This is a genomic window from Teichococcus globiformis, from assembly GCF_042646265.1.
Taxonomy (GTDB): Bacteria; Pseudomonadota; Alphaproteobacteria; order Acetobacterales; family Acetobacteraceae; genus Pseudoroseomonas; species Pseudoroseomonas globiformis.
Window position 1 is genome coordinate 123,453 of record NZ_JBHRTN010000008.1, and the last position, 52,816, is coordinate 176,268.

The 52,816-nt window shown below is 68.3% G+C and carries 60 protein-coding genes (2 of these 60 only partly in view); 35 read left to right on the plus strand and 25 right to left on the minus strand.

Translation table 11 applies throughout. The features are described 5' to 3' along the window. Positions 1-322, minus strand: partial view of an RsmB/NOP family class I SAM-dependent RNA methyltransferase gene (locus ACFOD4_RS07835; RefSeq protein WP_379595389.1) — the beginning only. 968 nt of this gene lie to the left of the window's left edge; 322 of the gene's 1,290 nt are visible here — the first part of the coding sequence; its start codon is at positions 320-322; its stop codon lies off the left edge, out of view. Between the two features lie 398 nt (positions 323-720). Here ACFOD4_RS07835 and ada point away from each other — a divergent pair, with 398 nt between their 5' ends. The 3 genes from ada to ACFOD4_RS07850 all read left to right on the plus strand — a co-directional run bounded on the left by ada (position 721) and on the right by ACFOD4_RS07850 (position 3,912). Then, positions 721-1,809: a bifunctional DNA-binding transcriptional regulator/O6-methylguanine-DNA methyltransferase Ada gene (ada, locus tag ACFOD4_RS07840; protein WP_379595390.1), complete on the plus strand. Its 1,089-nt coding sequence runs from the start codon at positions 721-723 to the stop codon at positions 1,807-1,809. Next, on the plus strand, positions 1,806-2,537 hold the full coding sequence (locus tag ACFOD4_RS07845) for a 2OG-Fe(II) oxygenase (protein ID WP_379595391.1): 732 nt from the start codon (positions 1,806-1,808) through the stop codon (positions 2,535-2,537). Before ada ends, ACFOD4_RS07845 begins: the two co-directional genes overlap by 4 nt. A 73-nt stretch (positions 2,538-2,610) precedes the next feature. Continuing rightward, complete coding sequence (locus ACFOD4_RS07850; protein WP_379595392.1) at positions 2,611-3,912, plus strand: PQQ-dependent sugar dehydrogenase; 1,302 nt, start codon at positions 2,611-2,613, stop codon at positions 3,910-3,912. A 12-nt stretch (positions 3,913-3,924) separates the two neighbouring features. On the opposite strand, the gene ACFOD4_RS07855 is transcribed toward ACFOD4_RS07850, so the two are convergent. From ACFOD4_RS07855 to ACFOD4_RS07865, 3 genes are all read right to left on the minus strand, one after another. Further along, complete coding sequence (locus ACFOD4_RS07855) at positions 3,925-5,031, minus strand: THUMP domain-containing class I SAM-dependent RNA methyltransferase (protein WP_379596055.1); 1,107 nt, start codon at positions 5,029-5,031, stop codon at positions 3,925-3,927. A gap of 215 nt (positions 5,032-5,246) precedes the next feature. Beyond that, positions 5,247-5,771, minus strand: a complete 525-nt coding sequence (locus ACFOD4_RS07860) for a chromate transporter (RefSeq protein ID WP_379595393.1) — start codon at positions 5,769-5,771, stop codon at positions 5,247-5,249. Beyond that, entirely contained in the window at positions 5,771-6,382 is a 612-nt protein-coding gene (locus ACFOD4_RS07865) for a chromate transporter (RefSeq protein WP_379595394.1), read from the minus strand. The genes ACFOD4_RS07860 and ACFOD4_RS07865 overlap by 1 nt, the downstream gene beginning before the upstream one ends. Before the next feature lie 33 nt (positions 6,383-6,415). Here ACFOD4_RS07865 and ACFOD4_RS07870 point away from each other — a divergent pair, with 33 nt between their 5' ends. The 3 genes from ACFOD4_RS07870 to ACFOD4_RS07880 all read left to right on the plus strand — a co-directional run bounded on the left by ACFOD4_RS07870 (position 6,416) and on the right by ACFOD4_RS07880 (position 9,208). Then, the gene (locus ACFOD4_RS07870; protein WP_379595395.1) at positions 6,416-8,128 is read left to right on the plus strand and encodes a glycosyltransferase family 39 protein; all 1,713 of its coding nucleotides are present in this window, start codon (positions 6,416-6,418) and stop codon (positions 8,126-8,128) included. Continuing rightward, a complete protein-coding gene (locus ACFOD4_RS07875) occupies positions 8,125-8,730 on the plus strand; it encodes a DedA family protein (protein WP_379595396.1) in 606 nt (201 codons plus the stop codon). Before ACFOD4_RS07870 ends, ACFOD4_RS07875 begins: the two co-directional genes overlap by 4 nt. A 115-nt stretch (positions 8,731-8,845) precedes the next feature. Then, positions 8,846-9,208: a hypothetical protein gene (locus tag ACFOD4_RS07880; protein WP_379595397.1), complete on the plus strand. Its 363-nt coding sequence runs from the start codon at positions 8,846-8,848 to the stop codon at positions 9,206-9,208. A 142-nt stretch (positions 9,209-9,350) separates the two neighbouring features. Here ACFOD4_RS07880 and ACFOD4_RS07885 read toward each other — a convergent pair whose 3' ends face one another. Together ACFOD4_RS07885 and ACFOD4_RS07890 are read right to left on the minus strand one after the other, a co-directional pair. Further along, positions 9,351-9,512: a DUF1328 domain-containing protein gene (locus ACFOD4_RS07885; RefSeq protein ID WP_379595398.1), complete on the minus strand. Its 162-nt coding sequence runs from the start codon at positions 9,510-9,512 to the stop codon at positions 9,351-9,353. 193 nt (positions 9,513-9,705) lie between these two features. Then, positions 9,706-10,431 carry a PhyR family response regulator anti-anti-sigma factor gene (locus tag ACFOD4_RS07890; RefSeq protein WP_379595399.1) on the minus strand — a complete coding sequence of 242 codons (726 nt, stop codon included), beginning with the start codon at positions 10,429-10,431 and terminating at the stop codon, positions 9,706-9,708. A 95-nt stretch (positions 10,432-10,526) separates the two neighbouring features. On the opposite strand from ACFOD4_RS07890, the gene ACFOD4_RS07895 reads away from it, so the two are divergent. From ACFOD4_RS07895 to ACFOD4_RS07925, 7 genes are all read left to right on the plus strand, one after another. Beyond that, the gene (locus ACFOD4_RS07895) at positions 10,527-11,042 is read left to right on the plus strand and encodes a sigma-70 family RNA polymerase sigma factor (protein WP_379595400.1); all 516 of its coding nucleotides are present in this window, start codon (positions 10,527-10,529) and stop codon (positions 11,040-11,042) included. A gap of 159 nt (positions 11,043-11,201) precedes the next feature. After that, positions 11,202-11,858 carry a sigma-70 family RNA polymerase sigma factor gene (locus ACFOD4_RS07900; RefSeq protein WP_379595401.1) on the plus strand — a complete coding sequence of 219 codons (657 nt, stop codon included), beginning with the start codon at positions 11,202-11,204 and terminating at the stop codon, positions 11,856-11,858. 26 nt (positions 11,859-11,884) lie between these two features. Next, on the plus strand, positions 11,885-12,076 hold the full coding sequence (locus ACFOD4_RS07905) for a NepR family anti-sigma factor (RefSeq protein ID WP_379595402.1): 192 nt from the start codon (positions 11,885-11,887) through the stop codon (positions 12,074-12,076). Positions 12,077-12,182: 106 nt separating this feature from the next. Continuing rightward, entirely contained in the window at positions 12,183-13,910 is a 1,728-nt protein-coding gene (locus ACFOD4_RS07910; RefSeq protein WP_379595403.1) for a sensor histidine kinase, read from the plus strand. Positions 13,911-13,967: 57 nt separating this feature from the next. Further along, entirely contained in the window at positions 13,968-14,177 is a 210-nt protein-coding gene (locus ACFOD4_RS07915) for a hypothetical protein (RefSeq protein WP_379595404.1), read from the plus strand. Between the two features lie 40 nt (positions 14,178-14,217). After that, entirely contained in the window at positions 14,218-14,484 is a 267-nt protein-coding gene (locus tag ACFOD4_RS07920; protein ID WP_379595405.1) for a hypothetical protein, read from the plus strand. A gap of 6 nt (positions 14,485-14,490) precedes the next feature. Further along, positions 14,491-14,895, plus strand: coding sequence for a hypothetical protein (locus ACFOD4_RS07925; RefSeq protein ID WP_379595406.1), 405 nt, complete (start codon positions 14,491-14,493; stop codon positions 14,893-14,895). Between the two features lie 2 nt (positions 14,896-14,897). Here ACFOD4_RS07925 and ACFOD4_RS07930 read toward each other — a convergent pair whose 3' ends face one another. Next, entirely contained in the window at positions 14,898-15,425 is a 528-nt protein-coding gene (locus tag ACFOD4_RS07930) for a MarR family winged helix-turn-helix transcriptional regulator (RefSeq protein ID WP_379595407.1), read from the minus strand. Positions 15,426-15,507: 82 nt separating this feature from the next. Further along, entirely contained in the window at positions 15,508-15,900 is a 393-nt protein-coding gene (locus tag ACFOD4_RS07935) for a hypothetical protein (RefSeq protein ID WP_379595408.1), read from the minus strand. Positions 15,901-16,412: 512 nt separating this feature from the next. On the opposite strand from ACFOD4_RS07935, the gene ACFOD4_RS07940 reads away from it, so the two are divergent. Both ACFOD4_RS07940 and ACFOD4_RS07945 read left to right on the plus strand, forming a co-directional pair. Then, positions 16,413-18,113, plus strand: a complete 1,701-nt coding sequence (locus ACFOD4_RS07940) for an MFS transporter (protein ID WP_379595409.1) — start codon at positions 16,413-16,415, stop codon at positions 18,111-18,113. Positions 18,114-18,207: 94 nt separating this feature from the next. Next, positions 18,208-20,088: an AMP-binding protein gene (locus tag ACFOD4_RS07945; RefSeq protein WP_379595410.1), complete on the plus strand. Its 1,881-nt coding sequence runs from the start codon at positions 18,208-18,210 to the stop codon at positions 20,086-20,088. 16 nt (positions 20,089-20,104) lie between these two features. On the opposite strand, the gene ACFOD4_RS07950 is transcribed toward ACFOD4_RS07945, so the two are convergent. From ACFOD4_RS07950 to ACFOD4_RS07960, 3 genes are read right to left on the minus strand one after another with little or no spacing between them, the layout of a single operon-like run. After that, entirely contained in the window at positions 20,105-21,457 is a 1,353-nt protein-coding gene (locus ACFOD4_RS07950) for an ATP-binding protein (RefSeq protein WP_379595411.1), read from the minus strand. Beyond that, positions 21,432-22,091 (minus strand): response regulator transcription factor, encoded by a 660-nt coding sequence (locus ACFOD4_RS07955; RefSeq protein WP_379595412.1) that lies wholly within the window; start codon positions 22,089-22,091, stop codon positions 21,432-21,434. Before ACFOD4_RS07955 ends, ACFOD4_RS07950 begins: the two co-directional genes overlap by 26 nt. 3 nt (positions 22,092-22,094) lie before the next feature. Continuing rightward, positions 22,095-22,520 carry a PepSY domain-containing protein gene (locus ACFOD4_RS07960; protein WP_379595413.1) on the minus strand — a complete coding sequence of 142 codons (426 nt, stop codon included), beginning with the start codon at positions 22,518-22,520 and terminating at the stop codon, positions 22,095-22,097. Between ACFOD4_RS07960 and ACFOD4_RS07965 the strand changes: the two genes are divergently transcribed. After that, positions 22,519-22,818, plus strand: coding sequence for a PepSY domain-containing protein (locus ACFOD4_RS07965; protein ID WP_379595414.1), 300 nt, complete (start codon positions 22,519-22,521; stop codon positions 22,816-22,818). The two genes, ACFOD4_RS07960 and ACFOD4_RS07965, sit on opposite strands and share 2 nt — an antisense overlap. A 7-nt stretch (positions 22,819-22,825) precedes the next feature. On the opposite strand, the gene ACFOD4_RS07970 is transcribed toward ACFOD4_RS07965, so the two are convergent. Continuing rightward, positions 22,826-23,320, minus strand: coding sequence for a hypothetical protein (locus ACFOD4_RS07970; RefSeq protein WP_379595415.1), 495 nt, complete (start codon positions 23,318-23,320; stop codon positions 22,826-22,828). 109 nt (positions 23,321-23,429) lie between these two features. Beyond that, entirely contained in the window at positions 23,430-25,364 is a 1,935-nt protein-coding gene (acs, locus tag ACFOD4_RS07975) for an acetate--CoA ligase (protein ID WP_379595416.1), read from the minus strand. Between the two features lie 158 nt (positions 25,365-25,522). Between acs and ACFOD4_RS07980 the strand changes: the two genes are divergently transcribed. Next, complete coding sequence (locus ACFOD4_RS07980; RefSeq protein WP_379595417.1) at positions 25,523-26,545, plus strand: patatin-like phospholipase family protein; 1,023 nt, start codon at positions 25,523-25,525, stop codon at positions 26,543-26,545. Between the two features lie 26 nt (positions 26,546-26,571). Here ACFOD4_RS07980 and ACFOD4_RS07985 read toward each other — a convergent pair whose 3' ends face one another. Further along, positions 26,572-26,922: a Rieske (2Fe-2S) protein gene (locus tag ACFOD4_RS07985; RefSeq protein WP_379595418.1), complete on the minus strand. Its 351-nt coding sequence runs from the start codon at positions 26,920-26,922 to the stop codon at positions 26,572-26,574. A gap of 153 nt (positions 26,923-27,075) precedes the next feature. Here ACFOD4_RS07985 and ACFOD4_RS07990 point away from each other — a divergent pair, with 153 nt between their 5' ends. Next, a complete protein-coding gene (locus ACFOD4_RS07990) occupies positions 27,076-27,531 on the plus strand; it encodes a hypothetical protein (protein WP_379595419.1) in 456 nt (151 codons plus the stop codon). A gap of 3 nt (positions 27,532-27,534) precedes the next feature. Here ACFOD4_RS07990 and ACFOD4_RS07995 read toward each other — a convergent pair whose 3' ends face one another. Both ACFOD4_RS07995 and ACFOD4_RS08000 read right to left on the minus strand, forming a co-directional pair. After that, positions 27,535-27,963, minus strand: coding sequence for an EVE domain-containing protein (locus ACFOD4_RS07995; RefSeq protein WP_379595420.1), 429 nt, complete (start codon positions 27,961-27,963; stop codon positions 27,535-27,537). Next, entirely contained in the window at positions 27,963-28,256 is a 294-nt protein-coding gene (locus ACFOD4_RS08000; RefSeq protein WP_379595421.1) for a YciI family protein, read from the minus strand. Before ACFOD4_RS08000 ends, ACFOD4_RS07995 begins: the two co-directional genes overlap by 1 nt. A 113-nt stretch (positions 28,257-28,369) precedes the next feature. On the opposite strand from ACFOD4_RS08000, the gene ACFOD4_RS08005 reads away from it, so the two are divergent. The 8 genes from ACFOD4_RS08005 (at position 28,370) to ACFOD4_RS08040 (ending at position 34,758) form a co-directional block, all read left to right on the plus strand. After that, positions 28,370-29,164, plus strand: coding sequence for a heme ABC transporter permease (locus tag ACFOD4_RS08005; protein WP_379595422.1), 795 nt, complete (start codon positions 28,370-28,372; stop codon positions 29,162-29,164). Then, a complete protein-coding gene (locus tag ACFOD4_RS08010) occupies positions 29,161-29,319 on the plus strand; it encodes a hypothetical protein (RefSeq protein WP_379595423.1) in 159 nt (52 codons plus the stop codon). Before ACFOD4_RS08005 ends, ACFOD4_RS08010 begins: the two co-directional genes overlap by 4 nt. After that, entirely contained in the window at positions 29,316-29,834 is a 519-nt protein-coding gene (gene ccmE, locus ACFOD4_RS08015; protein WP_379595424.1) for a cytochrome c maturation protein CcmE, read from the plus strand. Before ACFOD4_RS08010 ends, ccmE begins: the two co-directional genes overlap by 4 nt. Next, positions 29,831-31,795, plus strand: a complete 1,965-nt coding sequence (locus tag ACFOD4_RS08020) for a heme lyase CcmF/NrfE family subunit (protein ID WP_379595425.1) — start codon at positions 29,831-29,833, stop codon at positions 31,793-31,795. The genes ccmE and ACFOD4_RS08020 overlap by 4 nt, the downstream gene beginning before the upstream one ends. Continuing rightward, positions 31,792-32,349 (plus strand): DsbE family thiol:disulfide interchange protein, encoded by a 558-nt coding sequence (locus ACFOD4_RS08025; protein WP_379595426.1) that lies wholly within the window; start codon positions 31,792-31,794, stop codon positions 32,347-32,349. The genes ACFOD4_RS08020 and ACFOD4_RS08025 overlap by 4 nt, the downstream gene beginning before the upstream one ends. Then, positions 32,349-32,813 (plus strand): cytochrome c-type biogenesis protein, encoded by a 465-nt coding sequence (locus ACFOD4_RS08030; RefSeq protein ID WP_379595427.1) that lies wholly within the window; start codon positions 32,349-32,351, stop codon positions 32,811-32,813. The genes ACFOD4_RS08025 and ACFOD4_RS08030 overlap by 1 nt, the downstream gene beginning before the upstream one ends. After that, positions 32,813-33,607, plus strand: coding sequence for a c-type cytochrome biogenesis protein CcmI (gene ccmI / locus ACFOD4_RS08035; protein WP_379595428.1), 795 nt, complete (start codon positions 32,813-32,815; stop codon positions 33,605-33,607). The genes ACFOD4_RS08030 and ccmI overlap by 1 nt, the downstream gene beginning before the upstream one ends. A gap of 254 nt (positions 33,608-33,861) precedes the next feature. After that, entirely contained in the window at positions 33,862-34,758 is an 897-nt protein-coding gene (locus tag ACFOD4_RS08040) for a DMT family transporter (RefSeq protein WP_379595429.1), read from the plus strand. Between the two features lie 18 nt (positions 34,759-34,776). Here the strand turns inward: ACFOD4_RS08040 and ACFOD4_RS08045 are convergent, their stop codons facing one another. After that, positions 34,777-36,003, minus strand: coding sequence for a YeeE/YedE family protein (locus ACFOD4_RS08045; protein ID WP_379595430.1), 1,227 nt, complete (start codon positions 36,001-36,003; stop codon positions 34,777-34,779). Positions 36,004-36,235: 232 nt separating this feature from the next. Between ACFOD4_RS08045 and ACFOD4_RS08050 the strand changes: the two genes are divergently transcribed. Continuing rightward, complete coding sequence (locus tag ACFOD4_RS08050) at positions 36,236-36,967, plus strand: DUF1194 domain-containing protein (RefSeq protein WP_379595431.1); 732 nt, start codon at positions 36,236-36,238, stop codon at positions 36,965-36,967. Positions 36,968-37,011: 44 nt separating this feature from the next. Here ACFOD4_RS08050 and ACFOD4_RS08055 read toward each other — a convergent pair whose 3' ends face one another. Continuing rightward, positions 37,012-37,425 (minus strand): DUF3775 domain-containing protein, encoded by a 414-nt coding sequence (locus tag ACFOD4_RS08055; protein ID WP_379595432.1) that lies wholly within the window; start codon positions 37,423-37,425, stop codon positions 37,012-37,014. Between the two features lie 205 nt (positions 37,426-37,630). On the opposite strand from ACFOD4_RS08055, the gene ACFOD4_RS08060 reads away from it, so the two are divergent. Beyond that, complete coding sequence (locus ACFOD4_RS08060) at positions 37,631-37,951, plus strand: hypothetical protein (RefSeq protein WP_379595433.1); 321 nt, start codon at positions 37,631-37,633, stop codon at positions 37,949-37,951. Between the two features lie 13 nt (positions 37,952-37,964). Here ACFOD4_RS08060 and ACFOD4_RS08065 read toward each other — a convergent pair whose 3' ends face one another. Beyond that, positions 37,965-38,978 (minus strand): Bug family tripartite tricarboxylate transporter substrate binding protein, encoded by a 1,014-nt coding sequence (locus ACFOD4_RS08065; protein ID WP_379595434.1) that lies wholly within the window; start codon positions 38,976-38,978, stop codon positions 37,965-37,967. 293 nt (positions 38,979-39,271) lie between these two features. Between ACFOD4_RS08065 and typA the strand changes: the two genes are divergently transcribed. From typA to ACFOD4_RS08090, 5 genes are all read left to right on the plus strand, one after another. Then, positions 39,272-41,101, plus strand: coding sequence for a translational GTPase TypA (gene typA, locus ACFOD4_RS08070; protein ID WP_379595435.1), 1,830 nt, complete (start codon positions 39,272-39,274; stop codon positions 41,099-41,101). 104 nt (positions 41,102-41,205) lie between these two features. Beyond that, complete coding sequence (locus ACFOD4_RS08075) at positions 41,206-42,291, plus strand: AGE family epimerase/isomerase (RefSeq protein WP_379595436.1); 1,086 nt, start codon at positions 41,206-41,208, stop codon at positions 42,289-42,291. 1 nt (position 42,292) lies between these two features. After that, on the plus strand, positions 42,293-43,717 hold the full coding sequence (gene trkA, locus ACFOD4_RS08080) for a Trk system potassium transporter TrkA (protein ID WP_379595437.1): 1,425 nt from the start codon (positions 42,293-42,295) through the stop codon (positions 43,715-43,717). After that, positions 43,707-45,251, plus strand: a complete 1,545-nt coding sequence (locus tag ACFOD4_RS08085; RefSeq protein ID WP_379595439.1) for a TrkH family potassium uptake protein — start codon at positions 43,707-43,709, stop codon at positions 45,249-45,251. The genes trkA and ACFOD4_RS08085 overlap by 11 nt, the downstream gene beginning before the upstream one ends. A gap of 154 nt (positions 45,252-45,405) precedes the next feature. Next, complete coding sequence (locus tag ACFOD4_RS08090) at positions 45,406-46,581, plus strand: zinc-dependent alcohol dehydrogenase (protein WP_379595440.1); 1,176 nt, start codon at positions 45,406-45,408, stop codon at positions 46,579-46,581. Between the two features lie 17 nt (positions 46,582-46,598). Here the strand turns inward: ACFOD4_RS08090 and ACFOD4_RS08095 are convergent, their stop codons facing one another. Further along, positions 46,599-46,775, minus strand: coding sequence for a hypothetical protein (locus ACFOD4_RS08095; protein ID WP_379595442.1), 177 nt, complete (start codon positions 46,773-46,775; stop codon positions 46,599-46,601). Then, a complete protein-coding gene (locus ACFOD4_RS08100; protein WP_379595443.1) occupies positions 46,772-47,014 on the minus strand; it encodes a hypothetical protein in 243 nt (80 codons plus the stop codon). The genes ACFOD4_RS08095 and ACFOD4_RS08100 overlap by 4 nt, the downstream gene beginning before the upstream one ends. Positions 47,015-47,197: 183 nt before the next feature. On the opposite strand from ACFOD4_RS08100, the gene hrcA reads away from it, so the two are divergent. Beyond that, a complete protein-coding gene (gene hrcA / locus ACFOD4_RS08105; RefSeq protein WP_379595444.1) occupies positions 47,198-48,274 on the plus strand; it encodes a heat-inducible transcriptional repressor HrcA in 1,077 nt (358 codons plus the stop codon). A gap of 15 nt (positions 48,275-48,289) precedes the next feature. On the opposite strand, the gene ACFOD4_RS08110 is transcribed toward hrcA, so the two are convergent. The 3 genes from ACFOD4_RS08110 to ACFOD4_RS08120 form a co-directional block, all read right to left on the minus strand. Then, positions 48,290-49,579 (minus strand): glycosyltransferase, encoded by a 1,290-nt coding sequence (locus ACFOD4_RS08110; RefSeq protein WP_379595445.1) that lies wholly within the window; start codon positions 49,577-49,579, stop codon positions 48,290-48,292. A 274-nt stretch (positions 49,580-49,853) separates the two neighbouring features. Further along, positions 49,854-51,053, minus strand: a complete 1,200-nt coding sequence (locus ACFOD4_RS08115; RefSeq protein ID WP_379595447.1) for an MFS transporter — start codon at positions 51,051-51,053, stop codon at positions 49,854-49,856. Further along, positions 51,046-51,594, minus strand: coding sequence for a GNAT family N-acetyltransferase (locus tag ACFOD4_RS08120; RefSeq protein WP_379595449.1), 549 nt, complete (start codon positions 51,592-51,594; stop codon positions 51,046-51,048). The genes ACFOD4_RS08115 and ACFOD4_RS08120 overlap by 8 nt, the downstream gene beginning before the upstream one ends. Positions 51,595-51,697: 103 nt before the next feature. Between ACFOD4_RS08120 and ACFOD4_RS08125 the strand changes: the two genes are divergently transcribed. After that, complete coding sequence (locus ACFOD4_RS08125; protein WP_379595451.1) at positions 51,698-52,588, plus strand: LysR family transcriptional regulator; 891 nt, start codon at positions 51,698-51,700, stop codon at positions 52,586-52,588. 4 nt (positions 52,589-52,592) lie between these two features. On the opposite strand, the gene ACFOD4_RS08130 is transcribed toward ACFOD4_RS08125, so the two are convergent. Continuing rightward, on the minus strand, positions 52,593-52,816 hold the final stretch of the coding sequence (locus tag ACFOD4_RS08130) for a Maf family protein (protein ID WP_379595453.1). It continues 373 nt past the right edge of the window; the window shows 224 of its 597 coding nt (coding positions 374-597); its start codon lies off the right edge, out of view; it ends in the stop codon at positions 52,593-52,595.

Genomic DNA, 52,816 nt, shown 5'->3' on the forward strand with positions numbered 1-52,816 from the left:
GCGGCGGGGTTTCCAGCAGCAGCAGCTCGGCGGCGCCGATGCGCAGCGCGTTGCGCACCTCGGGCGGCGGGTCGCGGCGCAGCCACGGCTCCAGAACCGCATCCAGGCTGCCCAGGCGCCGCAACACGGCGGCGGCGATGCGGTGCGCCGCGGCACGGTCACGCGCCTCGGAGGCCGGCAAACTGTCCAGCGCCTCCTCCAGCGAGCGGTGGCGCTCCAGCACGGCATTGACCAGGGCGAGTGCCGCGCTGCGCGTCGGGTTGCGCGGGCGGGGGGCGGAACCAGGGGTTCCGGAACGGCGGGGGCGGGTGGGCGGCTTCATCTCGCCAGGGGCTATGGGCCGGAAGGGCCATCCCTGTCGAGCCGTTCCGCATGCGGGGCAGCCCGTTTCCGGCACATGGCGCGGCTTGTTGGTGGGCGAGCCCGCGATGCGCCGCCTCCACGGCAGGCCGCGCGCTCCTCCCGCGGCGACGATCCCTTGGCACCGCGAAAGGCGGCCGGAGCCCAGTGCAAATCAGGAAAAACCTTTCAATCCCAACAAGTTGGTTGCAACTGGCTTACCTGGCTTGTCGCGGCACCAGCCTTTTGGAGAATTCCGCAGACCTCGGAATTCTGCCGAACAAGGTGCGGGGACGGCCAATGCCGGATTACACAGCAAGACACGGAGCGTCTCCGCCGCCGCCGCCCCCCATATCCGCTGCAGGAACAAGGGAGGCGGGCATGAACAAGGCCGCAACCAGGGTGAAGGCGAACAGGCCGGGCGAGACGATCGCCGCCGATCCGCGCTGGCAGCGCGTGCAGGCGCGTGACCGTGGCGCCGACGGGGCGTTCTGGTACTCGGTGGCCAGCACCGGTGTGTATTGCCGCCCCTCCTGTCCGTCACGCCCGGCGCATCCGCGCAACATCGCCTTTCATGACAGCATCGCCGCGGCCAGGGCCGCCGGCTTCCGCCCCTGTCGCCGCTGCCGCCCGGACGGACTGTCGGTGGAGGCGGAGAATGCCGAGCTGATCGCCAAGGCCTGCCGCCTCATCGAGACAGCAGAGCAGGAGCCGCCTCTCGCCATGCTGGCCGAGGCCGCGGACCTCAGCCCTGCCTACTTCCATCGCCTGTTCAAGAGCCAGACCGGGGTGACGCCCAAGGCCTATGCCGCCGCGCACCGCGCGCGGCGGGTGCAGAACGAACTCGGGAGAGCAGAAACCGTGACCCAGGCCATCTATGACGCCGGCTTCAACTCCAATGGCCGGTTCTATGAAAATGCCCGCGCCATGCTGGGGATGAGCCCCACCAGCTGGCGCGCCGGCGGTGCCGCCGAGGAGTTGCGCTTCGCCCTCGGCCAGTGCTCGCTGGGCGCCATCCTTGTCGCTTCCAGCGTACGGGGCGTCGCCGCCATCCTGTTGGGGGACGATCCCGAGGCGCTGTTGCACGATCTGGAAGACCGCTTTCCCCGTGCCCGGCTCGTCGGGGGCGACGGGGAGTACGAGGCGCTTGTGGCACGGGTGGTGGGCTTCGTGGAGGCGCCGAACCGGGGGCTGGACCTGCCGCTCGACGTGCGCGGCACCGCCTTTCAGCGTCGGGTCTGGGAAGCGCTCCGCGACATTCCGGCCGGCGGCACGGCGAGCTACGCGGAAATCGCCACGCGCATCGGTGCGCCGGGCGCGGTGCGGGCGGTGGCGGGAGCCTGCGCGGCCAATGCGCTGGCCGTCGCGATCCCCTGCCACCGGGTGGTGCGGCAGGACGGCGCCCTGTCGGGCTATCGCTGGGGCGTGGCCCGCAAGCGGGCGCTGCTGGACCGGGAATCGGCGGCATGAGCGCCGCGCTCGACCCGGGAGAGGCTGTCGCCGCCCGCGTGGATGCGCTGGATTGGAACGGGATCAGCGCCGGGCTGGATGCACGGGGTTGGGCTGTGCTGCCCGGCTTGATCGCCCCCGGGGAGTGCCGGCGCATCGCTGCGCTGTATGACGACGGCGGCCGGTTCCGTTCCCGCGTGGTCATGGCGCGGCACGGCTTCGGCCAGGGCGAATACCAGTACCTCGCCTATCCCCTGCCGGAGCCGGTGTCGGCGCTACGCGACGCGCTTTATCTGCATCTGGCACCCCTGGCCGATCGCTGGAACGCCGCGATGGGCCTCGATATCCGCTATCCTGCCCGCCATGCGGATTTCCTCGCCCGCTGTCACGCGGCCGGTCAGGTCCGCCCCACCCCGCTGCTGCTGCAATACGGCCCGGGCGACCACAACTGCCTGCACCAGGATCTCTATGGCGAGCATGTCTTCCCCTTGCAGGTGGCGGTGCTGCTGTCCCGCCCTGGGGAAGATTTCACCGGCGGCGAGTTTGTTCTGACCGAGCAGCGGCCGCGCATGCAGTCGCGGCCCTTCGTGGTACCGCTGGCGCAGGGCGATGCGGTCGCCTTCGCCGTCAGCCAGCGCCCGGTACGGGGCACGCGCGGCTTCTACCGCACGGTGATGCGGCACGGCGTCAGCGAGGTGCGGGACGGACAGCGTCACACGCTGGGCGTGATCTTCCACGACGCACGTTGAGGCGGCGCGACGCGGCCGGTTTGCACCCGCGCGCGGCTCGGTTAGCGTGAGCGCGTCCAACGGGAGACCCGTTTTGAGCTTTTCCGATGTTTTTGCGCGCGTGGTGGCCGTGGTGGGTGCCGGCGCGGTGCAGGTCCGGCGCATGACGCAGGGCACGCACCAGCCAGCCTGGGGAGCCGCGCCCGCCATCCCAGAGGCCAAGCCGCAGGGTAGCATCCCGACTCTGAAGATGCCCACCGCCCAAGGCTGGGCAGAAGGGCAACTTCCCGCCGCCGCGGCCGGGCTCAAGGTCAATGCCTTTGCAACTGGGCTCGATCATCCACGCTGGATCTATGTGCTGCCCAATGGCGACGTGCTGATCGCCGAAGCCTCCAGCGTGGAGCGCAAGGCCCGCTCGCTCTTCGACTACGCCCAGGTTGCCACCATGAAGCGCGCCGCCGCCATGGGTGTCAGCGCCAACCGCATCACCCTGCTGCGCGACGCCGATGGCGATGGCGTGGCCGAGATCCGCGAAACCTTCATGGAAGGGCTGAACCAGCCCTTCGGCATGGCCCTGGTCGGCGACACCTTCTATGTCGGCAACACCGACGGCATCGTGGCCTTTCCCTACGAGCCAGGCGCCACGCGCATCACTGCGCCGGGCCGTAAGCTGGTGGAGTTCAAGCCCGGCGGCCATTGGACGCGCAGCCTGCTGGTGAGCCCGGACCAGACAAAGCTCTATGCCGGCGTCGGTTCGCTCAGCAACATCGCCGACCACGGCATGGAGGTTGAGGAAGGCCGCGCCGCCATCTGGGAATACGACATCGCCGCCGGCCGAGCCCGCATCTTCGCCAGCGGCCTGCGCAACGCCGTGGGCATGGCGTGGGAGCCGGTCACGGGCGCCCTCTGGACCGTGGTCAACGAGCGCGACGGGCTGGGCGACGAAACCCCGCCCGACTACCTGACCTCGGTGCGGGATGGCGGCTTTTATGGCTGGCCCTATTGCTACTGGGACCGCATCGTCGATGACCGGGTGCCGCAGGACCCGGCGCTGGTCGCCAGCGCCATCACGCCGGATTACGCTCTGGGCGGCCACACCGCCTCGCTCGGCCTGTGCTGGCTGCCGGCCGGCACCCTGCCGGGTTTCCCGGACGGCATGGCCATCGGCCAGCACGGATCGTGGAACCGCAGCACGCTGAGCGGCTACAAGCTGGTCTTCATCCCGTTCGCCGATGGCAAGCCCAGCGGCCCGGGACGCGACATCCTGTCTGGCTTCCTGGCGCCGGACGAGAAGGTTTCCTTTGGCCGCCCGGTGGGCGTCACCCTGGGTCCGGATGGCGCGGTGCTCATGGCCGACGATGTGGGCGACGTGATCTGGCGTGTGACGGGCGCCTGAGTCGCTGCCGCGTCAGGGCAGCGCCGCGGTCCGGAACAGGGTGACGCGCAGCCCGCCATGCGGCACAGGCGCCCCGGTGGGCAGGAAGGGCAGGCCGGTGGCGCGGGCCAGGGCGGGTTCGGTGGTGACAAGGCCTACCCTCCAGCCGCTGAAGCGCTGCCGAAGCACTTGGCCGAGCGTGCGGTAAAGCGCCGCCAGCCTCGCCTTGTCGCCGATGCGCGTGCCATAGGGCGGGTTGACGATCACCAATCCCGGAGGCCCTTGCGGCGGTACGATTTCGCTGATCGCCGCCTGTTGGAAATCGGTGAAGGCGCCGACGCCGGCACGCTCGGCATTGGCGCGGCTCATGGCCACGGCGCCCGCATCCCGGTCGCTGCCAGCGAAGCGGAAGGCGGGCTCGCGCTGGCTTTTCACCGCCCGCATGCGCGACCAGGCCTCGGCATCAAAGCTCGCCAGCGTCTCAAAGGCGAAGCTGCGGGATCGGCCGGGATTGAGCCGCGCCGCGATCTCGGCCGCCTCGATCACAAAGGTGCCGGAGCCGCACATCGGGTCCAGCACCGGCTCCTGCCCATCGAAGCCGCATTGCCGCAGAAACAGCGAGGCCATGGTTTCGCGCAGCGGTGCGGCGTTCACCGCCTCCTTGTGGCCGCGCCGGTGCAGCAGCTCGCCCGAGGTGTCGATGCTGATCGTGCAAAGGTCATGGTCGATCCGTGCCATCACCGTGACGGCGGCTTCCGCCGAGGCGGGTGCGCCGAGGGCTTCGCGGATGGCGGTTTCGATCCGCTCGGCGGCGGCGCCGGAATGGTAGATGCGCGACTTGGCGCAACTGGCCTCGACACGGAACGGAACATCCGGGCGCAGCACGCCGCCCCAAGGCACGCGGCGTGCACGGGCATCGAGTTGCGCCAGATGTGTCACCCGGAACGCATCAATGCGCGCCAGCACGCGCCCTGCCCCGCGCACCCAGAGATTAGCCCGCCACACCTCCGGCCAGCCGCCCCGCGTGACAACGCCTCCGGCCACCGCCTTTGGCTGCTTGAAGCCCTTGTTGCGGACCTCGTCGCACAGCACAGCTTCCAGCCCCGGCAGCGCTGCAAGGAAAATCTCGAAATCCTTCACGGCCGCGGGCGAAGGTCCGGAAGAGAGCGCGGGCTCGGGGGGAGAGGCTTGGGGCACCAAGCGGTCCTAGCACCCCGCCATGGGAGCGGCCATGGCGGCACGAGCGAACACGCCGGTCTTCCTCGGAAGCGGAACTGCGGGGCGCCGCCTCCTGATTCCCGGCAGAGGTGCCTCTTTCGGCACACCCCTGAGCCACGATACCCACGGAAACGCAGCTACCGGAACACCGCCCAGAACAGCAACGCCCCGGCCGGCAGCAGGAGGAAGGGGCTGGCCCGCGTCGTCATCAGCAGCAGGGTCGACGTGCCAGCCACCGTCCAGGCCAGCCAGCCACCTTCGGCCACGCTGAGCAGCGTGGCGCCAGCCGCCAGAATCATCCCGGCCGCCACCGGCGCCAGCCCCCGTTCCACCGCCTTTTGCCATGGGGCGCCCTGTGTTCGCCGCCAAAGCCCCGCCAAGCCCCAGACCAGAAAGGAGGAAGGGGTGAAGATGGCGAGCGCCGCCAGAACCGCCCCCCACACCCCCATCGCATCGAATGCCACCATGGGCGAGAGCAGAGCCCCCGGACCCGGCGTCAGGCGCGAAATGGCGAAAAGCTCCAGGAAGCGCGCATCGCTCATCCAGCCCTGCACCTCGACGGCCTGCCGGTGCACGTCGGACACGATGCTCTGCCCGCCACCCACCGTCAGAAAGGACAGCGGCAGGAAAACCAGCAGGATACGCCAGAACGGATGTTCCATCAGCGGCCCTTCCGCTTTAGCGACCAGGCCGCCTGGGCGATACCCATCGGTGCCATCACGCCCACCACCCACAGCAACGGTAGGCGCAGAGCGAAGAGCGCCAGAAACGTGGCGGCAAAGATCACGGTTGGCGCCACGCCGCGCTTCGCCACCCGCCAGGCGGCGCGCAGCCCCATCTGCAAGGACAGCCCAAGCGCCGCCGCGGCCACCCCCGCCAACAGCCAATGCGCCGTCGGGCCCTGCACCGCCTTTCCGGCCAGGGCCACCACCGCCACGGCCAGGATCAGCGACGGCACCACCATGCCCGCCGCCCCGGCCAGCGCGCCACGCCCGCCCCGCAGCCGATAGCCGATCCAGATCGACAGGTTCACCACGTTCACACCCGGCAAGGCCTGGCAGAGGGAGAGCCCGTCCAGGAACTCCCCTTCCGTCAGCCAGCGGCGGTTCTGAACGAATTCCCGCATCATCCAGCCCGAAAGCCCGCCGCCGAAGCTGGTGAGGCCCACCTTGGTGAAAGCCAGAAAGATCTGCACCAGCGAAGGCAGCGGCGCCACCGCCTGTTCCGCCATTCCGCCTTCCTCCCCGAAGCCCTGCCGTTTGATGCTATACATGGCGCGCGAAAAGGCTCTACAGCCCCAGGCACCATGGCGTTTCCCCTTGGGGCCCGGCCCCCCCGCGACATCCTGGACCGGCTGCCGGAAATGCGGTGGCCGCGCCTCGTGCTGACCCTGCTCTGCCTGCTGCTCTGGCTGCCGGGCTTCTTCACCCTGCCGCCGGGCGACCGCGACGAGAGCCGCTTCGCCCAGGCCAGCCGGCAGATGGTGGATAGCGGCGACTATGTCCGCATCCGCTTCGGCGAGGAGGAGCGCAACAAGAAGCCAGTTGGCATCCACTGGGCGCAGGCGGCTTCCGTTCACGCGGCGGAAGCGCTGCATGTCGGCCATCGCGGGCAGATCTGGCCCTACCGGCTGCCATCCCTGATCGGTGCCTGGCTGGCGGTGCTCGCGACTTTCCATTGGGGGCGGGCGCTGGTTGGCCGGCGCGCCGCGTTTCTGGCGGCCGCCATGCTGGCCTCATCGATGGTGCTGGTGGTGGAAACGCATATCGCCAAGACCGATGCCGCGCTGCTGGCCACCGTTGCCGCAGCCATGGGGCTGCTCGGGCGCGCCTATCTGGCGCCCGCCACCTTTTCTGCCCGGCAGGCAGCGGCATTCTGGGCGATCCTGGGGCTGTCGATCCTGTTGAAGGGGCCGATCGGGCCGATGGTGGCGCTGCTTGCGGGCATTACCCTCGTCGCCGCGGACTGGAAGTCGGAGCGTGGCGCCGCCTGGCTCCGGCCACTACGTGCTGCCTGGGGCGTGCCTCTGATGCTCGGCATGGCGGTGCCCTGGCTGGTTGCCATCGGCCTTGCCACCGAGGGGCGCTTCTTCTCCGAGGCGCTGGGCGGCGACATGCTGAGCAAGGTGGGCTCGGGCGAGGAGGCGCATGGCGGCCCACCCGGCTACTACCTACTGACCTTCCTGATCAGTGCCTTTCCCGCTGCCTTTCTGGTTCTTCGCGCCCTGCCCTCGGCCTGGCGCGACCGTATGAATCCTTCCACGCGCTTCCTGCTCGCCTGGATCGCGCCGTCCTGGCTGATGTTCGAGGCTGTGGCGACCAAGCTGCCGCACTACACCTTGCCGGTGTTTCCGGCCCTGATGCTGCTGGGTGCCGCATGGGCGATGGATCCGTTGCGCAAGCCGACGCCGCGCTGGCTGGCGGGGATCGGCTTCGGGCTGTTTGCCCTGGTGGCGCTGGCGCTCGGCTTCGCCGCGCCCGTTCTGCCCTGGATCGCCGACCACCGGATGGACCCGCTGGCGGTGCTGGCCCTGCCCGCGGCGGTGCTGCTGGTATGGGGAGTGTGGCGGAGCCTGCGCCCGCAGGACGGAGGAGGCCCGGCCATGGCCGCGCTGGCCGGCGCGCTTCTGGCCATCCCACTCTACGCCGCCGTGCTGGGCGGCACCCTGCCGAGGCTGCAGGCGCCTTGGATCGGACCACGCTTGGCGGAGATGATGGCGCGGGCCGCGCCCGCGGGCGAGGTGCAAGGTGCCTTCGGCATTGTCGGCTATCACGAACCGTCACTGGTCTTCGCAACTGGCGCCGACACCATCCTGTTGAGGGATGGGGAAGCGGCGGCTCGCTTCATGGCCGCGGCACCTGGCCGGGTGGTGGCGATCGGCGACCGCGACATGGCCGCCTTCCGCGCCGCCACCGCCGCGGCCGGGCTTTCGGTGCGCGAGGACGGCACCGTCGATGGCTACAACTACACGCGCGGGCGGCGCATCCGCTTGCATCTGTTCCAGGGGATCCCCGGATGATCGAATGGATCACCAACACCGTGGGGGAAGCAGGGCCGCTCGGTGTCGCCCTGCTGATGTTTCTGGAAAACCTTTTTCCGCCGATCCCTTCCGAGCTGATCATGCCACTTGCCGGCTTTGCCGCCGCAGAAGGGCGCATGGGCCTGGTTGCAGCCATTCTGGCTGGCACGACGGGATCGCTGCTGGGCAATGCGGTCTGGTACGAGGTCAGCCGCGCCATCGGCAGCCGTCGCATCCGCCCGCTGGTGGCCCGGCACGGACGCTGGTTTGGTGTTTCGGCCGAGGACATGGACAAGGCCGAGGCCACGCTGCGTCGCCATGGCCCGGTAGCACTTTTCTTTGGCCGCATGCTGCCGGCGATCCGCACCCTGATCTCCATTCCCGCGGGATTGGCGCACATTCCCCGCAGGGTCTTCTATCTCTGGACACTGGCGGGTGGACTGCTCTGGGTCGCGGTGTTGACCGGCGCGGGCTTCCTGCTGCGCGAGCAGTATCGCCAGGTCGAGGCCTTCATCGAGCCGGCCTCCTACGTGGTCGTGGCCGGGGTCGTCGGCGCATACCTCTGGCATTTGTGGCGGACACGCCATTCGGCGCGCGGCTGAGGCGAAGGCCGCACTTCGGCAACCGCGGCGCGAGCGCGACGTTTCACCGCAAGACCGCCGCTTCAGGCGGCACGGGCGCCCGACGCGGGTGCCGCCACGAAAGGAGTGCCAACACATGCGTCCACGCGAGATCATTGCGGCCATCGCAGTTTCGGGCGCGCTTCTCGGGCTTGCCGCCTGCGACAGCGCCAAGTCGGTCGATTCGAACACCGGCGCGACCCGCGCGGTTGACCGCGCCGCCGGCACCAACACCTCCGGCGCCTATCCGGCCCAGTCGGATGGCACCCGCGCCAACCCGGCCGGCACCGAGACGACCCGTGCGCTTGACCGCGCTGCCGGCACCAATACCTCCGGCGCTTACCCCACGCAGCGCGACGGCATGCCCGGCAACCCGCCCGGCACCGCCGCGACCCGTGCCTATGACCGCGCCACCGACTCCAATACGTCCGGCGCCTACCCGACGAACAATCGCCGCTGAACGAGAAGGCGGCAGCACGACCTACCAAGACCGGGTAAACAGATCAGGGGCGGGGGGACCATCATCCCCCCGCCCCTTTGGCGATCAACCGCACGGAACGATGGACAGGCGGTCCGGACCGCCTTTCCCGTCCAGCCTGGTGTCAGGCCCAGCCTCGGCCGGCGATCAGCGAGATCAGGAACAGCACGAGGAAGATGACGAACAGGATCTTGGCGATGCCGCTCGCCGCGGAGGCGATACCGGAAAAGCCGAGCACGCCGGCAACAAGGGCCACAACGAGGAAGATCAGGGTCCAGTACAGCATCGAAGCTCATCCTTGGGCTGGTGGGAGGCCGGAGGCCGGCGCGCGCCGGTCACGCCGGGCGCCCCTGACTGGCCCGGCCGGAGCCGCACGTCCCTGGATGCGATGGTTTCAAGGAACGGCCTCCCTGGATCGGACCGGCGGAAGTCGCCCCTGCCGGCGGTGCCCAAGCAACGCCGCGTTTCAGCCACAGGTTTCAGCCGATCGGAACCGTCGAGGCCACGGCCTGATAGGTGGCAATGGCCAGGGCCAGCGGCTCGAACGGTTTGGAGATGACGAAGGCAGGCTCGACCTGCTCAGCCGTCAACAGCCGCTCCGGATAGGCGGTGACAAAGATCACCGGCACCTTCAGCTCCTGCTGGATGCGGTTCACCGCGTTGATCCCGTCTCCGCCGGAGCCAAGGTTGACGTCGGCCAGGATCAGCCCTGGGTTCCGCTCCTGCGCCAGCTTCACCGCCTGCGCCTCCGTGGCAGCGACCCCAACCACGCGGTGGCCGCAATCCTCGACCAGCTGGCGCACATCCATGGCAATGATCGGCTCGTCCTCGATCACCAGGATGTCGGCGGCGGCAGCGTTGCGCAGCGTCTGCCGCGCCGCCGTCAGCTCCTCGCCGGCGATGTCGGCAGGCACGCCGGTGACGGTGGCGGCGTCGGCGATGCTGAGTTCCTCCAGCGCGGTCAGCAGCAGGAGCTGGCGGTGCCGGGGAGGCAGCACGGCACCGGTGGATGGCACAGCAGGCGCCGGCGCCAGGCGGGTCACCCCCGCGTAGAGGGCCAGGCGCGGAGGCAGGGCCGGCAGGCCGGCGCGCAGCGCATCGGCCACCAGCGCGTCCCCGGCCCGCTGGCTGCCGGTCAGCGCACGGGCATAGCGACGGGCGGGCGGCAGGCTGCGCAGCAATTCGGCCTGGGTAGCGGAATTCATATCATGGCCCTCGTCTCGGTCCTTGGTTCCAGCAAGCATGCTGGCAGGTGGTAGTGTCTAGGCAAAGCGATCCGCTCCGGAGCGGTCTGGCGAGAATGCTGCCGGACCTGCGCGCCTTCGCCCGCTTCCTGGCGCGTGACACGGCGGCGGCAGATGACCTCGTGCAGGAAGCGATTGTGCGCGCGCTTCGCGCCGAAGCCCAGTGGGACCCTGAGCGAGGCCCTGAAGGCGCGGCGGGGCCCGACCCGGAAGCCAGCTTGCGGGCCTGGATGTTCCGCATCCTCCGCAACGTGTTCCTGGAAACCATGCGCCGGCGCGGCACCGAGCGTCGCGCCATGGAGCAGATGCCCCTTCCCGATACGGCCCCACCCGCGGCGCAGGAGGCCCGCCACGCGGTTTCCGACCTGGCTCGCGCCCTGGCCCATCTGCCACTTGCCCAACGGGAGGCGCTGATCCTGGTCGGTGCTCATGGCCTATCACATGAGGAGGCCGCCCAGGTGTGCAACGTGCCCGTGGGCACGATGAAGGCACGCGTTGCCCGTGCACGCGCCGCGCTGGCCCGGCAGGTGGGCGATATGCCGGCAGAAGCGGAGCGATCGGACATGTCGTAAGGGGATGCGCGCATTGCGAATTCGAGCGGCGAAATGTTCCTGACGCAGCCACGGTTTCATGCATATAGAGCGATGCTGCACTGCTTTTTTTGCATATCTAGAATGCAACCGGTTTCTGCGCCCGTTCATTGGTCGGGTATGAAAAGCGAGAAGAGCACCATGAACAGCATCACCAAGACGGCCCCGGCAGTTCCTGACGCATCTCTCCCGAGCTTCCACGACCAGCTGGTCGCCCTGCTGCCCCGTCTGCGCGTTCAGGCTGTGTCGATGACGCGCAACCGTGCCGATGCCGATGATCTGGTGCAGGCCGCGGTCAGCAATGCCCTGGCGGCCCAGCATAGCTTCACTCCGGGCACCAACTTCGGCGCCTGGATGTTTCGCATCCTGCGCAACCGCTTCCTGTCCGACATTCGTCGCAAGCGCGACAATTGCGACATCGACAGCGCGCCTGCGGAAGCCCTCGCCCGTCCCGCCGCCCAGGAGGACAGCCTCGCGCTTCGCGAGCTGCGCCGCCGCCTGACCGACCTGCCGCCCGATCATCGCACCGCCCTGATGCTGGTGACCGTGCAGGGCATGTCCTACGAGGAAGCGGCAGAGGTGATGAACTGCGCCGTGGGCACTGCCAAGTGCCGCGTGTTCCGCGCCCGCCGCCAGCTGGAAGCCTGGCTGACCGGCGAGGAGCAGACCTCGCGTCGGACCAATCGCTCCAACGCCAAGCCGCAGCCTGGCGAAGCTTCCCGCCGCGCTGGTAAGGTGCGGACCGATCGCTCTGCGGGTGATGCTGCCGAGATGCGGGCATCGCATCCGGGGAGCTAATGGACGAGGCTGAGGATAAGCGCATGATGGCGGAACAGGCCATGCAGGCCAGCCATCCAGGGTCGGGGCGGGCGCGCAAGCGCACCCCCGATGCCGCCTTCGACGAATGGCTCCAGCGCGGCCTGCACGCGATGTATGACGACGTCGCTCAGGAGCCCATTCCGGATGAGCTGCTGCGACTGATCGACCAGGACAGGAACCGGGATCAAGACCCGTGATTCTGGTTCTGTGACGTCCGAGGCGGTCCGGCTTGGCAAGCCGGCGCCGCGGCCCCTGCTACGAGGTGGAAATCTGTTGCGGAGCGTCCGGGGACGGATGCTCCTGTTGCTGCTTGTCGCGAGCGTCCCCGTGGTCGGCATTGCCGGTGCCAATGCCGTCCTCAGCTACGAGGCCGAACTGGCAGCCGGTCGCCGAACGGCCGGAATCCTGAGCGACGTCGCCGCAGCACGGCATGGCACCGCCATCGGGACATTACAGCAGACCCTGGAAGGCTTGGCACGCGACAGCCGCATGCTTGATGCCTCGCCGGCCGCCTGTGAGGCGTTGCTGCGCTCCGTGGTCGCACTTTATCCCACCCGGTACCATGACTTCTGGGTGCTGGATGCCGAAGGGCGCGTCCGCTGCGGCGCCAGGCTCGGCGCACCGCTGGCTGGCGATACCGGGCCACCTGCTTATGGCCGCGGCGTTCTTCTGGCAAACGAACCGTATTTCCAGACCGTGATGCGGCAAAGCAAGTTCACGCTCACGCCGTTCCGACGGGGTTCCGCAACACCGCCGGTGATTATCGGCGCGGTGCCCGTGATGCGTGACGGCAAGCCGGAGGGCGTGGTCGCCGGCAGTCTTCTGCTGGATCACTTTGTCCGTATGGAGCAACAGGCGACCGCCTCTGCGCAAAGACAACGCGTCTGGCTCCTGGATCGGGATGGTTCCGCCCTTCCTCTCACCGCCGCCGGGCCGATCGAGCTGCCCGCGCCTGAATTGCTGCGGCGGCTGACCATGCCCGAGGCACCGGACGCCCTGGAGGTCCGGGCGCAGAACGGTGCCGAGTTCGCCTATGCGAATGCTCCGCTGGCTCCCGGTCTGCGGCTGCTGGTAGGGCTGCCGACCGGGGAGATGCGCCGCGCCGCCAACACGGTTCTGCTGCGCCGCGCACTGGAGTTGGCAGCGTTTCTGCTGGCCTGCCTGGTGGTGATCGTGGTGGGAGCCGATCTGGCTATCGCACGTCCGTTGCGCCTGCTGGCGGCGCGGGTGCGGAAATGGCGCCCTGGCGCGCCCTTCGGCGGCAAGCCGGCGCGCGGTGAGCCGGACGAGGTACGGGCCCTGGAACAGGCGGTGACCGAGGCGGCCGGCGCCATTGGCGCGCGGGAAGAGGAGCTGCGCGCGACGCTGCGGCAGCGCGACCTGCTGATGGCCGAGATCCATCACCGCGTGAAGAACAACCTGCAGATCGTCGCCTCGCTGCTGAACCTGCAGGCCGGCCGGCTGCGCGACGCCAAGGCGCGCGCCGAGTTCGCCACCGCGCGCGACCGGGTGCAGGCGCTGGCGACGCTGCACCGCCACCTCTACACCAACCAGACCTTCGAAGTGATCGCGCTGCGTCCCTTCCTGGAGGAGCTGGCCGAGCAGCTCTTCAACGCGCTTGGCGAGCAGCCGGGGCAACGCATCCACCTGGCGATCGAGGCGGACGAGCTGGAGATCGTGACGGACCAGGCCGTGTCCCTTGCGCTGCTGATCACCGAAACCGTCACCAACGCCATCAAGCACGGCTTTCCCGATGCACGCAGCGGAACCGTCAGCATCACCGTCCGAGCGGCACCGGCGGCGGATGGCGAAGGGCAAGAGGTGACGCTGCGGGTTCATGATGACGGATTGGGCCTGAAGCTGGATGACGAGGAAGCGGCGCAGGGGATCGGGCTGACGCTCATCCGCGGCTTCGCGGGGCATCTCGGCGGCGATATCGAGATCAGCAACGAACACGGCACGGAGCTGGTGGTGCGCTTTCCATTGCGTCGGCGCGAAGCCGATCCGGTGCTGGGAAGCGTTGCTGCCTGAGCCCGTATCGGGCGGGAAACCCCTAGCTTAACCTCGCGTTGGAACGCCACGACGAGAATGGGAGACATCCGCCGTATGCGTAAACTCTTCGCTGCCACCCTGCCGGCCTTGCTGATGGCCGCCTCACTGGCTGCTTGCAGCGAAGGCCCGGCTGAACGCGCGGGCAGGAACCTGGACAACGCCGGTTCGGCGATCCGGGACACGGTTGATCCGCCGCGCGGCCCGGTCGAGAAGGCTGGCCGCAGCATTGACCGCGCGCTGGACTGAACCGGCTCGGCCTGAACAAAACCGAGGAGAAGACACGATCATGAGCCGCTATTCATCCATTGACATGTCCTCGGTCGAGGACCGCATCGCCGATCTGCGCCGCAAGGTGGAATCGCTGATGAGCGAACAGGTGGCGCCGGCGATGAGCCGCGCTTCCGGCCGGGCCCAAGGCCTGGCGCATCAGGCCAGCGACCTGACCCGTCGCGAAGCCGATCAGGCGATGTCGCTGATTCGCGAGCGCCCCGTCGCCACCATCGCCGTTGCGGTGGGTGTGGGCTTCCTGCTCGCCAAGCTGCTGCGACGCTAAGCGGAGATGCGCGCGTTCCGTCTCGCCGCCGCCTCTCTGGAGGCGGAGCGCGTTCTCCTCGGTCTGCGGGCGAGGCGCACGGCGCTGCGCGTGGCGTTCGGGGTGATTGCGGCCATCTTTGTCTGCGCGACCCTCGCCATGGCGCATCTGCTGGCATGGATCTGGCTGGCGGATTGGGCGCCGCTTCACAGGGCATTGCTGTTGTTCGGTGTTGATCTTGGGTTGGCTCTGATCCTGGGCCTGCTGGCCATGCGCGATACACCGGGCCCACAGGAAATCGAAGCTCGGGTGCTGCGCGACACCGCATTTACCCAGGCCCGCAGCAGCCTTTCGGTACTGCCCATTCTGGGTGCCGCCATCAGCTCGCCGCTGATGGGCACCGCGCTGGCCTTGTTCCGCCGGCGCCGGTAGCCTCAGCCGAGCAGACGCCGCAAAAGGGCGATCAGCTGGCGCCGTTCCTCCCTGTCGAGGGGCGCCAGCAACTGCTCATTGGCTCTCCGACCCTGCTCCATCGCCTCCGCCAGCACCGTCTCGCCTTCCGGCGTCAGGGACAGTACGACCGTACGCCGGTCCAGCGGGTCACGAGCCGCCTGCACCAATCCGCGGTCGCGTAGGCGCGCAACAACACCCTGTATGGTTGCAGGATCGAGCGCCACGGCGCGGCCAAGGGCGTTTTGCGTCGCCTGGCCTAGTTCCCCGAGCTTGAGCAGCGTGGCGAACTGGGTGGATGTCAGACCTCCCACCGCCCCCCGGTCCTGAAACAATGCCGCATGGCGCTGGTGCGCGCGGCGCAACAGGTGCCCAACCGACTGATCCAGGCTGTAGCCGATCGGCATCGCGGCCGGTCCGTCATCGGGCCGGATGGCATCGGCAAGCAGGGTCAGGTCAGGCTCGGCTTGAATGGGCTGCACCCCGGCTGGTGAGAAAACCGGCCACAGCATCCTGTTCCCGTCCGGGGGCGTCAACTGCCCAAACCGGATGGACGAAACGCGGAAGACCCAGTTCCTCCGGGTCCGGCGCAGCTCAGCCCTGCACCAGACGGAGCACAAAGCCACCCAGGGTGATCAGACCCAGGGCGGCGGTCAGAACGGCAGCGCGGTCGGCATGCCACATCAGGCGCTCCGCCAGGATCGCGGAAAGCTGCCGCCTTCCATCATGGCTGCGCAGCATCCGCGCTCCTTCACCCGCGGTAGCGGCGAGGCGGCGCCAGACAAAGCTCTGCCGGGGGTCGCGGTGCGGCGCGCCCAGGGCTGCGCCCCACAGACCGAGCCACACGGCCGCCATGGCGAAAGCGCCGCTTTGCAAGGCCAGAAGCGGGCGCCCAGCCAGGCCCGCCATCAGAAGCGCAATGCCAAGGCCGATGGCGCCGAGAACACGGCGAATCGAGTGGTCAGCCAGAGCGCGGAGCATGTCCATCCAGAAGGCCCCCTTATCCTCTCCATGCTGACGCCACCCGCGCGAAGACGCCAGTTGCTTTTCACCGCGGCAGGGTCGCAGCGACTTATTTTCGTCATCACGCCACAGGCCTGGCGCAGGCATGACCGGCTTCGCACCGCTCACGGTGCCAACGACCACGGCCAGGCACCGTTGCCTCCGCGCTTCCGCATATGGGTATCGCTGGCGCACCATCCAGGCACTGCCAGCCTGACCTGCGGGATCATGGCGCGGAATTGCGACAGGCTCACGCTTGGATGGCGGCTCAACACCCTGAATCCTGTTGCGCGGCGCGGAGCAGGTCTGATCAATAATGTGCTGTTACCCGGCGTAACATCCAACAAACGCACGCCGGCAGCATCCGTCACCCGCGTGGCCAAGCACGCGGCAGGTCAACACAGGAACCGGCGAACGGCGCAGGCCGTGCCGGAGCGGGGGGAACAGTTCGTCCGATGGCCGCATCCATGCCAAAAAACAATGCCGCGAACCGGCCCATGACGAAGGAGGAACGGAAAGTCATCATCGCCTCCTCCCTCGGCACCGTGTTCGAGTGGTACGATTTCTATCTCTACGGGTCTCTCGCCACGGTGATCGCGGCGCAGTTCTTCACCGTGCTGGGCGCCGATGGGCGGCCCATCTTCGACGAGACCACCCGCAACATCTTCGCCCTGCTGGCCTTTGCCGCGGGGTTCCTGGTGCGGCCCTTCGGTGCGCTGGTCTTCGGCCGGCTGGGCGATCTGGTCGGGCGGAAGTACACCTTCCTGATCACCATCGTGATCATGGGCGCTTCCACCTTCATCGTCGGCATCCTGCCGACCGCGCAGAGCATCGGCATCGCCGCGCCCATCATCCTGATCGTGCTGCGCTGCCTCCAGGGCCTGGCGCTGGGCGGCGAGTATGGCGGCGCCGCCACCTACGTGGCCGAGCACGCCCCGCAAGGGCGGCGTGGTTTCTACACCTCCTTCATCCAGGTCACGGCGACGGGTGGGCTGTTCCTGTCGCTGATCGTCATTCTCGGCACCCAGACCCTGACCGGCGCCGATGGCTTCCGCGAATGGGGCTGGCGCATCCCCTTCCTGGTGTCGATCGTTCTGCTGGGCATTTCCGTCTGGATCCGCATGCAGATGGAGGAAAGCCCGGCCTTCAAGAAAATGAAGGAGGAGGGCACGCACTCCAAGGCTCCGCTGACCGAGGCCTTCGGCCAGTGGAAGAACGCCAAGGTGGCAATCCTGGCGCTGTTCGGCCTGGTCGCCGGGCAGGCGGTGGTCTGGTACACGGGCCAGTTCTACGCGCTGTTCTTCCTGGGCTCGGTGCTGAAGGTGGACAGCTACAGCGCCAACCTGCTGATCGCCTGGGGGCTGTTGCTGGGCTCAGGCGGCTTCATCTTCTTCGGCTGGCTGTCGGACAAGATTGGCCGCAAGCCGATCATCCTGGGCGGTTGCCTCATCGCGGCGCTGACCTATTTTCCCCTGTTCAAGCTGATGAGCGCCGAGGCCAACCCGGCCCTGCACGCGGCGCACCAGAACATCGCCGTGGTGGTCCGCGCCGATCCCGCGGATTGTTCCTTCCAGTTCAACCCTGTCGGCACGGCGCGCTTCACCAACAGCTGCGACATCGCCAAATCGGCGCTGGCGCGCCTGTCCGTGCAATATCATGTGGAGGATGCGCCGGCGGGCAGCGTGGCCCAGGTGTCCATCAACAACGCCGCCACGCTGAACGCCAATGATCCCAACTTTGCCCAGGCGCTTGGTGCCGCGGTGACGGCGGCGGGCTACCCGGCGGCCTCGAACCCTTCGGTCGTCCGGCTTGCCCATCCCTTCGACATCTTCCGCGAGCAATCGGGGGTGCTGGTGCTCGTGCTGGCGCTGCTGGTGATCTACGTCACCATGGTCTACGGACCGATCGCCGCGGCGCTGGTGGAGCTGTTCCCGACCCGTATCCGCTACACCTCCATGTCACTGCCCTACCATATCGGCAATGGCTGGTTCGGTGGCCTGCTGCCCGCAACCTCGTTCGCCATGATCGCGCAGACCGGCGACGTGTATTACGGCCTCTGGTACCCCGTGGTCATCGCGCTGGCGACCGTGGTGATCGGCACCTTCTTCGTGCCGGAAACCAAGGACCGCGACATCTTCGCGGAAGACGTGGCGGACCCTGCCCGGAAAAAGCCTGACCCGTTGCGCGCCCGCGTCTGACGCCTAACCTCTGGGCCGGGATGGGAGCACCCCATCCCGGCCCTTTGCCGTCCAAACGGCGGCCAAGAAAGCACCAACAGGCAGGGAGGCCCGCATGCCGCAAGGCTACGACGCCACAATGGCGCAATGGCACGGCGATCCGGAAGGATACTGGCGCGAGGCGGCGCGGGGCATCGACTGGTCCACGCCACCAACGCGCATCTTCGATGCCGGATCGGGCCCTTATGGACGCTGGTTCCCCGATGCCCGACTGAATATCTGCCACAATGCGGTGGACCGGCATGTGGCCGCCGGTCGCGGCGCCCAGGCCGCCCTGATCTGGGACAGCCCCGTCACGGACAGCCGGCGTGCCATCACTTACGCCGCGTTGCAGGACCAAGTGGCCCGCCTGGCCGGCGCCTTGGCCGAGCGTGGCGTGGCAAGGGCGGACCGGGTCATCCTCTACATGCCCATGGTGCCCGAGGCGGTGGTCGCCATGCTGGCCTGCGCGCGGCTCGGTGCCGTCCATTCCGTAGTGTTCGGTGGCTTCGCGGCGGCGGAGCTGTCGGCCCGCATCGCCGATGCCGAGCCGAAGCTGGTGATCGCCGCCTCCTGCGGCATCGAAGGCTCGCGGCTGGTCAAGTACAAGCCGCTGCTGGATGCGGCGCTCGACCTGTCGCCGCACAAGCCCGATGGGTGCCTGATCCTGCAGCGCGACGCCTGGCGCTGCGATCTGACGCCCGGGCGCGACGAGGATCTGCTGCAGGCGATGGAGGCCGCCGCGCCACACCCTTGCGTCGATGTCGCGGCCACCGACCCGCTCTACATCCTCTACACCAGCGGCACCACCGGCAAGCCCAAGGGCGTGCTGCGCGATACCGGCGGCTACGCCGTGGCGCTGCACCGCTCCATGCGGCTGCTCTACGGGCTGGAAGCCGGCGACGTGTCCTGGACTGCCAGCGATGTCGGCTGGGTGGTGGGACATTCCTACATCGCCTACGGCCCCCTGCTCGCCGGCTGCACCAGCGTCGTCTACGAAGGCAAGCCGGTCGGCACGCCGGATGCCGGCGCCTTCTGGCGCGTCTGCGCGGAGCACGGCGTCAAGGTGCTGTTCACCGCCCCCACCGCGCTGCGCGCCATCAAGAAGGAAGACCCAGAAGGACGGCTTCTGGCCCGCCACGATCTTTCCAAGCTGGAGGCCCTGTTCCTCGCCGGGGAACGCTGCGACCCTGACACGGTGCTGTGGGCCGGCAGGCTGCTGGACCGGCCGGTGATCGACCATTGGTGGCAGACCGAAACGGGCTGGTGCATCACCGGCAATTTTCGCGGACCCGGCCTGTTCCCCATGCGCCCCGGCTCCGGCGGAAAGCCGGCCCCGGGCTATGACGTGCAGGCGCTGGACGATGCGGGGCGACCGGCGGCACCGGGCGAGACCGGCACGCTCGCCATCCGCCTGCCGCTGCCCCCGGGCTGCGCGCCCACCCTGTTCCGCAACGATGCGCGCTTCTGCCAAGCCTATCTCGACACGTTTCCAGGCTTCTACAACACCGGCGATGCCGGCACCGTGGACGCCGAGGGTTATGTCTGGGTGATGTCGCGCACGGACGACATCATCAACACGGCCGGGCACCGGCTTTCCACCGGCCAGATGGAGGAAGTTCTCGCCAGCCACCGGGATGTGGCGGAGTGCGCGGTGGTGGGCGTCCGGGACGCGTTGAAGGGCCAGGTGCCGCTCGGCCTCGTGGTGCTGAAATCCGGTGTGGAGCGTGACGAGGGCGAGTTGCAGGCCGAACTGGTGGCATTGGTGCGGGATCGCATCGGTCCGGTCGCCGCCTTCCGCACGGCGCGGGTCGTGCCACGCCTGCCCAAGACACGCTCCGGCAAGATCCTGCGCGCCACCCTGAGAAAGCTTGCCGATGGCGAAAGCCCGGCCGTGCCGCCCACCATCGACGACCCTATGATCCTGGAGGAGATCGGGGCGGTGCTGGGCCGATAAGGGCCCGGCCGCCGCCTCAGCCCGGCGGCACCAGCACCACCTTCAGCCCCCCGAAGGCGGAGCGTTCCAGCCGCATGGCACCGCCTCCGGCCTCGGCCAGGTCCCGCGTGATGGCGAGGCCGAAGCCGGTGCCGGGGCGGCTCTCATCCCAGCGGCGGCCACGCGCGATATGCTCGGCCTGCGCCGCGCTCATGCCCGGCCCGTCATCCTCCACCACCAGCGCATCTCCCTCGGCGCCGAGGCGGACATGGGCCGCCGCCCATTTGCGCGCATTGTCGAGCACGTTGCCCAGCATCTCCGTCAGGTCGCCTTCGTCGGCGGCGAAGGTGAAGCCCTCGGGCACGGCCAAGCTCCAATGAAGCGTCCGGTCCGCCGGCAGCCGGCGCAGCACGCCGCAAAGCTTTTCCGCCACGGGACGCACCCTGGTCCCTCGACGCCGCAGACCCCCCGTCGCGCTGGCGCGCGCGCGGGCCAGGGCGCGGTCCACCTGCCGCGTCATGGCCAGCACCTGCTCCTCGATCCCGTCGGCAGCGGCGGCATCGCCCGAGCCGCGCAGCCGGCGGGCCAGGGTGCCGAGAACCGCCAACGGCGTCTTCAGCCCATGCGCCATGTCGCCGGCCTGCATGCGCGCGCGCTCCATCGCCGCCTCCTGCTGCGTCACGAGTCGGTTCAGCGCATCGACCACAGGCCGCACCTCGCGCGGCACTTCGCCGGAAAGAGTGGCGCGGTGGCCCTCGCGCACATCCCGCAGCCCGTCATGCAGGGCCCGGAAGGGCAGCATGGCACGATGCACGAAGGCCGCCATGGCGAGGATCAGCAGGAGCCCGAGCGCCGCCAGCGACGGCACCAGAAAGGACAGGAAGCTCACGCGGCTGGCCTGCATGTCGCGCCGGTCTATGGCCACAACGATGTCGAAACGCCGCTCGGTGTCGCGCCGGCCGAGCTCCACGGTCCGGGCCACGCCCAGAAGGCGGCTCTGTCCAGGCCCTTCGAGCTTGATCACATGGCGCGCCTCGCCGGCGATCTGCGGCACCGCGAGGGTGCTGTCCCAGAGCGAGCGGGACCGCAGCACCACGCCCGGCGCGCCGCCGATCTGCCAGTACAGCCCGCCATAAGCGACGGTCAGGCGGGGATCGGCCGGTTCCTGTTGCAGCAGGATCGATCCATCGGGCAGCGGCTCGATCTGCGCCGCGAGGAACTTCGCCGTGCGATCCAGATCCTCCACCGCGCGCTGCTCCATCACGCGGTCGACGATCAGCACAAGCCCTGCCCCACCCAGCAGCAGCGCCAGCGAGATCAGACCAGCCGCCGCGACCGACAGCCGCAGGCGCAGCGAGCCGCGCTCAATCCATCGCGATGACATAGCCATGCCCGCGGCGGGTTTCGACAAGCCCACCGCCGAGCTTGCGCCGCAACCGCACCACCAGCGCTTCCACAGCGTTGGTTTCGCGATCGGCCTCGCCGTCGTAAAGGTGATCGAGCAGTTCGCCCGCCGGCACGGCACGGCCGCGATGGTGCAGCAGGTAGGCGAGAAGCCTGTATTCCAGCGCGGTCAGGTTCAGCGCGCGCCCATGCAGGCTGACGGTGCGGCTTCGCGTGTCCAGTTCCAGGGCGCCGGTGGAGAGCACCGGGGTGGCATGGCCCGCAGCCCGCCGCATGATGGCGCGCAGCCGTGCCAGCAACTCTTCCATGCGGAAGGGCTTGGGCAGGTAGTCGTCGGCACCGGCATCGATGCCCTCGACCCTCTCGCGCCAGCCGTCGCGCGCCGTCAGGATCAGCACTGGCAGGACTGAGCCGCCGGCTCGCAGGCGCTTCAACAAGGTCAGCCCATCCAGCCCGGGCAGGCCGAGATCCAGCACCAGCGCGTCGTAGGCCTCGACCTCCGCGTGGAACAGCGCGTCCTCGCCATCGCCCGCCAGATCCACGGCGTAGCCGGCCTGCGACAGGCTGTCGCGCAGGTCCTGCGCGATGTGCGGCTCGTCCTCCGCCACCAGGATGCGCATCGGTCAGTCAATCTCCAGCACGCGCAGCGTCCGCGCATCGATCTCGATCTCGCGGCGGCGGCCGCGCTCGGTCAGCACCTTGATCTCGTAGATCCACATGCCGTCGTCGCGATCCAGCTCAACGCCCACGATGTCGCCGGGCACGGCGCGGCGCGCCACGGCCAGCACTTCCTCCAGCGGCCGGATCTCGCCGCGCTGCAAGGCTTGTCGGGCGCAGTCCTGCTCGTTGCGGCAGCCGCGCGGCACAGGATGCTCGTCCGCCATGGCGGGGGCAGCCAGCGCAAACAGCAGCAGCAGGGCACGAGGCGGCATCATGGCACCAGCATACCGGCGGCTGGCTGACATTGCGCTGACAAAGCCTGTCAGGCTGGCAAGGGAGCGGGCATGCCAGAAGGGGGGGGCATCGCAACGCTTCATGGAGAGCACCATGCGCCTCACCGCCATCGCCACTGTTATCGCCCTTGCCGCCGCAGCCGGCTCCGTGGCAACCGCGGGCGCCGCTCGCGCGGATGACCTGCGCTGCGCACCGGTCGAGCGGAGCCAGTGGATGGGCATCGAGCAGGTGATCAGCCGCGCCCAGCAGCTCGGCTACACCACGGAAGAGGTGGAGCGCGACGATGGCTGCTGGGAGGTCAAGGCCCGCGACCGCAACGGCTTGCGCGTGAAGTTCAAGATGCACCCCACAACGGGTGAGCTGGTGACGCGCGAGAACTCCGCGCGCCGCTGAGCAGCGGTCAGCTCAGCTGAAGCGCCAACGAGATGCTGAGCAGCACCGTCCAGCTGACGATGAACACCATCGGCACCAGCTGAAAGAACATCATGCTGCGGTGCTCGGGTTCCGGGCGCTCATAGTTGTTGACGAGCACCGCATGACGCCACATCGCCCGTGTGAGGGGCGCATCTGCCACCATCACCTCACGCTGGCGAACATTCCACTCGGCGATGATTGTCAGGCTGGTGCGGATGCCGGGACGGGAAATCACCGCCAGGATGATGCCGATCACGGCCAGCGTTGTTGGCACCAGCAGGGTGAAGAACGGCCCCCAATCGGTGTTGACGTTGCTCATGGCCGTGGTGAAGGCAATGGTCAGAAAGGCTTCCGCGCCGATCAATGCATTTGCCCGGTTGTGCAGGAGGCCCATCTCGAAGCGGATTTCCTCGCGCACAAAGGAAAGCCTTCGCAGGGCATCGATGTCGTATTCGTTGCAGAGTTGCGGCCGGTCTTGCATGTGTGCCGCTCCGTGGTGATCTGCCGCCATAGACGCGGCGCGGCCCACGCCGGTTGCCATGATCCAGCGGGAAGCGGCTATGCGGTGCGCGCATCGCCGCCCCGGACCGTCAGCGCACCCGGTTCTCCACCAGCTCCTCGACCACGGTCGGATCGGCCAGGGTCGAGGTGTCGCCCAGGCTATCGGTCTCGTCGGCCGCAATCTTGCGCAGGATGCGGCGCATGATCTTGCCCGAGCGTGTCTTGGGCAGGCCCGGTGCCCACTGGATGGCGTCGGGGGAGGCGATCGGGCCGATCTCCTTGCGGACCCATGCCACCAGCTCCTTCTTCAGCGCGTCGGTTGGCTCCTCGCCGGCATTCAGCGTCACGTAGGCATAGATGCCCTGGCCCTTCAGCGCGTGCGGCATGCCGACCACGGCCGCCTCGGCTACCTTGGGATGAGCGACAAGGGCGCTCTCGATCTCGGCCGTGCCCATGCGGTGTCCGGACACGTTCAGCACATCGTCGACCCGGCCGGTGATCCAGTAGTAGCCATCCTCGTCGCGCCGCGCCCCGTCCCCCGAGAAGTATTTTCCTGGGAAGGTCGAGAAATAGGTCTGGATGAAGCGCTCATGGTCGCCGTACACGCTGCGCATCATGCCGGGCCAGGCATCGAGCATGACGAGGTTGCCGTCCGTCGCTCCGTCCAGGATGTTGCCTTCGCCGTCAACCAGCGCGGGAAGCACCCCAGGCAGCGGCAGCGTCGCGGAGCCGGGCTTCAGGTCCACGGCACCCGGCAGGGGCGAGATCAGGATGCCGCCGGTCTCGGTCTGCCACCAAGTGTCCACGACCGGGCAGCGCTCATCGCCAACCACGCGGTAGTACCAGAGCCAGGCTTCCGGGTTGATCGGCTCGCCGACCGAGCCGAGCACGCGCAGGGATTGCCGCGACCACTTCTTCACCGGCGCCTCGCCTTCCCGCATCAGGGCGCGGATGGCGGTGGGGGCAGTGTAGAAGATGTTGACCTTGTGCTTGTCCACCACCTGCCAGCAGCGGTCGATGCCCGGGTAGTTCGGAACGCCCTCGAACATCAGCGTGGTGGCGCCGTTGGCCAGCGGGCCGTAGACGATGTAGCTGTGGCCGGTCACCCACCCCACATCGGCGGTGCACCAGTAGACTTCACCCGGGCGATAGTCGAACACGTGCTGGTGCGTGAAGCTGGCCCAGACCATGTAGCCGCCGGTGGTGTGCAGCACGCCCTTTGGCTTTCCGGTGGAGCCGGAGGTGTAGAGAATGAAGAGCGGATCCTCGGCGTTCATCGGCTCCGGCGCGCAATCGGCCTCGGCCGCGTCGGACAGGGTGTGCCACCAGTTGTCACGCCCTTCCTGCATCGGCACGTCGTTGCCGGTATTGCGCACCACGACGACGTGCTGGATGGACGGGCAGGATTTCAGAGCCTCGTCGGCGTTGGTCTTGAGCGGCGTCACGCGCCCGCCGCGCCGTCCCTGATCGGCGGTGATCAGCAGCGTGCTGCCGCTTTCCTGGATGCGCGTTGCCAGGCTGTCGGGGGAGAAGCCGCCGAACACGATGGAATGCACTGCACCGATGCGGGCGCAGGCCAGCATCGCCACCGCCGCCTCGACGATCATGGGCAGGTACAGCGTGACGCGGTCGCCCTTCTTCACGCCGAGCGAGCGCAGCGCATTGGCCATGCGGCAGACGCGCTGATGCAGTTCCCGGTAAGTGAGCTTGGCATCGCTGTTCGGGTCATCGCCTTCCCAGATGATGGCCACTTGGTCGCCACGCTCGGGCAGGTGCTTGTCGAGGCAGGAGACGGAGGCGTTCAGCACCCCGTCCTCGAACCATTTGATGGACACATCGCCTTCGAAGGAGGTGTTCTTGATCCTGGTCGGCGGAGTCATCCAGGCGATGCGCTTCGCCTCCTCCCGCCAGAATCCTTCCGGGTCGCGCGCCGCCTGCTCGACCATGGCGGCACGCCGCTTCGCATCGATCCCGGCCTGTGCCGCCAGCTCGGGCTTCACGGGGATTACGCTGTGATCCGTCATTCGCACTCCTCCCGGGGGCGCAAGCAGAATGGCCGCCCCCGTTTTGCGCCATTGGGCCTCCGGGGCCCCATCTCCGTCAAGCCACGCGCAGCGTGGGGGTTTTGGAACCGTCAGGCCCGCGCCTTGCCTCGCAGGCACCGATTTGCGAGGTTCCGGCCATGCCAAAATCCTCGCCTCTTCCCGTGGACCTCGCCCTGCAGGGTGGCGGCGCGCACGGCGCCTTCACCTGGGGCGTGCTTGATCGCATCCTTGAGGAAGACAGGCTCGTCATTGACGGGATTTCCGGCACCTCGGCCGGGGCGATGAATGCAGCCGTGCTGGTGTCAGCCCATGCCCGGGGCGGCGCTGCGGCGGCGCGCGAGGCGCTGGAGCAGTTCTGGCGCCGGGTTTCGGACGCGGCACGGATCAGCCCCTTCCGGCGCAGCCCGCTCGACATCCTGCTCGGGCGCTGGACGCTTGATCATTCGCCCTTCTTCATTGGCATGGATCTTCTGGCCCGGATCCTTTCACCGTACGACCTCAATCCGCGCGGCACCAACCCGCTGACCGCGATCCTGGAAGAAAGCGTCGATTTCGACCGGTTGCGCTCGTCCTCCATCCGGCTCTTCGTCACCGCGACGGAGGTGCGGACCGGCCAGGGCCGCGTGTTCCGCAACGCCGATATCACCGTGGCCACGCTGCTCGCCTCCGCCTGCCTGCCCACGCTGTTCCAGGCGGTGGAAATCGATGGCGTGGCCTATTGGGATGGCGGCTATTCCGGCAACCCGACCATCACGCCGCTGGTGCGCGAATGCGACTCACGCGACACCATCCTGGTGCAGATCAACCCGGTCGAACGGCCGAGCACGCCGCGTGCCGCGCGCGAGATCCTGAGCCGCGTCAACGAAATTTCCTTCAACGCCCCGCTGCTAAAGGAACTGCGCATGATCGCCTTGCTGCGGCAGGTGGCCCAGCCAGGCGATTGCGAGGGTGCTCGCTGGGCCAGGATGCGCATCCACCGCATCAGCAGCGACAACATGGCCGAGCTCGGCTACTCGTCCAAGCTGAACGCCGAATGGCCCTTTCTGACCATGCTGCGGGACGCGGGGCGGGAGGCGGCGACGCGCTTCCTCACCACGCATGCGGCCGATCTTGGCCACCGCTCGACGCTGGACCTTGACCAGCTGCTGGACCTCCGCTGAACAGCGGAATGGAGGCGGTCCGGAGTTCAGGCTCCCGCATCCGCCGGCACCCAGATGGTGCCTTCCGCGTCGATGCGCGCGGGCACGGCCTCCAGGCTATCGCCCGCACAGGGGCCGGTGAGGCAGAACCCGTCCTCCACGCGAAAAGTCGCGCCATGCACGGCGCACAGGATGCGCCGCCCCGCCCCATCCAGGAAGCGGTCGGGCATCATTTCCAGCGGCACCCCGATATGCGGGCAGGAATTGACATAAACAAACACCGCCTCCCCCCGCCGCACCGCCAGCAGCCCCATGAAGCCACCTGGCGGTCCGGCGAAGCCACGAGCCTTGCCATCCGGGATCTCCTCCAGGCGGCAAAGCGAACGTTCATCGGTCATGGAGCGGCTTTCAGGATCAGGAGCAAGGCCGCCGGCTTTCCCACACGATGGTCAGGGCAGCCAGCGTGGATGGCGCTCCCCGCATCTTGATCAGCGGGTCGGCACCCTGGTTAAGCCTCGGTTCACCGCGAGGGCGCAGATTGTGGATCCGGCATGGACAAGGATCAAGCAATGCGGCGCATCGTCTGGAACGGGCTGACCCTGGCGGCGCTGCTGCTGGCGGCCGCCCCCGCCACTGCCCAGCCGCGTGGCGAGTATGGCTATTCCTATGGCCAGTATCTCGGCCTGACGGAGCGTCAAGGCGGCACCCTTCGCCATTACGATGCCTGGGGCACCTATGAGGGGCGGTCGCAGCGTTCGGCCGGCGGGCAGGTGCTGCGGCATTACGATGCCGACGGCCGCTATCTGGGCCGGGAGGACATCAACCGGGATTTCCGCCGTCGCCGCCCGGGCGAGCCCGCCTGGGGCCCGAACGACCAGCCCGCCAACCAGGGCACCGGGGTGCAGATCTATCTCGACCCCGGCGCCCTGCAGCCGCCGCCGGAGATGCGCCCCGAATTTCCGTCCAACCGCGGCACCCCCTGGTTCAATGACCGAGGCCGGCGCTGAGGCTCAGCCTTTCCATCCGCCCAGGCGGCACAACACTTCCCAGTGCTCAAGGGAAATGGGCATGACCGAGAGCCGCGATTGCCGCACCAGGGCGATGCCATCCAGCCTGGGCTCCAGCTTGATGGCGGACAGCGGCACCGGACGCGGAACTGGCCCTACGGCGCGCATGTCGGTGCAGACCCAGCGGGGGGCCTTGCCTTCCGGCACCTCTTCGGTCGGGTCGGGATAAGCCTCGCGCGCCACCTCGACCACGCCGACGATCTCCTTGCCCAGGTTGGAATGGTAGAAGAAGGCGAGATCCCCCTTCCTCATGGCCTTGAGGTGGCTGGCCGCCTGGGCGTTGCGCACGCCGGTCCAGGGCTCGACCTTGTTCGCCACCTGCTGGTCCCAGGAAAACGCGTCGGGCTCGCTTTTGACCAGCCAGTGGCGCATCAGGCAATCCGCGCGCCGCCGGAGAAGACCTGCCGGAAGGGGCGGATGCTCACCTTGGCGAACAGCCCGGCCTTGGCATAGGGATCGCCGGCAGCGAAGGCCTCGGCCGCCGCCTGGTCGGCCACGTCCACCAGCAGCAGGCTGCCGCACGGCTTGCCCTCGGCGTCCAGCACCGGCCCGCCCTGCAGAATGGCAGCCACCTGGCTGTCCAGGTACTCCAGGTGGGTGGGGCGAGTCGCCATACGAAGGTCCAGCGAATCCGGCTTGTCCTCGCACTGGATGGCAAACAGCATATGGTTATTCCCCCTGGATGTGGCGGCGCCCTTGCGCTGCGCGACTGTGGAATGACGTAACCGGGCGAGGCGACGGCTTCAATCCTGCGGCCGCTGGCTCTAGTTTGCGCCGTGTGAGCACCCCTGCCCCCTCTTCGCGCCCGCTCGCCCCCGTGCCCGCCCGCCCGGGGAGCCTGCACCGCTTCGCCAATCCAGGCCGCTTTCTGCGCCTGACCGACCGTCTGCTGCCGCCGCTCTGGGCCTTTGCCCTGCTGGTGACGGGGGCCGGCGCCGCATGGGCGCTGTTCTTCTCGCCGCCCGACTGGCAGCAGGGCGAGACGGTGCGCATCATGTATGTGCATGTTCCGATGGCCTGGCTGGCCATGGCCGGCTATGCGGGACTCGCCATCGCCTCGCTCCTGTCGCTGGTCTGGCGCCACCCGCTGGCCGATATCGCGGCGCGCGAGCTGTCCCCGGCCGGCGCCATGGTCACGGCGCTCTGCCTTGCCACGGGCAGCCTGTGGGGCAAGCCGATGTGGGGCACCTGGTGGGCCTGGGATGCGCGGATGACCTCCGTGCTGGTGCTGTTCTTCCTCTGGATCGGCCATGCCGCCCTGGTGCGCGCCTTCGACGAAGAAGAGCGCGGCGCCCGCGCCGGGGCAATCCTGGCGCTGATCGGCGCGGTCAACCTGCCGGTCATCAAATGGTCGGTGGACTGGTTCAACACGCTGCACCAATCCGCCTCGGTGACCCGGATCGGCGCACCGGGCATGCATATGGACATGCTCTACCCGCTCCTCACCTGTGCGATGGGCTTCTCGCTGCTGTTTGCCGCGCTGGTGCTGGCCCGCGTGCGGGCGGGGGTGATGGAGCGGCGGCTGCGGCAGGCTCAGCTGGCCCAGGCCCGTGGGCAGGAGAGCGCGGCATGAGCCTGCACTGGTGGCACGTCGCGGCCGCCTGGGCCTTGGCGGCGCTGGGGTTCGGCATCATGGCGGCCATGGCCGCCCGGCGGCACACGGCGGCGAAACGGCGGGTCGCCCTGTTGGGATCGCGGAACAGTATGCGAGAGAGGAGGCGGGATTGAAGCTCTCGCGCAAGAAGCGGCGGCTGTGGATCGTCGTGCTGGCGGGGCTCGGCCTCGGCACAGCCACGGCCCTCGCCCTCACCGCCTTCCAGGACAATCTGGTGTTCTTCCTGGCACCGAGCGATGTGGCCAGCAAGAACCCCGGCCCCGAGCGCGCCTTCCGCCTGGGCGGGCTGGTGGAAGCCGGATCGGTGATCCGGGACCGCACGCCCGAGGGCAAGCCCGAGGCGCGCTTCCGCGTCACCGACGGGCCGGCCACCATCCCCGTCAGCTATGTCGGCGTGCTGCCGGACCTGTTCCGTGAAGGGCAGGGCGTGGTGACGCTGGGCAAGCTCGGCGCAGACGGCCAGTTCCGGGCCAGCGAGGTGCTGGCGCGGCACGACGAGACCTACATGCCGCCCGAGGTGGCCGACGCGCTGAAGCGCACCGGCCATTGGGACCCGCAGAAGGGCGCCCCTCCGCCGGCAGCGTCCTGGAACACCATGCAGCCCGAGGCGGGGCGGACAGGCGGATGATCGGAGAATTCGGGCATTTCGCCCTGGCCCTGGCGCTGGCTCTGGCCGTGGCGCAAACCGTGCTGCCGCTCTGGGGTGCCGCGCGCAGCGACGGGCGGATGATGGCCGCCGCGGCTCCGCTGGCGGTGGGCCACATGCTGGCCTGCGCCGCGTCCTTCGGCGCGTTGCTCTATGTGTTCGCGGTGAACGACACCAGCGTGATCAACGTGGTGCAGAACAGCCACTCGGCCAAGCCGATGCTCTACAAACTGTCCGGGGCCTGGGGGAACCATGAGGGCTCGATGGTCCTCTGGGTGCTGATCCTCGCCCTTTGCGGCGGCGCCGTGGCCGGCTTCGGGCGGGAACTGCCGACAGCGCTGAAGGCGCGGGTGCTGGGCGTGCTGGGGCTGGTGGCGGTCGGCTTCCTGGTTTTCATCATCGCCACCTCCAACCCTTTCGGCCGCGTCTGGCCGCCGGCGCCGGATGGCGAGGGGCTGAACCCGCTGCTGCAGGACCCCGGCCTCGCCTTCCACCCGCCACTGCTCTACCTCGGCTATGTCGGCTTCGCGGTCACCTTCGCCTTTGCCGTCGCCGCCCTGCTGGAGGGGCGGGTCGACGCTGCCTGGGGCCGCTGGGTGCGCCCCTGGGCGTTGACCGCCTGGGCCTTCCTGACGCTGGGCATCGCGCTCGGCTCCTGGTGGGCGTATTACGAGCTCGGCTGGGGCGGCTACTGGTTCTGGGATCCGGTGGAGAATGCCTCCCTCCTGCCCTGGTTGGCCGGCACCGCCCTGCTGCATTCCGCCGTGGTGGTGGAGAAGCGGGAGGCCCTGAAGGTCTGGACCGTTTTGCTGGCGCTGCTGGCCTTTGGCTTCTCCCTGCTGGGCACCTTTCTGGTGCGCTCGGGTGTGCTGAACTCGGTGCATTCCTTTGCCAACGACCCGGAGCGCGGCGTTTTCATCCTGGGGCTGCTGGCCTTCTATATCGGCGGTGCCTTCGCCTTGTTCGCCTGGCGGGCGCCTTCCATGGTGCCGACCGGCGTGTTCCAGCCGCTTTCACGGGAAGGTGGCCTGGTGCTGAACAACCTGCTGCTCTGCTCGGCAACGGCGGTGGTGTTGACCGGCACGTTGTGGCCGATGTTCGCCGACCTGCTCTTCGGGCAGAAGATCTCGGTCGGCCCGCCCTTCTTCAACACCGCCATCCTGCCGCTCGCCGTGCCGCTGGTTCTGGCCATGGCGGCCGGCCCTCTGCTGCCGTGGAAGCGCGCACGCCTTTTTCCCGTGCTGCAGCGGTTGTGGTGGGCCGCACTGGGTGCCGCCGCCGCGCTGCTGCTGTGCCTGGCCTTCGCCGGCTGGCGCGTCGGCCCGGCACTGGGGTTCGGCGCCGCGCTGTGGCTGATCCTGGGGGCGATGGCCGATATCCTCGATCGTATCGCCCTGTTCCGCCGGCCCGCCGCCGCATGGTCGCGCATGCGGGGCCTGCCGCGCGCCGCCTGGGGCGCGGCGTTGGCCCATGCCGGGCTGGGCGTGACCATTCTGGGGATCGCGGGCATGGGTCTGGCCACGGAAAGCCTTTCCTCCGTGCGGCCCGGGCAAAGCGTTGCCCTGTCTGGCTATCAGTGGCGCCTGGACAAGGTGGAGGACGCGATCGGACCGAATTGGACTGCCCGGCGCGCCACCGTGACCGTCACCCGGAACGGGCGCCATGTCGCCGTGCTGACACCGGAACGACGCTTCTTTCCCGTGGGCCGGACCACCACCACCGAAGCCGCCATCGCCACCGGCCTGGGCGGCGACCTCTACGCTGTGCTGGGCGAGGAGCAGGATGGTGCCGCAGTGCTGCGCCTGCACCGGAACGTCCTGGCGCCCTGGATCTGGCTCGGCGCCGCGATCATGGCGCTGGGCGGGGCGATCTCCCTGACCGACCGGCGAGTGCGCGTAGCCGCGCCCGCCGCCAAGGCGGCTTCCGCGGCGGTGAAGGCATGAACTCCCGCCGTCTCCTCGTGCTGGCGCCGCTCGGCCTTGCCGCAGCGGGGGCAGCCGGCTTCTACGGCATGCTGCGTGGCATGCGCACCGGCGACTACGACCCGCGCGGCGTGCCCTCTGTGCTAGTCGGCAAGACTGCGCCGGATTTCGTCCTTCCGCCGGTGGACGGCACCGGCAAGCCCGGCTTCGCCACCGCCGACCTGCGCGACCTTCCCGGTCCGATCCTGGTGAATTACTGGGCGAGCTGGTGCGTGCCCTGCATCGTTGAGCACCCCCAGCTGATGCACCTGGCGCGGGAAGGGGTGCCGGTCTGGGGCATCAACTACAAGGACCGCGCCAAGGACGCCGCCACTTTTCTGGCACGGCACGGCGATCCCTTCGCGAGGCTGGCAGCGGACGAGCCCGGCCGTGTAGCCATCGACTGGGGCGTCTATGGCGTGCCGGAAACCTATTTCATCGACCGGCAGGGCATCATCCGCTGGCGCTGGGCCGGCCCCATCACGGCAGATGTGCTGGAACACGACATTCGCCCGCTGCTCAGGCGCTACGGCTGATGCGGGCGCGCCTCCATCCCCTGGCTCTTGCTTTCTGGCTCGCTTTCGCAGGCGCGGCGCTGGCGGTGGGCCTCCCCTCCGAGATGCTGCCCGATCCGGCCCAGGAGCAACGGGCGCGCGCCATCGGCCGCGAGCTCCGCTGTCTGGTCTGCCAGAACGAATCGATCGAGGAAAGTCAGGCCGACCTTGCCCGCGACCTGCGCCGCATCGTGCGCGAGCGCGTCACGGTGGGCGACAGCGATGGCCAGGTGGTGGATTACCTCCATGCCCGCTACGGCGACTTCGTGCTGTTGCGGCCGCCCTTCAACTGGGGCACGGCGCTGCTGTGGGGCACGCCGCTGATCGCGCTCGGCAGCGGGCTCGCCGCCATTCTGCTGCTGCGCCGCCGCGTCACGCCTGAGCCCGATCCGCTCTCGCCGGAGGAGCGCGCCCGCCTCGCCGCGCTGGAGAAAGACCTGTCCTGATGATCTGGGTCCTGTTTCTGGCGCTGGCGGCGCTGGTTCTGGCGCCGCTCGGCTTCGCGCTGTTCCGCCCCGCCCGCACCACCGGCCGTGCCGAAGCCGACCTCGCCCTGTACCGCGCGCAGCTGGCCGAACTCGACCGCGAGCGCGCCGCCGGCCGGCTGGAAGAAGCGGCGCACCGTGCCGCGACGGTGGAGGTGCAGCGCCGGCTGCTCGCCGCCCCCGAGCGCGGAGTCGAAGGAAAGCAGGGAGGTGGTGCGGCGATCCTGGCGGCCTCGGTGTTCCTGATCCCCGCCCTGGGACTGGGCCTGTACCTATGGGGTGGTCATCCGGGCATCCCGGCCGCTCCGCTGGTGGAACGGCAGGAAGCGGCGGCACGGGACGATGCCCTGCTGGGTCAACTCCGCGCACGGCTTGAACAGACGTCCCCCGGCACCGAGGCTTATCGTCAGGGCTGGATCCTGCTGGGCAATGCGGAGCGCGGCCGAGGCCGGCTCGATGCCGCCGCCCAAGCCTGGGACCGTGCCCTGGCGAGCCGCTTCGATCCCGCCCTGGCCGCCGAGATGGCCGATTTGCGCATCCAGCAGGGCGAAACCGACGCGGCCTCCGCCTTGCTGGCGCGCGCGCTGCAGCAAGACCCCGCCGATCCGCGCCTGCGCTACCTTACCGGGCTGGCCGAGGCGCGGGCCGGGCGCAATGCCAATGCCCGCAGCACTTGGCGGGCGCTGCTGGCGGAAAGTCCACAGGACGCTCCCTGGCGCGCCCTGCTGGAGCGCCAGTTGCAGGATCTGCCCTGACGCCCCGCATAGCTCGGATCACGGCCAGCCGGGGATGCGAGCGGAAACATGCACCTGGATGCGTGGAGACTGTTCTGGCCAGGTAAAGATCGCCCGGCACGGCGGCCGCTCCCCGCCGGAGGGGCCCCCTGGAAGCCGGATGAACACGGAAAGGCCTGCATCGCAGGCTTTGCAGCATGGCCCCGGCTGGCTACTGCTGCGCTGCAGGCTGTCCCATCCCGGGCAAGAACGGCCGCGAAGGGTGGAAGATCGCCGTGTCCGCATTCCCGCGTCCGGGTGCTGTGCTCGCCGGCAACATGGGCGGCGTCATTATGATGCTGCTGGGCGTTCTTCTTTTCGCTGTCAACGACGCGCTCGGCAAATGGCTGGTGGGCGGCTACGCGGTTGGCCAGTTGCTGCTGGTGCGAAGCATCGCCGGGCTCTGCTTTCTGGCGCCCTTTATCCGCCGGACCAGCCCGGAAGCCTTTCTGCGGCCGCAAAGACCGGGACTGCAAATGCTGCGGGTGGTGTTCTCGACGCTGGAAACCTCGCTCTTCTTCTGGGCGCTGACAGAGCTGCCGCTAGCCGAGGTCATGACTTATTACATGGCCGGCCCGATCTATGTCACCGCCATGTCCCCCTTTCTACTGGGCGAACGGGTGGGGTGGCGCCGCTGGACAGCCGTGGCGGTGGGATTCGGCGGCGTGGTGCTGGCCCTGCATCCCTCCCCCGAGTCGCTGTCCTTCGGAGCACTCTGCGCCTTGGCCGGCAGCTTCAGCTATGCCTGCTTCATGGTGGCCACCCGCAAGCTGGCGAGCACGCCCGGCACGGTGCTGATGACGGCGCAGCTCCTGGCCGCCCTGTTGTTCGGCGGCGCCCTGGTGGCGGCGCAGGGCTGGACATCGCCCGGGACTCTGGATCTGGCGCTGATGCTCTGCCTGGGGCTGGGATCGCTGACGGGAAATCTGTGCGTGAACCAGTCGCTGCGCATCGCGCCGGCCTCGGTGGTGGTCCCCTACCAGTACACGCTGATCCTGTGGGGGATGCTGTTCGGCTACCTGTTCTTCGATGAGGTGATCGGGCTGCTGACCCTGCTGGGGGCGGTGATCATCATCGGGGCAGGGCTGTTCATCTTCATGCGCGAACAGAAGCTGCGCCGGCAGGGCGGCTGAGCCGCCACCCGGCCCGCATCAGCACCCGCTTTGCCGCGGCACCCGCTCCACTTCCAGCCCGAAGAAGGGGCGCAACCGCGTGCCCAGCACATTGCCGAGGAAGGCCGCCGCCATCCACACCCAGCCATGCAGGCTGCCGGAGGCGATCCCGGAGAAATAAGCTCCGATGTTGCAGCCATAAGCCAGCCGCGCGCCATAGCCGAGCATCAGCCCACCCGCCACGGCCGCGGCGGCCGAGCGCAGCGGAACGCGGAAATTCGGCGCATAGCGTCCGGCCAGGGCAGCCGCCAGCAGCGCGCCCAGGACGATGCCGAAATCCATGACCGAGGTGATGTCGTTCAGCACGCTGTTCTGCAGGGCGGCGGCATTGGCCGGGTTCTGCCAGTAAGGCCAGGACGCGGCGTCGATCCCCAGCGCCATCGCTGCCTTGGAACCCCAGAGCGCGAAGGCCGAGGTGATCCCCCAGGGGCGCCCAGACAAGGCCAGGGTGGCGAAGTTCAGCAGCGCCAGCGCGACGGCGCCGGCCAGAATCGGCCAGGGACCACGCAAGAAACGCGCCGGTCCCTGGCGCGGTGCCGCCGCAGTGGTGACCAGCCGCCCGTGGCGACGCTTCTCCAGCCAGACGGTGCCTGCGGCGATGACGGCGAACACTGCGAGGTTGACCAGAATGGCTGGCCCCGCGCCCCAGCTCTGCACCGCCGAGATGCGCGGCAAGGACGGCAGGGCGGCCCACCAGTGCAGATGCGCGGCTCCAAGCGCCGAGCCGGCGATAAACGCCACCAGTGTCAGCACCATCCGCACCGAGCCACCGCCCGCCGTGTAAAGCGTGCCGGATGCGCAGCCGCCGCCCATCTGCATGCCGATGCCGAAAAGAAAGGCACCGAAGATCATGCCCATCCCGACAGGGGCAACCAGCCCCTGGACCGGCTGCCCCCAGAGCGAGCCTGCCTGCAACACGGGAAAAAACAACAGCACGGCAACGGCCAGCATCAGCATCTGGGCGCGCAGCCCCTCGCCACGGCGATCGGCGATAAAGACGCGCCAGGCCGAGGTGAAGCCGAAAGCCGCGTGGTAGAGCACGAGCCCGAGCGCGCCGCCGAGCAGGTAAAGCCCCGCCTGTCGGGCGCTGACCTGCGCGCCGATCAGGATCATCCCGCCGAGAAGGAGGGCTGCGGCCGCGAGTGCTGCCGGGAACTGAATAGGGGCGAATGGCCGGGCGGGCGGCGTGTAGGTTGTCGCGGACATGGAATCTTTCCGGAAGGGCGCCGTGTTGCGGCAGGCGCAGCGAGTATCTAGTGGCACACAGCCCCTGTTTCACGGAGAAGATGTGGGGGTTGCCGAAAACACATTGCTCGATCGGTGAACCTGCTTTCGCGGCGTAGCCACGAGCGAACACGGGAACTTGCACACGAAAAAGTTGCACGCCCCCCGGCTTGAGTTGCTTTGCTGAAGGCTTCGCGAATGCGGGAGGCGGGTGATGCGGAGACGATCCTTGCTGATGGCGGGCGGAGCGGTCGCCGGTTCTTCTCTGATGCCGCCGCGTGCCCATGCGGAGCCCGAAGCCGTGGATGTGCTGCTTGTCCTTGCGGTGGATGTGTCGCGCTCGGTGGATGAGGATGAGGCGAAGCTGCAGCGGGAGGGCTATCGCGCGGCGATCACGGACCCTCGGGTGATCGAGGCGGTGCAGGGCGGCATGCTGGGTGCCGTGGCAGTCACCTACATGGAATGGGCCGGCGCGGAGTATCAGCGGCAATTGCTGCCCTGGATGAAGCTGTCCGGGACAGCCGATGCCGAGCGCTGGGCCAGCGCCCTGGCCGAAGCGCCAAGAGCGTCCTTGTCCTGGACCTCGATCTCGGGCGCCATTACCTTCGGCATGGCCCTGCTGGAGCAATCGCCCTTCGAAGGCATGCGCAAGGTGATCGACATCTCCGGGGACGGGGTCAACAATTCCGGCCAGCCGGTGGAGCAGGCGCGCGACGCCGCCGTGGCCCGCGGCATCGTCATCAACGGGTTGCCGATCATGAATGACCGCCCGAGCTTCGGGCGCCGCCCGGCCGTGCCGCTCGATCAATACTTTGCCGAGTCGGTGATCGGAGGGCCGGGAGCCTTTCTGGTCGCGGCGGATGATTTCACCAGCTTCGGAGCGGCGGTGCGGCGAAAGCTGATCCGCGAGATCGCCGGCCGCCCCATGCCGCTCCAGCCCGCCTGACCCGATGGCCAGGCGCAGCCCCCTTCAGGGGGCCGGCGCCCTGGTCAGCGCTCGATATCCTCGACCGAGAAGCCGAATGCGCCCAGGCCCTCGGCCAGCAGATCGCCAGCCATGTCGAGGCCCAGCAGGTAATCGGCCGTGCCGCCCGCCGCCGACCTTTCCTTGGCCAGCCGCAGCGCCTCGGCCCATTCCTCGGGCTCGTGGTCCCCACGTCCGATCCAGGCCAGCGCCACCAGCGCCGCCTGCTCATCCTCGTTCAGTTCCTCGATGAAAGCGGCCAGGGTCTCGGCATCGAGATCCTCCTCCTCGATCTCCTCCGACTCGTCGTCGGTATCGAATTCATCGGGCTCGTCGCCATCCTGGATGGCGCGGATGTGGTCCACCACCGTCGCCACGGTCTCCAGGCTGATGCCCAGATCGACCTCGCCGCCATCCTCATCATCGGGGGTGTCGCTCATCGGGTCTCCTCTCTGGTGTCGGGCCCGGTATCGGGGCGTCCTCGCTCGCGAAGACATTAAGGGCGGCGGAGGTTGCGCAAAAGTTTTTGTGTTGTGCAGCCGAGTTCTGTTTCTGCAACAAGAGCGAACCAGAATTCGTTGTTCCGCCATGCATCCGACATCGTTGCTTCCCCCCGTGGCAGCGGTTGTCGTCGGAGCGTTCTTTTTGGCTTCGATGGCCCCCGCATCGCCCGCCTCCGGCCTCGTTCCCGATGGCCGACCCTCCCTTCTCCGTCCGGCCGGGCTCCAGCACGGCCTGGCGGAAGACCCCGCCTGTTCCAGGATGGCTCCTCTCTTCCGCTCGGTGATGCCGCAACGGGTCGCCTGGCAGACCGTCGCCACGCCTGAGGCAGACCCGGAAGCCGCAGCGGAGGCCGAAGTGCCGCCCGAGCCAGCCATGCACCAGGCGCTGCATCTCTGCGCCGTGGAGAAGCTGGACCCGAAGCGTCCCTTCAGCGGTGCCGCGCGGGCAGTCTACCGGCTGTGAACAACCCGGGCGTTTAGCCTTCCACTGTGATCTTGCTGGCCCGCACCACCTCCCCCCAGCGGGCATGATCCCGCCGGACGGTGGCGTCAAAGCTCGCAGGATCGCCGCCGCCGGGCTCGTCACCCTGCCCTGTGATACGGTCGCGCACCGCAGGATCGGACAGGGCCTTGTTCAAGGCCTCGTTCACCTTCTGCACGATCTCGGGCGGCGTGCCGCGCGGTGCTGAAAGGCCGATCCAGGCCGTGAAGGTGAAATCCTGCAGTCCCTGCTCGGCGGCGGTGGGAATCTCGGGGAAGGCCGGGGAACGCTGCGCACCCGTGGCCAGGATGCCGCGCAGCTGTCCCGCCTTCACGAAGGGTGCCACCACCGAGGCAGCGTCGAACATGGCGCTGAACCGGCCCGCGATGAAATCCTGGATGGCCGGACCGCTGCCGCGATAGGGAATGCTCTCCATCGCCGGATTGCCGATGCGCGCGCGGAACAGTTCCATGGCGCAGTGGGACAGGCTGCCGGCGCTGGCGACGCCGTAATCGACGCCCTTGGGCTGCGTCTTGATCCAGGCTGTCAGCTCATTGGCGTCCTTCGCGGGTACCGAGGGATGCACGCAGAGGATCAGCGAGGATTGCAGCGCCAGACCAATGTTCACCAGTTCCAGCGGATTGATGGTCATGCCCGGGAAGGTATGCGGGTTGATCGCCATCGGACTGGTGTTGCAGGCCAGCAGCGTATAGCCGTCCGGCCGCGCACGCAGCACGTTTTCCGTGCCGAGGTTTCCGCCGGCACCGGCGCGGTTGTCGATCACCACCGGCTGCCCGAGAGCGGCGGAAAGCCCATTCTGGATGACGCGCGCCGCGAAATCGGTCTGACCGCCAGGGGGGAAACCCACCACCAGCGTTACCGGCCGGGTCGGCCAGGCCTGTGCTCGCGCCAAGCGTGGCAGTGACAGGCCGGTCAGCGCGGCCCCACCGCCGAGGCTGGCCTGCAACAGGCCACGCCGGGTCGCAGCCGGCTTGCTATCTTGAGTCATTGGTCGTTCCCCACACGCCGTGCCCTCCCTTGGAGAGGGACTCGATGAACGGCGTGTCAGCCACAAGCCATGCTGCGGCGCAGAGCGTTGCGCAACCGAAATCCTGCCTCCTGTTCGCCTCAGCCCAGACCTGCATGCGCGGCTGGCCGGAAAAGCTCGCTTTTTTCGGCCAGCCATCCTATCTGTGCGCCGCAACAAGCCGCCAGGCCCGCCCCGCCCGACCCCGCGCCAAGCCGGCGCAGGGGGTTTTGGGCCGTGTGCATAGGCGGCGCAGCCTTGGGACTGCCCGCCTTATGGAATTGCGCAACGTCGCCATCATCGCCCACGTCGACCATGGGAAGACCACCCTGGTGGACAACCTGCTGAAGCAGGCAGGTGCCTTCCGCGCCAACCAGGCCGTCGCCGAACGCGCCATGGACCGCAATGACCTGGAGCGTGAGCGCGGCATCACCATTCTCGCCAAGTCCACCGCCGTCGAGTGGAAGGGCGTGAAGATCAACATTGTCGACACACCGGGCCACGCCGACTTTGGCGGTGAGGTGGAGCGCATCCTGTCCATGGTGGATGGCGCCATTGTGCTGTGCGACGCCGCCGAGGGCCCGCTGCCCCAGACCAAGTTCGTGCTGACCAAGGCGCTGGCCCGTGGCCTGAAGCCGATCGTGGTCATCAACAAGGTCGATCGCCAGGACGCCCGCGCCGACGAAGTGCTGAACGAGGTGTTCGACCTGTTCGCCGCCCTCGGCGCCTCGGATGAGCAGCTCGACTTCCACACCATGTTCGCGTCCGGCCGCCAGGGCTGGGCCGACCTGACGATGGACGGTCCGCGCAAGGACCTGTCGCCGATGTTCGACCTGATCCTGAGCCACGTGCCGGCGCCCACGGTTGATGTCGATGCGCCGTTCGCCATGAACGCGACCATCCTGGAGGCCGACAACTTCCTCGGCCGCGTGCTCACCGGGCGCATCGAGCAGGGCACCGCCCGCACCAACATGCCGGTGCGCGTGCTCCGCCAGGACGGATCGGTGGTCGAGACCGGCCGCCTGACCAAGCTGATGACCTTCTCCGGCCTCGACCGCGTTCCGGTCGACGAAGTGCAGGCGGGTGACATCTGCGCCATTGCCGGCCTGTCGGACGCGACCATCCCCGACACCATCGCCTCTCCCGAGGTGACGGCGCCGCTGCACGCGATCCCCATCGATCCGCCGACGCTCAGCATGACCTTCCGCATCAATGACGGCCCGCTCGGCGGCCGTGAAGGCAAGAAGGTCACCTCGCGCCAGATCCGCGACCGTCTCTTCAAGGAGACCGAGGGCAATGTCGCCATCAAGGTGAAGGTGTCCGAGGAAGTGGACGCCTTCGAGGTGGCCGGCCGCGGCGAGCTGCAGCTCGGCGTGTTGATCGAGACGATGCGCCGCGAGGGGTTCGAGCTGACCATCGGCCGCCCGCGCGTGCTGACCCAGGTCAACCCGGAGACGGGCGAGAAGGAAGAGCCGTTCGAGGAAGCCATCATCGATGTTGATGAGGAATATTCGGGCGTGGTCGTCGAGAAGATGTCGCTGCGCAAGGGCATGATGCAGGACATGCGCCCCTCCGGCGGTGGCAAGGTGCGCCTGACCTTCCACATCCCGTCGCGCGGCCTGATCGGCTACCACGGCGAGTTCATGACCGACACGCGCGGCACGGGCATGATGAACCGCCTGTTCCTGGGCTACCAGCCCTGGGCCGGGCCCATTGCCGGCCGCGTCAAGGGCAGCCTGATCTCCAACTCCGATGGCGAGGCGGTGCAGTACGCGCTGTTCGCGCTGCAGGAGCGTGGCGCGCTGTTTGTGGACCCGGGCCACAAGGTCTACACCGGCCTGATCCTGGGCGAGCATTCGCGCGAGAACGACCTCGACGTGAACCCGATCAAGGAAAAGAAGCTGACCAACGTCCGCGCCGCCGGTAAGGACGAGGCCCTGCTTCTGACCCCGCCGCGCCGCATGAGCCTGGAGCAGGCCATCGCCTACATCGAGGATGACGAGCTGGTGGAGGTGACGCCGACCGCGGTGCGCCTGCGCAAGCGCTACCTCGATCCGCATGAGCGTAAGAAGCACGCCCGTCGCGCCGAGAGCGAGGCGGCCTGATCCGTGAGAGGGGAGCTTCGGCTCCCTTTTTCATGTTCACCATTCGGCTCCGGCCTGGCCCTGTCTTGCCAGCGCCGCCCTCCGCGTCGTAACGCCGGAGTGTGATGGACGATCTCGGCTCCTGGTTGAAGCAAGCGGCCTGGCCGCTCTGGCTCTCGCATGGCGTGGACTGGGAGGCGGGTGCCTTCCACGAGGCGCTGGACCTGGAGAGCCGGCATTGCGCGTCGACCTTCCGGCGGCTGCGCGTCGTGACACGGCAGATCTACAGCTTCAGCCTGGCCGCCCGGTCCGGTGTCCCGCGCGCGGATGAGGCGGTGGAGCTGGGCCTCGCCTTTCTGCGCCGCCACGCGCTGCGGCCCGACGGCGGCTATGCTTGGCGCTTCGCCCTGGATGGCCGGGTAACCGACGATCGGCGCGACCTGTACGACCACGCCTTCGTGCTGCTGGCGCTCGCCACCGCTGCCACGGCCATGCCGCGGGCAGCGCTTCGCACGGCGGCCCTGGCAGTGGATGAGTTCATCGAACACCGCATGACCCATGCGGAAGGCGGCTATCTGGAAGGCCTGCCACCCGATCTGCCGCGCCGCCAGAACCCCCACATGCACCTGCTGGAGGCCCGGCTGGTCGCGGCCGAGGCCTTCGGCGACGAACGCTACCTCGCCGGTGCGACGCGGCTGGTGGAGTTGTTCCGCCACCGCTTCTTTCAACCTAGCAGCGGCAGCTTGGCCGAGTTCTTCGGCGATGACTGGCGCCCGCTGGACGACCCCCATCCGGCCGAGCCTGGCCATGCCTGCGAGTGGATCTGGTTGCTCGATCATCACGCCAGGCTGTGCGGCGGCCATGCCGCGCCAGGGGAAGCGGCGGCCTTGCAGGCCTTTGTCGATGCCTTTGGCCGCAACCCTGACACCGGCGCGCTGGCGGATGTGGTGCGCAGCGACGGCACCGTGGCCAGCCGCGAAGCGCGGCTCTGGCCGCAGACGGAACGGCTGAAATCCGCGCTGCTGCGCGCCGGCAGCCACCCGCTGGACCTGGAGGAGGCAAAGTGCGTGCTGGGTGCCTATCTGCGTCCCGATGGGCTGTTCCACGAGCGCCGCCATGCCGATGGCCGCTTCAGCCAAGAGCCGGCCCCGGCCAGCAGCCTGTATCATCTGAGCTGCGCCATCACCGAGCTGAACGCGCGGGCGCCGTGACATGCGGGTGATCGTCTGCGGCGCAGGGCAGGTCGGCAGCACCATCGCCCGACATCTGGCGCGGGAAGGCAACGACGTCACCGTCATCGACGCCGATCCGGCCCAGGCCCGGCGGGCCGACGAAAGCTACGATGTGCGCGGCATGGTGGGCTTCGCGTCCCACCCTGAGGTGCTGCGCGCCGCAGGGGCCAAGGAGGCAGACCTGCTCGTGGCCGTCACCCGGTCGGACGAGGTGAACATGGTGGCCTGCCAGGTCGGCCATTCCCTGTTCGGGGTGAAGCGACGCATCGCCCGTCTGCGTCACCATGGCTATCTCGCGCCCCTCTGGCGCGGCCTCTACGCGCCGGAGCAGATGCCGATCGACGTCATCATCTCACCCGAGATGGAGGTGGCGCGCGGCATCGCCCGCCGGCTGCGCACGCCCGGCGCCTTCGACATGGTGCCGCTGGCCGATGGCCGAGTGCAGCTTCTGGGTATTCAGGTACCGGAGAACGGGGCGCCGGTTGTTGGCCGCACCCTTGCCGAACTGCGGCAATCGGCGGCTGAAAGCGGCTTCGTGGTGGTTGCCCTGCTGCGGGAAAGCCATGCCTTCGTCCCCTCGGAAGAGGAGCGCCTGCGCCCGGGGGACGATGTCTATGTGATCGCGCAGCCCGCCCTGGCAGACCAGGTGATGACGGCCTTCGGCCACCGCGAACAGGTGGCGCGGCGCCTGCTGATCGTGGGCGGCGGCAATGTGGGGCTGCATCTGGCGCGGATGCTCTCGCGCGAGGCGCTGGTGTCGCTGAAGATGATCGAGCACAACCCGGAGCGCGCCGAGCAGATCGCGCGCGAGCTGGGCGGCGGCGTGGTTGTGCTCTCGGGTGACGCATTGGAGCGCGACCTGCTCGACGAGGCACATATCGGCGCGGTCGACACCATCATCGCCGTGACCAATGACGACGAGACCAACATCTTTGTTTCCGTGCTGGCCAAGCAGGCCGGCTGCGGCCGCGCCATCACCCTGGTCAACAAATCCTCCTACGAGCCCGTGCTGGACGCCATGGGGATCGACGCGGCGGTCAGCCCCTCCGCCATCACCATCTCCTCCATCCTGCGCCATGTGCGACGGGGCGCCGTCGCCCAGGTTTATCGCCTGCGCGGCGATTTCGGCGAGGTGCTGGAGGCCGAGGCGCTGGCGGGCTCGCCCCTCGTCGCGGCACCCCTCGGCAAGGCGGGCCTGCCGGCGGGCATGCGCATCGGCGCGGTGCTGCGCGACGGCGAGGCCATCATCCCGGATGCCCAGACGCGGGTGCGGCCCGGTGACAACGTCATCGCCGTCGTGGCGCATGACGCGCTGCGCGAGGCCGAGGCCTTGCTGGCCCGCCCCGGCGAGAACGATCCGCAACCGCCACCCGTACCGCCGGCCAGCCCCGTCGATGCGCCCTGACGCCAAGCGGAGCCCGGCGCCGGTGGACCAGGCGCGGATGCGCCCCGTGCCGCACGGCGCCGCGAGCGCCTGGTCGCCCCCCGCCATGCGGCCGGTGGTGCATCTGGCGAGCGGCATGCTGCTCGCCCTGTCGGTCTTCATGCTGCTGCCGGCGGGGATCGACGCGCTGCACGGCAATCCGGACTGGAAGCCCTTCCTGTTCGCTTGCATCGGCCTCTCGACCTTTGCCGCCCTGGTGTTCCGCCGCACACGCTGCGACCTGACACGGGGCCTGACGCTGCGGCAGGCGTTTGTGCTGACGCCGTTGAGCTGGGCCACCATTTCGGGTTGCGCCGCCATTCCGTTCTACCTTTCCGCGCATCCCGGTCTCGGCGGCAACGTCACCCACTCTTACTTCGAGGCGGTGTCGGGGCTGACCACCACCGGCGCCACGGTGATGTCGGGGCTGGACCAGACGGCGCCGGGCATCCTGCTCTGGCGGGCTCTGCTGCAATGGCTGGGTGGGATCGGCATCATCGCCACCGTGGTCGCGATCCTGCCCGCGCTCGGCGTCGGGGGGATGCAGCTGTTTCGCACGGAAAGCTCCGACCGGTCGGAAAAGGTGATGCCCCGCGCGCGGGAAATCGCGAAATCAATCGCGGTGATCTACACAGCCATGACGCTGCTCTGCGCGCTGGCCTACTGGGCGGCGGGCATGTCGCCCTTTGTGGCGGCCACCCACGCTCTTTCGACCCTCTCCACCGCGGGCTTCTCCACTGCCGATGCGTCACTGGCACGGTGGGACATTCCAGCGGTGCACTGGATCGCCATTGTCGGGATGATCGCTGGCGCCCTGCCGTTCGTCCTCTATATCCGCGCTGTGCGCCGTGACATGGCGATCTGGCGCGACGCGCAGGTGCGCACCTTTCTCGGCCTGATCCTGTTCGTCTCGTCCTGGCTGGCGCTGTGGCTGTGGTGGCGCGGCTTCTACGCGCCGGAGGCCGCCATCCGCCATGCCCTGCTCAACACCGTCTCGGTGGTGACGACCACGGGCTTCGCTTCCTCCGACTACACGCTGTGGGGCAATGCTGCGACGGGGCTGTTCTTCGGCCTGATGTTTGTCGGCGGCTGCACCGGATCGACCTCGGGCGGCATGAAGATCTTCCGCTTCCAGGTGATGGCCATCATGCTGCGCGCGCATTTCCTGCGCCTGCTCTACCCGCGCGGCGTGTTTCCGCGCGTCTATGCCGGCAAGCTGCTGTCGGATGATGTGGTGGGTTCGGTGGTCGTGTTCTTTGCCGTGTACTTCATCTGCTACGGAGCGCTGACCATTGCGCTGATGGGGTTCGAGCTGGATTTTTTGACCAGCGCCAGCGCCGCTGTTGGCGCGCTCTCCAATGTGGGGCCAGGGCTCGGCACGCATATCGGCCCGGCGGGCAATTACGCCGGGCTGCCGATGGGCGCAAAATGGCTGCTCTGCTTCGGCATGTTGCTCGGGCGACTCGAACTTTTCACCGTGCTGATCCTGTTCATGCCGCGCTTCTGGCGCGGTTGAGCGGCGCCGGCGCTCAACTCCGGGCACCCCGCAGCCGTTATGGAAATCCGGGCCGGACAATCTGGCGCGGTTAAGCTCAACCCTCGGGACCGGCTTGTGGCGGCGCGCGGTGGCGCGCCCCGTTCCGGCGCCCGGCGACGCAATGGAGATCGCCATGAAGGCGCTGGTTTGGCACGGGAAGCAGGATATTCGCTGTGAAAGTGTCCCCGATCCCGTGATCGAGGATCCGCGTGACGCCATCATCAAGGTCACGAGCTGCGCGATCTGCGGTTCCGACCTCCATCTCTTCCACAACCTGATCCCTGCCATGCAATCCGGCGACATCATGGGTCATGAGATGATGGGCGAGGTGGTGGAAACTGGCTCGGGCGTCGGCAACACGCTGCGCAAGGGCGAGCGCATCGTGGTGCCCTTCACCATCACCTGCGGCGAGTGCGAGCAGTGCCGGCGCGGCAATTTCTCGGTCTGCGAGCGAACCAACCGCAAGCGGGACATGGCCGAAAAGGTATTCGGCCACCCGACCGCGGGTCTGTTCGGCTACACCCACCTGACCGGCGGCTATCCGGGCGGGCAGGCGGAATACCTGCGCGTGCCCTTCGCCGACAGCACCCACATCAAGGTGCCCGACAGCATGACGGACGAGCAGGCGCTGTTTCTTGGCGACATCCTGCCGACCGGATGGCAGGCCGCCGTCCACTGCGACATCGAGCCGGACGACGTGGTTGCCATCTGGGGCTGCGGGCCGGTGGGACAGATGGCGATCCGCAGCGCGGTGCTGCTAGGGGCCAAGCAGGTCGTGGCCATTGACTGCATCCCCGAGCGGTTGGCGATGGCTGCGGCGGGCGGTGCCATCACCATCGACTTCAAGAATGAGAGCGTGATCGAACGTCTCAACGAACTGACCGAGGGCAAGGGCCCGCAGAAATGCATCGACGCGGTCGGGCTTGAGTCCGATGTGAGCGCCAGCCAGCCCGACACGCTGCTGGATCGCGCCAAGCAGGCGCTGATGCTGGAAAGCGACCGTCCTCACGTGCTGCGGGAGGCGGTGTATGTTTGCCGGCCCGGCGGCATCATCTCCGTTCCCGGTGTTTATGGCGGGCTGATCGACAAATTCCCGATGGGAGTCGCGATGAACAAGGGTCTGAGCTTCCGCATGGGCCAGACGCATGTGAAGCGCTGGACCGACGACCTGGTGCGGCGGATCGAGGAAGGGCAGATCGATCCCTCCTTCGTCATCACCCATACCGCCAAGCTGGAAGACGGGCCGGAGATGTACAAGACCTTCCGCAACAAGGACGACAAGTGCATCAAGGTCGTTCTGAAGACCTGATGCCGCCCGGGGCGGTGCTATTGCGCCAGCAGCACCGCGCCGCCCCAGGACAGGCCGATCATCGCCACCACCACCACTCCGGCCAAGGCACCGGGGCATCGTGTCGCGCGTTCCAGCATCACGCCCAGAAGGGCCGCTCCGACTGCAAAGCCCATCAGGGCTAGAAGAAAGCCGTTCACCACGGGATTGGTCATGCGGAACCGTTCCGCGACGCACGGCGCGCCTCGCGCAGTCTGTCGCGTTGTTCGGCTGACAATTCGGCATAGCGGGCACGGGCGGCGGTCAGCCAAGCGGTGCGCTGACCGCGACGCGCTTCTTCGGCCAGAACAGGTGGGGAGGCCTCCTGCTCGGCCTCGCGGGGCAGCTGCGGGATGGCCGCGAGCCACCCCATCAGGGCCAGCGGCCAGAGCCGGGAACCGGGCGTGTCGGTCATCAGGGCCTCCGCGCTTGTTTGCGCCTTGCGGCACACCAATACAGAAGGCATGCACCACGTTCATGGCCATGTTGTGTCGCCGCGTGACATGATCCCGCCCTGAGCGCCAGCCGGGCCATCAAGCCTGGGTGATCGCCCGGCCCAGGCTATGTTGACCCGTTCTAAAATCAGGAGACATGCCGAGTGCCCCATCCGTCGCTCTTCCCCGGGCTTCGCGGCAATCTGCTGGCCTCGTCCGGGTTGAACAGCCGCGGCGCCGCCATTCTCCGGCAGGTGGTGGAGCTCTACGTCGAAACCGGCGAGCCGGTGGGCTCCCGCACCTTGTCGCGCCGTCTGCCGCTGACCCTGTCGCCGGCCACCATTCGCAATGCCATGGCCGATCTGGAAGAGGCCGGCCTGCTCTACGCGCCGCACACATCGGCTGGGCGATTGCCCACCGAGCAGGGGCTGCGGCTGTTTGTCGACGGGCTACTGGAATTCGGCGACCTGTCGGAAGAGGAGCGGGAGAACATCGCCATCCGCTGCGCCGCCGCCGGGCGCTCCATGGAGGAAACATTGTCCGAGGCGGGGCAGATGCTGTCCGGCCTCGCCGGTGCCGCCGGCCTGGTGGTCGCACCGAAGACCGATGCCGCCATCAAGCACATTGAATTCGTGGCCCTGTCACCCGGGCGCGCCCTGGTGGTGCTGGTCAACGCGCACGGGCAGGTGGAGAACCGCGTCATCGACGTGCCGCCGGGTCTGCCGCCCTCCGCCTTCACTCAGGCCAGCAATTACCTGAATGCCCGTCTCTCCGGCCGTACGTTGGAGGAAACGCGCAGCACCGTGGCCGATGAGATCCAGGCCAATCGCTCGGCGCTGGATGCGCTGACGCAGCAGATGGTGGAGAGCGGCCTGGCCACATGGGCAGGCGGAGGCGGCGGTTCGCTGATCCTGCGCGGCCAGTCCAAGCTGCTGGAGAACATCGACGAGATCGCACGCCTGCAGGAAATCCAGGCCTTGTTCGAGCGGCTGGAAGCCCAGGAAACCATGCTGCGCCTGCTGGAACTGGCGCAGCGCGGCGAGGGCGTGCAGATCTTCATCGGCGCGGAGAGCGGGCTGTTCAGCAGCGCCGGGCTGTCGATGGTGGTGTCCCCCTTCCGCGACAAGAAGGAGCAGATCGTGGGCGCCATCGGGGTGATCGGCCCCACCCGCATCAATTACGGGCGGGTGATCCCGGTGGTGGACTACACGGCCCGGGTGATCGGGCAATTGCTGGGCTGAGAAGAGCGCGATGCCTTAGGGATCGCCTCGCAACAGGCTGGTCGGGCGCACCGGCGCTGTGGAGGCGAGTTCCGCCCGGGCGGCCGCCGTTGCAGCCCGGAGCCCCTTCGGGCTTGCGGCCCGGCCACCCCGCCAATGCAGAAAGGCTTCGCGGTAGGTGGCGATCGTCGCCCGCGCGATGCTGTCCCACCCGGTCACAGGGACGGTGCCCACGGGCCGTGGCCGGGAATGGACGCATTCCAGTAGGGCCGCCGTAAGGGCCGGAACATCCTCCGACGGCACCAGACGGCCGGTTTCGCCATGGCTGATGGTTTCTGCGAACGCTCCGAGGCGTGACGCGATCAGCCAGCGCCCCAGCCCTTGCACCAGAAACAGCACGCCGCTTGCCTCGATCTCGCGATAAGGAAAGACGAACCCCTCTGCCTCGGTGAACAGCGCCCGCATCGCCGCCTCGTCGAGGTGCCCGAGCCGCAGCTCGACAGTGCCCCCCAGCCCGTCCGACACGATCCGGGCCTGGAGCGGCGCAACATCCATCATGGGCTCGCCGGCAATGATCACCCGCAGCATGCGCCGCTCATCGGGGCCCAGTGCCGCCAGAGCCGCGATCAGGATGTCGATGCCCTTGTAGGGGCGGATCTTGCCGAACACCACGAGGGTCATCGGACCGGATCGCGGCGGCGGCGGGATATCGCCGAAGCCGCCAAGCGGACCGTGCGGAATGCAGCGGATCCGCCTGCGATCCAGGCCGCTCGCGACAAGCTGCTCCAGCCCGGTCTGGGTATGGACGATCAGGCGGTCGGCCAGACCCAGCGCAGCGATGAAGCCGTGCAGCTGCAGGCGCGACGTCGGGGTGCCGTTGAACGGTGTTGTGTCATGCACGGTGACAACCACCGGCCCCCTGGCCCGGCAAAGCCGCAGCCCCACTGAATCCGCCATCGGAAACGGCAGCCATTGGAAGTGCGCCACACTTCCCCCTGGCAAGCCACGAACCGCAAGGCTGGCAAGGTCCGCGCAGTGCTCCAGAGCCTTCAGCGCCGCGCCTGTCTTGCCGATCCGGCGCGGAAGCGTATCCGACCAGCGGTAGAAACGTGGATCGAATGGGGTCCGCAGAGGCATTTCACCTGCGCGGAGGGGCCGTCCAACCAGCTGCACATCCACGCCGGCCTCGTCCAGCGCAGTCACCAGAGCCTCGCAGTAAGGAATGGTGAACAAGGAAGGATCGATCACACGAGCCCGCAGCGGTGCTGCACCCGGGCCAACCTCCACCACCGTTTCGGCCGACGAGGAAAGTATAGCCTGGAGCATCAACGTTTCTCTTTATGATCATTGTCCAATATTTTGTTAATCTTTCTTTCGTTTTCTGACAATCATCCAAAATACGGATATTTTTTCCGTCGATGCCGCCTATACGGGCAAAAATCCCTTTTTAGGGACGAAAAGGACAGATCTTCTATGCGCGTGGGTTGTTGCCGTATGGCTCGTCGTTCGCGGCTTTGGGCGCAGCAGCATGGGCGGCCGGTCCCCGTCTGGATGCCGGCAGACCTTGCGGAACACTTTCGGTCGGAATTGTTTGTTCAGGTCAGCGGGGCGGCGTGCGGGCGCCCTCTCGCACGAAGAAGCCCAGAACCAGTGTCGCCAGCAGGGCTATCAGCGCCAACACGGTCATGGGCCAGGCATAGCTGCCGCCGATCTGCCACAGCCATCCCGCGGCCCAGGGTCCGGCCGCGCGCATCAGGGCACCTGGCGCAGCCAGGGCACTGCTGATGGCGCCGTAGTGCCCGGTGCCGAAGAAGCGGGCCGGCAGGCCCCCGCGAACAATCGTCATGATGCCGTTCGCCAGGCCGTAAAGGAAAATACCGGCCCCCAGTACGGTCACATCCTGTCCCCAGCCCAGCAAGAGACCAGCCAAGGCGAGTGCGACCAGCGCCACCACCCCGATGCGCCCCAGGGACAGCCGCCGGGCCGTGTAGAACTCCGCTACCCGACCGGCCAGCTGCGCCACACCCATCAGCCCCGCCAATAGTGGCGCAGCGGAACCCAGGCTTCGCTCCTCGAGCAAGGGAACCAGATGCACGCCAAGAGCGGCGCCGGTCAGTCCCACCGCGCCATTCACAAAGGCCAAAGCCCAGAACCGTCCGCCACGCAGCGCGGCATGCAGCGTGATCTCCGGGGCCGGCAGGCTGTTCGTCGGTGGCTGGCGTCGCACGCGGCCCGGGAGCAGAAGGGCATGCAATGGCGCGCAAAGGAGGTTCAGCAATGCCAGGGATTGGCATGCTTCACGCCAGCCCTGCGCCTCCACCATCCAGGCCGTGAGCGGCCAGAACACGGTGCTGGCCAGGCCTCCTGCAAAGGTCACCAGCGCGATACCCGGGCGCATGGCCGCCTGTCCGAACGCGGCAGCGATGGCGGTGAAGGCGGCCTCGTACAGCGTCGCCGCCATCACAACGCCGATGCCGCACCAAGCCAGGTAGAAGGCAGTCAGGCTATTCGACTGCCCCACCGCCAGCAGTCCCAGCGAGGCCATCACCGAACCGGCCGCCATGATGCCCCGTGGCCCCAAACGGTCCAGCAAAGGCCCGATCCCAAGCCCCGCCACGGCCTGCACCAGCAGTCCTGCCGAAAAAGCGCCGACCACGGTGCCGCGAGACCAACCCATCTCGGCCGACACTTCCGGCATCAGAACGGAAAATGCATAGAACAGCGAACCCCAGTGAACCGTCTGGGTACAGGCCAGCGCTGCGGCGGCACGCCAGGCGCCGGCCGGCGCGGCCTCAGCCACGCGGCACCGGCGGAGCGCTGCTTCCCGGGCCGAGGGATCGCTGCAGCAACACGCAGTCCAGCCAGCGCCCGTGCTTGAACCCTACGGCGTGCAGCACCCCCACATCGCGGAAGCCCATGCTTCTGTGCAGGGCAATGGACGGCGTGTTGCCACTGTCGCCCACCACCGCCACCATCTGCCGCAGCCCGAGGGCGGTGCAGGCATCGATCAGCGCGCCCAGCAGGGCCCGGCCATGGCCCCGCCCCTCGAACCCGGCTCTGATGTAGACCGAATTTTCCACCGTATCACGATAGGCCGGACGAGGCCGGTACGGCCCCGCATAGCTGTAGCCCAGCACCATGCCTTCCTGCTCCAGCACCAGCCACGGCATGCCTCCCTCCATCAGCACAGCGTGCCGCCGGGTCATCTCCTGCAGCGATGGCGCTTCAGCCTCGAAGGACGCGGTGCCGTGCCGGACGTGATGGGCATAGATCCCGGCAATCTGGGAAAGATCTGAGGGTGTCGCCACACGGATGGTCAGGCCTTGGGGCAGAAAGGTCATGGCGGATCCAGTTGTGAAACTGATGGTCCAGCCATGCTGGAACCAGGCGGACCAGCGACACAGGAAATTCTTGTGATGCCGCGTATTCGAATAAGATGCGGTTATGCCGACGCTCCGCCAGTTCCGCACCCTGATCGCTGTTCTGGAAGAAGGCAGCATCTCGCTCGGCGCCCGCTCGCTGGGGCTGACGCAGCCGGCAGCCAGCCAGCAATTGCGCGAACTGGAGCGGGAACTGGGCGTGCGGCTTCTGGAACGTGCGGCGGGACGCATCCTGCCCACCGCAGCCGGCACCGCGTTTGCCAACCCCGCTCGCCGGGCGATCGCCGCCGCGGCGGAAGCCAGCGCCGCGGCACTGGCCTTCCGGGACGGGCATCTTGGCCGGGTTCGCATCGGCACGGGCGCTACGGCGTGCATTCACCTGCTGCCTCCGATGCTGGCGGGATTGCGCCGGAGCCTGCCGGGGTTGGAGGTGGTCGTGGTCACGGGCAATTCGCCCGCCATGCTGCGGGAGGTGGAGGACGGCGCGCTCGACTGCGCCCTGGTGACGCGCTCCCCCTTGCGCAGCCGGGTGCTGCACGAGACTGTGCTGCTGGCCGATCCCTTGGTGGCGCTGCTACCCGAAGCACTGGCGCCGCGGGCCCCCTCGCTGGATGCCACGGTGCTCCGCTCGCTGCCGCTGATCCTCTATGAGGCGGGCGGACAGACCCGGGCCCTGATCGACGCGTGGTTCGCCGCCGCTGGACCGCTGCCGCGTCCCGCCATGGACCTCGGCAGCGTGGAAGCCATCAAGGGATTGGTGGCGGGAGGGCTGGGGGTTTCCGTGCTGCCGGCGTTGTCGGTGCGGAATGCACCGCTTGGCACAGTGGTACGGCCGCTTCATCCACCTCTGCGCCGGGATCTGGTGCTGGTGCTGCGGCGCGAAAAGGTGATGGATCGCGGACTGCGGGCGCTGGTGGAAGCGCTGCGATCCCTGGCACCGGCTGGCGCCGGGTGAGCGGTCAGCCCTGGAGCAATCCGTGCTGCCGCAGAAATCCCAGCAGTGGCAGCAGCGGCAAGCCCAGAATGGCGCTGTGCTCGCCCTCGATCTCCCGGAACAACTGCACCCCCAACCCTTCCAGGCGGTAGGCACCGACCGAGGCGCAGACCGCCTCCCCTTCCGCTGCCAGGTAGCGATCCAGGAACGGCTCCGAAAAGTCGCGCATCGTCAGCTTCGGCGCCGCCA

Coding starts and splice junctions, on each gene's coding strand:
- ACFOD4_RS08100 (WP_379595443.1), bottom strand. CDS start 47,014: ATGACCGACACGCCCGGTTCCCGGCTCTGGCCGCTGGCCCTGATGGGG.
- ACFOD4_RS07880 (WP_379595397.1), top strand. CDS start 8,846: ATGCGTCCACGCGAGATCATTGCGGCCATCGCAGTTTCGGGCGCGCTT.
- ACFOD4_RS07995 (WP_379595420.1), bottom strand. CDS start 27,963: ATGCGCCACTGGCTGGTCAAAAGCGAGCCCGACGCGTTTTCCTGGGAC.
- ACFOD4_RS08125 (WP_379595451.1), top strand. CDS start 51,698: ATGCCGACGCTCCGCCAGTTCCGCACCCTGATCGCTGTTCTGGAAGAA.
- ada (WP_379595390.1), top strand. CDS start 721: ATGAACAAGGCCGCAACCAGGGTGAAGGCGAACAGGCCGGGCGAGACG.
- ccmI (WP_379595428.1), top strand. CDS start 32,813: ATGATCTGGGTCCTGTTTCTGGCGCTGGCGGCGCTGGTTCTGGCGCCG.
- ACFOD4_RS07950 (WP_379595411.1), bottom strand. CDS start 21,457: ATGGCTATGTCATCGCGATGGATTGAGCGCGGCTCGCTGCGCCTGCGG.
- ACFOD4_RS08025 (WP_379595426.1), top strand. CDS start 31,792: ATGAACTCCCGCCGTCTCCTCGTGCTGGCGCCGCTCGGCCTTGCCGCA.
- ACFOD4_RS08030 (WP_379595427.1), top strand. CDS start 32,349: ATGCGGGCGCGCCTCCATCCCCTGGCTCTTGCTTTCTGGCTCGCTTTC.
- ACFOD4_RS07915 (WP_379595404.1), top strand. CDS start 13,968: ATGGGAGACATCCGCCGTATGCGTAAACTCTTCGCTGCCACCCTGCCG.
- ACFOD4_RS08050 (WP_379595431.1), top strand. CDS start 36,236: ATGCGGAGACGATCCTTGCTGATGGCGGGCGGAGCGGTCGCCGGTTCT.
- ACFOD4_RS07920 (WP_379595405.1), top strand. CDS start 14,218: ATGAGCCGCTATTCATCCATTGACATGTCCTCGGTCGAGGACCGCATC.
- ACFOD4_RS07935 (WP_379595408.1), bottom strand. CDS start 15,900: ATGGACATGCTCCGCGCTCTGGCTGACCACTCGATTCGCCGTGTTCTC.
- ACFOD4_RS07865 (WP_379595394.1), bottom strand. CDS start 6,382: ATGTATAGCATCAAACGGCAGGGCTTCGGGGAGGAAGGCGGAATGGCG.
- ACFOD4_RS07845 (WP_379595391.1), top strand. CDS start 1,806: ATGAGCGCCGCGCTCGACCCGGGAGAGGCTGTCGCCGCCCGCGTGGAT.
- trkA (WP_379595437.1), top strand. CDS start 42,293: ATGCGGGTGATCGTCTGCGGCGCAGGGCAGGTCGGCAGCACCATCGCC.
- ACFOD4_RS08055 (WP_379595432.1), bottom strand. CDS start 37,425: ATGAGCGACACCCCCGATGATGAGGATGGCGGCGAGGTCGATCTGGGC.
- ACFOD4_RS08085 (WP_379595439.1), top strand. CDS start 43,707: ATGCGCCCTGACGCCAAGCGGAGCCCGGCGCCGGTGGACCAGGCGCGG.
- ACFOD4_RS08075 (WP_379595436.1), top strand. CDS start 41,206: ATGGACGATCTCGGCTCCTGGTTGAAGCAAGCGGCCTGGCCGCTCTGG.
- ACFOD4_RS08045 (WP_379595430.1), bottom strand. CDS start 36,003: ATGTCCGCGACAACCTACACGCCGCCCGCCCGGCCATTCGCCCCTATT.
- ACFOD4_RS07890 (WP_379595399.1), bottom strand. CDS start 10,431: ATGAATTCCGCTACCCAGGCCGAATTGCTGCGCAGCCTGCCGCCCGCC.
- ACFOD4_RS07875 (WP_379595396.1), top strand. CDS start 8,125: ATGATCGAATGGATCACCAACACCGTGGGGGAAGCAGGGCCGCTCGGT.
- ACFOD4_RS08090 (WP_379595440.1), top strand. CDS start 45,406: ATGAAGGCGCTGGTTTGGCACGGGAAGCAGGATATTCGCTGTGAAAGT.
- typA (WP_379595435.1), top strand. CDS start 39,272: ATGGAATTGCGCAACGTCGCCATCATCGCCCACGTCGACCATGGGAAG.
- ACFOD4_RS07925 (WP_379595406.1), top strand. CDS start 14,491: ATGCGCGCGTTCCGTCTCGCCGCCGCCTCTCTGGAGGCGGAGCGCGTT.
- ACFOD4_RS07955 (WP_379595412.1), bottom strand. CDS start 22,091: ATGCGCATCCTGGTGGCGGAGGACGAGCCGCACATCGCGCAGGACCTG.
- ACFOD4_RS07980 (WP_379595417.1), top strand. CDS start 25,523: ATGCCAAAATCCTCGCCTCTTCCCGTGGACCTCGCCCTGCAGGGTGGC.
- ACFOD4_RS08065 (WP_379595434.1), bottom strand. CDS start 38,978: ATGACTCAAGATAGCAAGCCGGCTGCGACCCGGCGTGGCCTGTTGCAG.
- ACFOD4_RS07870 (WP_379595395.1), top strand. CDS start 6,416: ATGGCGTTTCCCCTTGGGGCCCGGCCCCCCCGCGACATCCTGGACCGG.
- ACFOD4_RS07860 (WP_379595393.1), bottom strand. CDS start 5,771: ATGGAACATCCGTTCTGGCGTATCCTGCTGGTTTTCCTGCCGCTGTCC.
- ACFOD4_RS07905 (WP_379595402.1), top strand. CDS start 11,885: ATGGCGGAACAGGCCATGCAGGCCAGCCATCCAGGGTCGGGGCGGGCG.
- ACFOD4_RS08010 (WP_379595423.1), top strand. CDS start 29,161: ATGAGCCTGCACTGGTGGCACGTCGCGGCCGCCTGGGCCTTGGCGGCG.
- ACFOD4_RS08020 (WP_379595425.1), top strand. CDS start 29,831: ATGATCGGAGAATTCGGGCATTTCGCCCTGGCCCTGGCGCTGGCTCTG.
- acs (WP_379595416.1), bottom strand. CDS start 25,364: ATGACGGATCACAGCGTAATCCCCGTGAAGCCCGAGCTGGCGGCACAG.
- ACFOD4_RS07900 (WP_379595401.1), top strand. CDS start 11,202: ATGAACAGCATCACCAAGACGGCCCCGGCAGTTCCTGACGCATCTCTC.
- ACFOD4_RS08095 (WP_379595442.1), bottom strand. CDS start 46,775: ATGACCAATCCCGTGGTGAACGGCTTTCTTCTAGCCCTGATGGGCTTT.
- ACFOD4_RS08110 (WP_379595445.1), bottom strand. CDS start 49,579: ATGCTCCAGGCTATACTTTCCTCGTCGGCCGAAACGGTGGTGGAGGTT.
- ACFOD4_RS07945 (WP_379595410.1), top strand. CDS start 18,208: ATGCCGCAAGGCTACGACGCCACAATGGCGCAATGGCACGGCGATCCG.
- ACFOD4_RS07970 (WP_379595415.1), bottom strand. CDS start 23,320: ATGCAAGACCGGCCGCAACTCTGCAACGAATACGACATCGATGCCCTG.
- ACFOD4_RS07990 (WP_379595419.1), top strand. CDS start 27,076: ATGGACAAGGATCAAGCAATGCGGCGCATCGTCTGGAACGGGCTGACC.
- ACFOD4_RS07930 (WP_379595407.1), bottom strand. CDS start 15,425: ATGCTGTGGCCGGTTTTCTCACCAGCCGGGGTGCAGCCCATTCAAGCC.
- ACFOD4_RS07985 (WP_379595418.1), bottom strand. CDS start 26,922: ATGACCGATGAACGTTCGCTTTGCCGCCTGGAGGAGATCCCGGATGGC.
- ACFOD4_RS07895 (WP_379595400.1), top strand. CDS start 10,527: ATGCTGCCGGACCTGCGCGCCTTCGCCCGCTTCCTGGCGCGTGACACG.
- ACFOD4_RS07885 (WP_379595398.1), bottom strand. CDS start 9,512: ATGCTGTACTGGACCCTGATCTTCCTCGTTGTGGCCCTTGTTGCCGGC.
- ACFOD4_RS07965 (WP_379595414.1), top strand. CDS start 22,519: ATGCGCCTCACCGCCATCGCCACTGTTATCGCCCTTGCCGCCGCAGCC.
- ACFOD4_RS07960 (WP_379595413.1), bottom strand. CDS start 22,520: ATGGTGCTCTCCATGAAGCGTTGCGATGCCCCCCCCTTCTGGCATGCC.
- ACFOD4_RS08000 (WP_379595421.1), bottom strand. CDS start 28,256: ATGCTGTTTGCCATCCAGTGCGAGGACAAGCCGGATTCGCTGGACCTT.
- ACFOD4_RS07940 (WP_379595409.1), top strand. CDS start 16,413: ATGACGAAGGAGGAACGGAAAGTCATCATCGCCTCCTCCCTCGGCACC.
- ACFOD4_RS08120 (WP_379595449.1), bottom strand. CDS start 51,594: ATGACCTTTCTGCCCCAAGGCCTGACCATCCGTGTGGCGACACCCTCA.